The organism is Luteibaculum oceani, from assembly GCF_007995015.1.
Classification (GTDB): domain Bacteria; phylum Bacteroidota; class Bacteroidia; order Flavobacteriales_D; family Luteibaculaceae; genus Luteibaculum; species Luteibaculum oceani.
The window spans coordinates 57,672-115,342 of the sequence record NZ_VORB01000003.1 but is presented as its reverse complement, the minus strand read 5'-3'; the positions used below and the strand labels follow the sequence as shown (position 1 = coordinate 115,342).

47 protein-coding genes and 1 tRNA gene (2 of these 48 cut by a window edge) are annotated in these 57,671 nt (G+C 39.5%); 24 read left to right on the top strand and 24 right to left on the bottom strand.

The annotated features are described in order from the left end of the window. From FRX97_RS03975 to FRX97_RS03955, 5 genes are all read right to left on the bottom strand, one after another. Positions 1-165, bottom strand: partial view of a hypothetical protein gene (locus FRX97_RS03975; protein ID WP_147013630.1) — the start only. 1,239 nt of this gene lie to the left of the window's left edge; 165 of the gene's 1,404 nt are visible here — the first part of the coding sequence; it begins with the start codon at positions 163-165; its stop codon lies beyond the left edge, outside the window. A gap of 209 nt (positions 166-374) precedes the next feature. Next, positions 375-1,220 (bottom strand): alpha/beta fold hydrolase, encoded by an 846-nt coding sequence (locus tag FRX97_RS03970; protein ID WP_170227012.1) that lies wholly within the window; start codon positions 1,218-1,220, stop codon positions 375-377. 111 nt (positions 1,221-1,331) lie between these two features. After that, positions 1,332-3,278 carry a DNA topoisomerase (ATP-hydrolyzing) subunit B gene (gene gyrB / locus FRX97_RS03965; RefSeq protein WP_147013626.1) on the bottom strand — a complete coding sequence of 649 codons (1,947 nt, stop codon included), beginning with the start codon at positions 3,276-3,278 and terminating at the stop codon, positions 1,332-1,334. 101 nt (positions 3,279-3,379) lie between these two features. Next, positions 3,380-5,074, bottom strand: a complete 1,695-nt coding sequence (locus FRX97_RS03960; protein ID WP_147013624.1) for a TonB-dependent receptor — start codon at positions 5,072-5,074, stop codon at positions 3,380-3,382. A gap of 1 nt (position 5,075) precedes the next feature. Further along, entirely contained in the window at positions 5,076-8,243 is a 3,168-nt protein-coding gene (locus FRX97_RS03955; RefSeq protein ID WP_147013622.1) for a tetratricopeptide repeat protein, read from the bottom strand. Between the two features lie 140 nt (positions 8,244-8,383). Between FRX97_RS03955 and FRX97_RS03950 the strand changes: the two genes are divergently transcribed. The 3 genes from FRX97_RS03950 to murB are packed head-to-tail and all read left to right on the top strand — an operon-like array spanning position 8,384 to position 11,028. Next, positions 8,384-9,085, top strand: a complete 702-nt coding sequence (locus tag FRX97_RS03950) for a cell division ATP-binding protein FtsE (RefSeq protein WP_147013620.1) — start codon at positions 8,384-8,386, stop codon at positions 9,083-9,085. Beyond that, on the top strand, positions 9,086-9,979 hold the full coding sequence (locus FRX97_RS03945; protein ID WP_147013618.1) for a glycosyltransferase family 2 protein: 894 nt from the start codon (positions 9,086-9,088) through the stop codon (positions 9,977-9,979). It abuts the gene before it with no gap. A gap of 35 nt (positions 9,980-10,014) precedes the next feature. Then, the gene (gene murB / locus FRX97_RS03940) at positions 10,015-11,028 is read left to right on the top strand and encodes a UDP-N-acetylmuramate dehydrogenase (RefSeq protein ID WP_147013616.1); all 1,014 of its coding nucleotides are present in this window, start codon (positions 10,015-10,017) and stop codon (positions 11,026-11,028) included. 6 nt (positions 11,029-11,034) lie between these two features. Here the strand turns inward: murB and FRX97_RS03935 are convergent, their stop codons facing one another. From FRX97_RS03935 to FRX97_RS03920, 4 genes are all read right to left on the bottom strand, one after another. Continuing rightward, on the bottom strand, positions 11,035-11,946 hold the full coding sequence (locus tag FRX97_RS03935; RefSeq protein WP_147013614.1) for a sterol desaturase family protein: 912 nt from the start codon (positions 11,944-11,946) through the stop codon (positions 11,035-11,037). Positions 11,947-12,118: 172 nt separating this feature from the next. Then, a complete protein-coding gene (locus FRX97_RS03930) occupies positions 12,119-12,592 on the bottom strand; it encodes a hypothetical protein (RefSeq protein ID WP_147013612.1) in 474 nt (157 codons plus the stop codon). Between the two features lie 81 nt (positions 12,593-12,673). Further along, a complete protein-coding gene (locus tag FRX97_RS03925) occupies positions 12,674-14,200 on the bottom strand; it encodes a DEAD/DEAH box helicase (protein WP_147013610.1) in 1,527 nt (508 codons plus the stop codon). Between the two features lie 120 nt (positions 14,201-14,320). Continuing rightward, on the bottom strand, positions 14,321-15,367 hold the full coding sequence (locus FRX97_RS03920; protein WP_147013608.1) for a hypothetical protein: 1,047 nt from the start codon (positions 15,365-15,367) through the stop codon (positions 14,321-14,323). A gap of 132 nt (positions 15,368-15,499) precedes the next feature. On the opposite strand from FRX97_RS03920, the gene FRX97_RS03915 reads away from it, so the two are divergent. Further along, positions 15,500-16,471, top strand: coding sequence for a hypothetical protein (locus FRX97_RS03915; protein ID WP_147013606.1), 972 nt, complete (start codon positions 15,500-15,502; stop codon positions 16,469-16,471). Positions 16,472-16,577: 106 nt separating this feature from the next. Further along, complete coding sequence (locus tag FRX97_RS03910; RefSeq protein WP_147013603.1) at positions 16,578-18,581, top strand: transglutaminase domain-containing protein; 2,004 nt, start codon at positions 16,578-16,580, stop codon at positions 18,579-18,581. A 32-nt stretch (positions 18,582-18,613) separates the two neighbouring features. On the opposite strand, the gene FRX97_RS03905 is transcribed toward FRX97_RS03910, so the two are convergent. Beyond that, positions 18,614-19,852 (bottom strand): alpha/beta hydrolase, encoded by a 1,239-nt coding sequence (locus tag FRX97_RS03905; protein ID WP_170227011.1) that lies wholly within the window; start codon positions 19,850-19,852, stop codon positions 18,614-18,616. Between the two features lie 73 nt (positions 19,853-19,925). Between FRX97_RS03905 and FRX97_RS03900 the strand changes: the two genes are divergently transcribed. Beyond that, positions 19,926-21,293, top strand: coding sequence for a carboxylesterase family protein (locus tag FRX97_RS03900; RefSeq protein ID WP_170227010.1), 1,368 nt, complete (start codon positions 19,926-19,928; stop codon positions 21,291-21,293). A 36-nt stretch (positions 21,294-21,329) separates the two neighbouring features. On the opposite strand, the gene FRX97_RS03895 is transcribed toward FRX97_RS03900, so the two are convergent. The 6 genes from FRX97_RS03895 to FRX97_RS03870 form a co-directional block, all read right to left on the bottom strand. Continuing rightward, positions 21,330-21,482 (bottom strand): lmo0937 family membrane protein, encoded by a 153-nt coding sequence (locus FRX97_RS03895; protein WP_147013597.1) that lies wholly within the window; start codon positions 21,480-21,482, stop codon positions 21,330-21,332. A gap of 19 nt (positions 21,483-21,501) precedes the next feature. Next, positions 21,502-21,927, bottom strand: coding sequence for a lipocalin family protein (locus tag FRX97_RS03890; RefSeq protein ID WP_147013595.1), 426 nt, complete (start codon positions 21,925-21,927; stop codon positions 21,502-21,504). 3 nt (positions 21,928-21,930) lie between these two features. Further along, positions 21,931-22,278: a hypothetical protein gene (locus tag FRX97_RS03885; RefSeq protein ID WP_147013593.1), complete on the bottom strand. Its 348-nt coding sequence runs from the start codon at positions 22,276-22,278 to the stop codon at positions 21,931-21,933. Between the two features lie 223 nt (positions 22,279-22,501). Next, a tRNA-Gly gene (locus FRX97_RS03880) sits at positions 22,502-22,574 on the bottom strand. Between the two features lie 41 nt (positions 22,575-22,615). Then, on the bottom strand, positions 22,616-22,828 hold the full coding sequence (locus tag FRX97_RS03875) for a hypothetical protein (RefSeq protein ID WP_147013591.1): 213 nt from the start codon (positions 22,826-22,828) through the stop codon (positions 22,616-22,618). A 4-nt stretch (positions 22,829-22,832) separates the two neighbouring features. Beyond that, complete coding sequence (locus FRX97_RS03870) at positions 22,833-26,852, bottom strand: hypothetical protein (RefSeq protein ID WP_147013589.1); 4,020 nt, start codon at positions 26,850-26,852, stop codon at positions 22,833-22,835. Positions 26,853-26,928: 76 nt separating this feature from the next. On the opposite strand from FRX97_RS03870, the gene FRX97_RS03865 reads away from it, so the two are divergent. Continuing rightward, positions 26,929-28,059 carry an NAD(P)/FAD-dependent oxidoreductase gene (locus FRX97_RS03865; protein WP_147013587.1) on the top strand — a complete coding sequence of 377 codons (1,131 nt, stop codon included), beginning with the start codon at positions 26,929-26,931 and terminating at the stop codon, positions 28,057-28,059. Next, positions 28,052-28,429 (top strand): hypothetical protein, encoded by a 378-nt coding sequence (locus tag FRX97_RS03860; RefSeq protein WP_147013584.1) that lies wholly within the window; start codon positions 28,052-28,054, stop codon positions 28,427-28,429. The genes FRX97_RS03865 and FRX97_RS03860 overlap by 8 nt, the downstream gene beginning before the upstream one ends. A gap of 50 nt (positions 28,430-28,479) precedes the next feature. Here FRX97_RS03860 and FRX97_RS03855 read toward each other — a convergent pair whose 3' ends face one another. Continuing rightward, positions 28,480-29,172: an FKBP-type peptidyl-prolyl cis-trans isomerase gene (locus tag FRX97_RS03855; protein WP_317129534.1), complete on the bottom strand. Its 693-nt coding sequence runs from the start codon at positions 29,170-29,172 to the stop codon at positions 28,480-28,482. A 59-nt stretch (positions 29,173-29,231) separates the two neighbouring features. On the opposite strand from FRX97_RS03855, the gene FRX97_RS03850 reads away from it, so the two are divergent. Together FRX97_RS03850 and FRX97_RS03845 are read left to right on the top strand one after the other, a co-directional pair. Next, on the top strand, positions 29,232-29,939 hold the full coding sequence (locus FRX97_RS03850; protein WP_147013582.1) for a class I SAM-dependent methyltransferase: 708 nt from the start codon (positions 29,232-29,234) through the stop codon (positions 29,937-29,939). Between the two features lie 2 nt (positions 29,940-29,941). Next, positions 29,942-30,559, top strand: coding sequence for a thioredoxin family protein (locus tag FRX97_RS03845; protein WP_147013580.1), 618 nt, complete (start codon positions 29,942-29,944; stop codon positions 30,557-30,559). Here FRX97_RS03845 and FRX97_RS03840 read toward each other — a convergent pair. Then, positions 30,536-32,164, bottom strand: a complete 1,629-nt coding sequence (locus FRX97_RS03840) for an ABC-F family ATP-binding cassette domain-containing protein (RefSeq protein ID WP_147013578.1) — start codon at positions 32,162-32,164, stop codon at positions 30,536-30,538. The two genes, FRX97_RS03845 and FRX97_RS03840, sit on opposite strands and share 24 nt — an antisense overlap. 101 nt (positions 32,165-32,265) lie before the next feature. Here FRX97_RS03840 and FRX97_RS03835 point away from each other — a divergent pair, with 101 nt between their 5' ends. The 7 genes from FRX97_RS03835 to FRX97_RS03805 all read left to right on the top strand — a co-directional run bounded on the left by FRX97_RS03835 (position 32,266) and on the right by FRX97_RS03805 (position 40,158). Then, a complete protein-coding gene (locus FRX97_RS03835; protein WP_147013576.1) occupies positions 32,266-32,799 on the top strand; it encodes a plasmid pRiA4b ORF-3 family protein in 534 nt (177 codons plus the stop codon). Beyond that, on the top strand, positions 32,799-33,713 hold the full coding sequence (gene miaA, locus FRX97_RS03830) for a tRNA (adenosine(37)-N6)-dimethylallyltransferase MiaA (RefSeq protein WP_147013574.1): 915 nt from the start codon (positions 32,799-32,801) through the stop codon (positions 33,711-33,713). Before FRX97_RS03835 ends, miaA begins: the two co-directional genes overlap by 1 nt. Positions 33,714-33,774: 61 nt before the next feature. Beyond that, a complete protein-coding gene (locus tag FRX97_RS03825; RefSeq protein ID WP_147013572.1) occupies positions 33,775-34,794 on the top strand; it encodes an extracellular solute-binding protein in 1,020 nt (339 codons plus the stop codon). A 33-nt stretch (positions 34,795-34,827) separates the two neighbouring features. Next, positions 34,828-36,387 carry an ABC transporter permease gene (locus tag FRX97_RS03820; RefSeq protein WP_147013570.1) on the top strand — a complete coding sequence of 520 codons (1,560 nt, stop codon included), beginning with the start codon at positions 34,828-34,830 and terminating at the stop codon, positions 36,385-36,387. Further along, a complete protein-coding gene (locus tag FRX97_RS03815; RefSeq protein ID WP_170227009.1) occupies positions 36,380-37,276 on the top strand; it encodes an ABC transporter ATP-binding protein in 897 nt (298 codons plus the stop codon). The genes FRX97_RS03820 and FRX97_RS03815 overlap by 8 nt, the downstream gene beginning before the upstream one ends. Beyond that, positions 37,260-37,604: a hypothetical protein gene (locus FRX97_RS03810; RefSeq protein ID WP_147013566.1), complete on the top strand. Its 345-nt coding sequence runs from the start codon at positions 37,260-37,262 to the stop codon at positions 37,602-37,604. Before FRX97_RS03815 ends, FRX97_RS03810 begins: the two co-directional genes overlap by 17 nt. Then, positions 37,597-40,158: a zinc-dependent metalloprotease gene (locus FRX97_RS03805; protein WP_147013564.1), complete on the top strand. Its 2,562-nt coding sequence runs from the start codon at positions 37,597-37,599 to the stop codon at positions 40,156-40,158. Before FRX97_RS03810 ends, FRX97_RS03805 begins: the two co-directional genes overlap by 8 nt. Before the next feature lie 369 nt (positions 40,159-40,527). Here FRX97_RS03805 and FRX97_RS03800 read toward each other — a convergent pair whose 3' ends face one another. Both FRX97_RS03800 and FRX97_RS03795 read right to left on the bottom strand, forming a co-directional pair. After that, positions 40,528-41,751 carry a PKD domain-containing protein gene (locus FRX97_RS03800; protein WP_147013562.1) on the bottom strand — a complete coding sequence of 408 codons (1,224 nt, stop codon included), beginning with the start codon at positions 41,749-41,751 and terminating at the stop codon, positions 40,528-40,530. Further along, on the bottom strand, positions 41,752-42,321 hold the full coding sequence (locus FRX97_RS03795) for an RNA polymerase sigma factor (protein ID WP_147013560.1): 570 nt from the start codon (positions 42,319-42,321) through the stop codon (positions 41,752-41,754). A gap of 139 nt (positions 42,322-42,460) precedes the next feature. Here FRX97_RS03795 and mdh point away from each other — a divergent pair, with 139 nt between their 5' ends. Continuing rightward, positions 42,461-43,393: a malate dehydrogenase gene (gene mdh, locus FRX97_RS03790; protein ID WP_147013559.1), complete on the top strand. Its 933-nt coding sequence runs from the start codon at positions 42,461-42,463 to the stop codon at positions 43,391-43,393. A 34-nt stretch (positions 43,394-43,427) separates the two neighbouring features. On the opposite strand, the gene FRX97_RS03785 is transcribed toward mdh, so the two are convergent. Both FRX97_RS03785 and FRX97_RS03780 read right to left on the bottom strand, forming a co-directional pair. Continuing rightward, positions 43,428-43,838, bottom strand: coding sequence for a thiol-disulfide oxidoreductase DCC family protein (locus FRX97_RS03785; RefSeq protein ID WP_147013557.1), 411 nt, complete (start codon positions 43,836-43,838; stop codon positions 43,428-43,430). Continuing rightward, on the bottom strand, positions 43,828-45,867 hold the full coding sequence (locus FRX97_RS03780; protein ID WP_147013555.1) for a T9SS type A sorting domain-containing protein: 2,040 nt from the start codon (positions 45,865-45,867) through the stop codon (positions 43,828-43,830). Before FRX97_RS03780 ends, FRX97_RS03785 begins: the two co-directional genes overlap by 11 nt. An 80-nt stretch (positions 45,868-45,947) precedes the next feature. On the opposite strand from FRX97_RS03780, the gene secDF reads away from it, so the two are divergent. Both secDF and FRX97_RS03770 read left to right on the top strand, forming a co-directional pair. Then, positions 45,948-49,025, top strand: coding sequence for a protein translocase subunit SecDF (secDF, locus tag FRX97_RS03775; RefSeq protein ID WP_147013552.1), 3,078 nt, complete (start codon positions 45,948-45,950; stop codon positions 49,023-49,025). 321 nt (positions 49,026-49,346) lie between these two features. After that, positions 49,347-49,619 carry a Sec-independent protein translocase subunit TatA/TatB gene (locus tag FRX97_RS03770; RefSeq protein WP_147013550.1) on the top strand — a complete coding sequence of 91 codons (273 nt, stop codon included), beginning with the start codon at positions 49,347-49,349 and terminating at the stop codon, positions 49,617-49,619. On the opposite strand, the gene FRX97_RS03765 is transcribed toward FRX97_RS03770, so the two are convergent. Further along, on the bottom strand, positions 49,597-50,571 hold the full coding sequence (locus FRX97_RS03765) for a TolB family protein (RefSeq protein WP_147013548.1): 975 nt from the start codon (positions 50,569-50,571) through the stop codon (positions 49,597-49,599). The genes FRX97_RS03770 and FRX97_RS03765 overlap by 23 nt on opposite strands. Before the next feature lie 181 nt (positions 50,572-50,752). Here FRX97_RS03765 and FRX97_RS03760 point away from each other — a divergent pair, with 181 nt between their 5' ends. Next, the gene (locus FRX97_RS03760) at positions 50,753-52,942 is read left to right on the top strand and encodes a glutamine synthetase III family protein (RefSeq protein WP_147013546.1); all 2,190 of its coding nucleotides are present in this window, start codon (positions 50,753-50,755) and stop codon (positions 52,940-52,942) included. A 74-nt stretch (positions 52,943-53,016) separates the two neighbouring features. Here FRX97_RS03760 and FRX97_RS03755 read toward each other — a convergent pair whose 3' ends face one another. Continuing rightward, positions 53,017-53,727, bottom strand: a complete 711-nt coding sequence (locus FRX97_RS03755) for an outer membrane beta-barrel protein (protein WP_147013544.1) — start codon at positions 53,725-53,727, stop codon at positions 53,017-53,019. A gap of 285 nt (positions 53,728-54,012) precedes the next feature. Between FRX97_RS03755 and FRX97_RS03750 the strand changes: the two genes are divergently transcribed. From FRX97_RS03750 to prfA, 3 genes are all read left to right on the top strand, one after another. Beyond that, the gene (locus FRX97_RS03750) at positions 54,013-55,995 is read left to right on the top strand and encodes an OmpA family protein (RefSeq protein ID WP_147013542.1); all 1,983 of its coding nucleotides are present in this window, start codon (positions 54,013-54,015) and stop codon (positions 55,993-55,995) included. 61 nt (positions 55,996-56,056) lie between these two features. Beyond that, positions 56,057-57,229, top strand: coding sequence for an AIR synthase related protein (locus tag FRX97_RS03745; RefSeq protein ID WP_147013540.1), 1,173 nt, complete (start codon positions 56,057-56,059; stop codon positions 57,227-57,229). 11 nt (positions 57,230-57,240) lie between these two features. Then, positions 57,241-57,671 carry the 5' end (the start) of a peptide chain release factor 1 gene (gene prfA / locus FRX97_RS03740; RefSeq protein ID WP_147013538.1) on the top strand. 661 nt of this gene lie beyond the right edge of the window, so 431 of the gene's 1,092 nt are visible here — the first part of the coding sequence; it begins with the start codon at positions 57,241-57,243; its stop codon lies beyond the right edge, outside the window.

Sequence of the window (57,671 nt, the reverse complement as noted above, 5' to 3'; positions counted from 1 at the left end):
TAAGAAAAATATATAGATTGTTTGAAGAATCTTCTCTGCGAAAATAGGAGGGAAGATAGATCCTAATACCAGTAAAAATGTATGGCCTAATCCGTTTGTAGGCAGGAGTAAATCCAGTTTAAAATATTCATGGATAAAGGTGTTGCTTGACAGCAGTTCACGCATTAAAGTAGCATTGTAGACATGGGCGGGACCGTCAACAGTTAGAAAATACTGGTTGACCAAAATTGGATATAGATGAAACAAAGAAAGCCCTATGAAAAAGTATTTTTCCCAGAACTTAATATCGATGCGTGAGAATATGTTTAATGGGGTCAAAATTGATGAGTAATTGTGGCGTCAAGTATATCGATTTATGGCTTATCTAATTTCCATTATTTTTCTCTGATTCGGTTATTTGAAAATTTAGACTTTAAGCAATTGGCCAAATCAAATTCCGAAAATATGTGGTGGCCAGCTCCATTTACTACCTGCAAGGAGCTTTGCTCAGAGAGGTATAACAATTTTTCTTGGCAGACCTTCCATTTATCTTCTAATTCAGTAGAGGGATAACCCGATGGCCAATTATGTTGGTTTCCGTGGATAATGTACACGGGTATTTGAAGCTCAGATTGTTGACTTAGTATAGATCTGGTTACTGGTGCTGCTTCATATTCAAGCCTCTGAAAAATGGGGAAGTTGGCGCGCTGATTATTCTGAGCCCTGAATCGTTCATTTTTCTGGTTTTTGGTTAAGGATGCGCTTAACATGTCTTCCCAAATATCGCAGGAAGATTCGATTAGAACTAGGGCCCTAACTCGGTCTTTGAATTCACTGGCAAAGGTGCGACCATAAAAACCTCCTGCAGAGTGGCAAACCAGGATAAGCGGAGAAAATATTTCAAGTGAATCTAACAATGCTTTAAGTTCCAATGCAATCTGAGTGCTGGACCTTATACTGTCTGTTGAGCCAACACTTCGTCCCAATCCAGCCCTGTCGTATCGCAGGGTGTTGGCAAAATGAGAAACCGAATCTATAATTCCATTCCAGTAACCTGAGCTATTCCGAGCGCCCGCCTCAAAAACAATAGTGGGCTGATTTGTTGTTGGCTGGTGAAATCTGTATTCGTAGTAAAGTGCGGTATTTGATATTTTTTGTATCCCTTCGTTAATGGTGATATGCTGGCCTTTTAAACCAATATAGAGCGATAGCAATATGAAGGTAATTCCAAATTTTAACACCCTCTGAATTTAGGATAATCGAAGCTAAATCCGTTGATCAAATCGTTTATTTGGGCATAAAAAAAGCCTCCCGATATCGAGAGGCTTAGAATATGAGTTGCGAACTTTGATTTACACGTCAATGTTTGCGTATTTGGCATTCTTTTCAATAAATGCTCTACGAGGTGGAACTTCATCACCCATAAGCATTGAGAAAATATGATCCGCCTCTACCATGTCATCAACAGTAATTTGTCTCAGCGTACGGCCATCAGGAGACATAGTAGTTTCCCAAAGTTGGGTTGCATTCATTTCCCCAAGACCCTTATAGCGCTGTACCGACACACTAGATTCGTTACCAGAACCTTTAAGTTCCTGTACTGCGGCCATACGTTGGTCCTCAGACCAACAATATTGGCTTTTACTACCTTTTTTAACCAAGTATAAAGGCGGCGTAGCAATATATACGTATCCTTTTTCAATGAGCTCGCGCATGTGGCGAAAGAAGAAGGTCAGGATTAAAGTTTGAATGTGAGAACCATCGACATCGGCATCACACATGATGACTATCTTATGGTAGCGTAATTTCTCAATATTAAGCGCTTTGCTATCCTCCTCTGTTCCGATTTTTACACCAAGTGCTGTATAAATATTTTTGATTTCATCGTTGTCAAAAATTTTATGTTGCATGGCCTTTTCTACGTTAAGGATTTTACCCCTTAATGGCAGTATTGCTTGGAATTTTCTATCGCGGCCTTGCTTGGCGGTCCCCCCTGCAGAATCTCCCTCCACAAGGTAAATTTCACATTCGTGAGGATCTTTTGATGAACAATCGGCTAATTTACCTGGAAGCCCACTTCCACTCATTACCGATTTACGCTGTACCATTTCACGCGCCTTCTTAGCTGCGTTTCTAGCTTGAGCGGCAAGAATTACCTTTTCAACTATGGTTTTGGCGTCCTTTGGATTTTCTTCCAAATAATTGGTTAACATTTCTGTTACCGCTTGCGAAACGGCTGCAGTAACGTCTCTGTTTCCTAATTTGGTTTTGGTCTGACCCTCGAATTGTGGTTCGGCAACTTTAACCGAAACAACGGCGGTAAGTCCTTCGCGGAAATCATCACCCGAAATTTCGAATTTCAGTTTCGAAAGTAGTCCACTTTCATCGGCATACTTTTTAAGGGTTGAGGTTAAACCGCGTCTAAATCCAGCAACGTGTGTACCACCCTCAATGGTATTAATATTGTTTACGTAGGAGAAAAGGTTTTCAGAGTAGGAGGTGTTATACACCATGGCTACTTCCACTGGGATTCCACCCTTTTCACCTTCCATATACATTACATCTGAAATAAGCTGTTCTCTGGCTTCATCTAGATAGGTAACATATTCCTTAAGTCCGCCTTCAGAGAAAAAGCTTTCAGCGCGAGGGTTTCCTTCTTCATCAAGCTCTCTTTTATCCTCAATGGATAAACGAATTCCGTGATTTAAGAAAGAAAGTTCACGAAGTCTTTTTGCAAGTATTTCGTATTGATATTCAGTTGATTCGAATATACTTCCGTCTGGTTTAAACGTAACTTCAGTACCTCTTTTATCCGTAGTACCTAATTCCTCAACAGGTCCTTGGGGTACACCGATTTTATATGATTGGGTATATATTTTCCCCTGTCTGTGAACAACCGCAGTAAGATCTGTTGATAATGCGTTCACACAGGAAACCCCAACTCCGTGAAGCCCTCCGGATACCTTATACGAGTCTTTGTCGAATTTACCTCCTGCGTGGAGTACCGTCATAACAACCTCAAGGGCAGATTTTCCTTCTTTTTCGTGAAAATCTACTGGAATACCCCTACCGTTATCCTGAACGGTGATAGAGTTGTCTTCGTTTATGCTAACTTTTATATCGTCACAGTGTCCTGCTAAAGCTTCATCGATGGAGTTATCTACCACCTCATATACCAAGTGGTGTAGTCCTTTTACTCCAACATCTCCAATATACATGGCGGGCCTTTTACGTACCGCCTCTAACCCTTCAAGTACCTGAATACTCTGGGCTGAGTAATCCTTTTTTTGTTCGCTCATGTGTATACGAATTCTATTGTCTACAAATATACCTTAAATAAGGCTTTTAAGGGAGTGAAAATTGTTCGAAAAGCCTTTAGTTATCAACATGTTGCTGCTTTTTAGAAGGAGTAATTCAATCCTCCTAAAACATTGAATCCCAATACCGAATAATTCGAGTAAATGGCATAGCGCTGTCCAGTGATGTTAGCAAAATTTAAAAATGCTGCCAATCGCCTAGTGTAACGGTACTCAAATCCAATGCTTAGATCCACGTATGACCCCAGATTGTTTTGTGCAATAGTTTGGGTGGATGCATCCAAAACTTCGGCATCTACACGCTCGTGTACATACATTAAGGAGAGGTTGGTTAAAAACTTATCTCCTAGGTTGTATTGAGCATTTAATCGGGCATATAACTCGGGCAGGTTTAGGAAATTATCCATGCTGTATGAGTTGTATCCAACTTTTAAGGTAGATCTAAACTCGGGGGCTAGCTCTAGGCTGTATTCTGCCAAGGCTGAAAACATGCTGTAATTTCGGTAATCCAAATTGAATAAAGCCCTATTATCTGCATCATTTGTATTGAGTAAGGCTCTATAAATGGGAGCGTTTTTCAAGTCTTTCCGAGATACTTTTAAGTTATACGAAGACTTGTCTGAAATTTTTCCTCTAAACCCGACAAATAGATTTAAATGCTCGCGGTAAAGGTTTATCTCAGATATAGGGGCGAAGTAGGGGTTGATTTCAAATAGCCTTTGGTAATCGTTTAGTTCGGCATTTCCGTTTAAGCCAACGTAGGGAATGATAAATTCATCCGCCCCGGTATATTCGAAGCTTGCATTAGGGAAAAAATAGAAGTAATTCACTCCATTTTGCAGTAGGCTAAAAATGCGCAAGCCTAAATCTACCTTAACTTTTTCTGTTTTGGTGGATATGTGTGGTGTTAGGCCAATGAGTGTATTGTTTTGTTTGTATGCGCTGTCTTTGTGGTTGTACATGTTCTGATCCAAGCTAAAATCAACGCTATACAATTCGCTATTGTAGTATTTCTCTAGGGTGCCATCTAGTTTTCCAGAGATTTCCTGAACGGACTGATTGGTCATTAAATAGGAAAATGCCAAACTTTCTCTGTGATTAATTGCATCCTTCTTTTTATTGTACGATTGAAGGTTAACAGAGGCTCCAGCATGTATCATTTCGATTTTTTGCTCCTCCTCTAATAAAACAGAGATGGGTTTGTTGTATGCGTCTCCTATTCCAGGTAATAAGTTATTGTACTGTCGAACTTTTCTGTCTCCAAAAACATGTGCGGAAAATGCGCTGTTTTTTAAAAATCTTTTGCTCCAAAAGTTAAGCTCATTATCTGAAAACGCAGCACCAAATCGTTTTACATCATTATCGTTCCCTGCCGACGAAAAATGCTTAAGGTGTATGGCGTTCATCCCCTTTCTATTCCGGGTAGATCCGTAATAAAACTCGCCAATAGGCATAAGGTAATTTCCTATCCCAAGTTTAACGTAGCCCGGATATAACTTGCTAAGGGGTTCAACTACTTTTAATCTAGCAGGAGCAATGGTATCGGGACTAAACTTGGTTTGGTAATAGCTAGGGAGGGTGATATACTGTATGTTATCCTTGGTAATAATGGTGTCTATTTCCTTTGGATAAAAATTGGCTTTAAATGCGTCTTTTAGCTTAAGCTCGCGTTCTCCAACGGTAACAATTTCTTGGTTTAGGTTGGGAGTTTCTCCTTGCCCCATAACCCAAATATTAAGACCTGTAAAGGCTATAGTAAGTGCAGCTAACTTTTTCATTTTAATTGGTTTTTGGGGTGCTGTTTAAGCTGTCAATAGGTTGTGTAATTGGTGCATTAAGGGTATCCGATTCGGTCTCGGTGTCGTAAAGCTTCTCGTATTGCTCGTCACCCTTATTAAACTGAATTTCGGTTGGCTTTTTATCCCCCTCGTTCTGCTTGGCTTCTAAGGCAAGAATGTCTTCCATTTTTTGCTTAGCCAGATTTACCAAATCATCTCCTTCGTGAAAGTCAATAATACTTTGAAGGGTAGCCTTTGCTTGGAAAAGGTTGTCGGTTTTAACGTAAACATCAGAAAGTAGAATAAACGATTTTGCCAACCAGTCGTCGTATGTGGGTTTAATATTGGTTGATTCAAAAATCATATCCTCTGCGTTGGTATAGTTTTCCCTTTCAAACTCTATCAATGCCATTTCGTATCTGGCTTCTGCTCCTTCAATTGTTTTTGTAGAAGTAGCCAGCGAATCAAAGGTGTTGTAGGCATCTTCTATTCTACCCAGTCTTTTTTCCGCTTTCGCTTTGGTTAAAAGAGCCTCTACTCTTATGTCTTCTGGAATTCCGCTATAGAATAGAACTTTATCAGCATAATCCATTGTTTCGCGTGCCTTATCGAGCATTTTGTAACAACGCATTTGCCCAATTTTCGCTTCTATTCTGTTTATTTTAAACGTCGAAATTTCCTCTAGGCGGTTATACTCCTCAAGGGCCTTTGTATAATTAGAATCGAGGAAGTTTAAGTAGGCCACCGTAATAAGAGATGGTTCGGTAAACTTATTATCGGGTTTAGAAACAATTTTCTCATAATACTCCTTGGCTAAATCGTAGCTTTCCTTTCGGTAGTAGCACTCTGCCATATAGAAGTGTGCATTGGTTTCGAAGATGGCTGGTTTAAATTTGTTGAGGTATCGCTCAAAAGCATCAATGGCATTTTCGCAATCCTCTTTGGTGTAAAAGTTTTCAGCCGAACGGTAATTAACACTATCCAAAGCAGCTGTGGAAATGTTGGCATATGACAAATTCTGAACCCAATCATTGTATTCTTCAACACGGCCAAGTTCAACATAAATATCTTCTGCTCTTTGAATTGCCTCTTTTGCATCGCGGTAGTTAGGGTAGGATTCCGCAACTCTTTTAAAGGTGTTAAGTGCGTCGTCAACTCTATTACTTCGATACAGGATAAGTCCGCTCTTTAGAAGAGACTTTCTTGCTAAATCTCCGTTGGGATATTCTGTAACCAGGGCGTTAAAGGTTTCAAGGGCTTTATCATTATTGCCTTGCTTAAAGTATGCATCACCCAGTTCGAAAACAGCATTTGGCGCATATGCGGATTCGGAATAGCGCTCAGCAAATCCTTTTAGAGTATTTACTTTCGCTTTTTCGTTTCCTTCAAATCCTTGGCAAAGAGCCAGTTGATAGGTTGCATAATCTTCATCGGGTCCACCAAGTCGTTTTGCACGGGAGTAGAAGTCGGCTGCGGTTTGATAATCTTTTTGCACGTAAAAGCAATCTCCAGTTCTAATCAAACCATCGCTTTTAAGCTCTTTAGAAATATCTGCTTTTCCAGTTACAAAATTTCGAAAGTACTTTTTAGCCTGCTCAAAGTTTTCTTGTTTGTAGTATACATATCCCAAATTGTACTGCGCCTCGTGATAGTAGCCACTTCCGTAAACATTTCCTTGTTTTAGGAATTTGGTGTAGGCAGCCTCCGCCCTTGGGAATTCTGCCATTTTGTAATAGCATTCTCCTTGCCAAAACAGGGAGGCCGTCATAAGTTTTTTCTCCACATCAAACTGCCCAACTTTTTTAAAGCTTACTAGAGCTTCGCGGTAATCTTTAGCAAGAAAAAGCTCAACCCCACGGTTGTAAGCGAGATATTGATATGCAGATCTTAGCCTAAAATCTTTCTTTTCTATTTTTTCGATGCTACTTAACGCAGCTTCGTAATTGCGGGTAGTTAAGTATACGTAGATTAGAATTTCATTTACCTCATCAACACGTTCAGAATTGGGGTAGGTGTTTAGGTATTCTTCAAAGGCATTAATCGCTTCACTGTATGGATTATAGCTTAACTCGTAGGCCAGTTTTGCATAGTTGAAAAGTGCATCCTCCTTAATTTGTTTATCAAAACTCATTTTAGATGCTGCTCTAAACGCCGCTCTAGCCGCTTTTTTGTCTATTAATTTCAGGTAGGATTCCGCCAGCTGATAATTGGCAACCTGTCCCATCCTGTCATTCAAACTACTCACGTAATTGAAATACTTAACCGCCTTTTCATACTGTCCGGTTTTAAAGTAGCAATATGCTAGCTGGTAATTGTCTTCAGCAGATCTTCCCAACCCTGCTTCAGAATGTTGTTCTAAATAGGGGAGTGCTTTGCTAAATTCTTGACGGTGATAATAAGCCTCTCCTGCCATTCGGGCGATTTCACCTTCTTTTTCAGATTTCCCCTCTTCTAAAATAGGCAGAGCTTCGGCCAGCATCTCATCGTATTTCTTTTGCTGGTAATAAATATGGATAATGTAGAATTTAACAAGGTCTTTAAAGTTTTCGTCATCCTTAATGCGCTCAAAGCTTTCCAATGCATTTTGATAACGCCCTTGTTCGTAATTTAAATGACCGTAATAGTAATTGGCAGGGAGGAAATAATCTCCCTTGTTGTCTTTAATTCTCAGGAAGCTGCGTAGGGCGTCTTCCTTCATCCCAAGATTAAACTGGCTAAATCCAAGTTTAAAGTAATAAGCCTCCTGGTCGGCTTCGGAAAGCTTTTGAGGGCTAACTTTTTTTAGCCACATTACTACATCTTCGTGATCCTTTTTTCGGTAGCTATAAGTTCCTAGCTGATAATAAATGCTTTCGTTCCAACGGCTATCCGGGTGCTTTTTTAGAAAGTCTTTCAGTAAATATTCGGCATCGCGATTAAATAATTGAAGAGCACAAGCTGCCCTGTGGTAGGATGCAGCAACGCTAATTTCACTGTTGGGATCCGCCTCCGTTTCTATTAGCTTTTCGAATTGCTTTTGTGCAGCGGCATATTTCTTTTTGTAATACAAGTCCATTGCAGACTTGTACAAAACATGGTCGGGTTGATACTCGAAGCTCTTTTGTCCGAGTAATGAAATATTTAGACTGCAAAAAAGAATAAGCAGGCTGAAAGTCAGCGATTTATGCATGATAAAATGTTGGATGACGAAATATTATCAAAGTAACGAACTACAACGCAAGAACTTGCTCGTGAAAAGTTTTTATTTTCAACGCGAAAATGTTAAAAATATTCTCAGTTTAGCGGGAGTTTTAGAGTGTAGTAGAACCCATGGAAGAAGTTCAGGAAAATAACGAAGTTGTAATCAAATTAGAAGGGGTAAATATTCTTCAAAGAGACCATCTGGTACTTTCCGATGTAAATCTGGAGCTTCGAAAGGGGGAGTTCACTTATCTCATTGGAAAAACGGGATCTGGAAAAAGTTCCCTTTTAAAGGTGCTTTATGGTGAAATTCCCATTGGGAAAGGAAAAGGGGAGGTTGCCGGTTTTGATTTGAACAAGCTGAAATCCAAACAAATTCCATTTCTCCGCAGAAAACTGGGAATCGTTTTCCAGGATTTTCAATTGCTTTCGGACCGCACGGTAAATGATAATCTGTTGTTTGTGCTAAAGGCCACGGGCTGGAAAAATAAGCAGCAAATGGATGTTAGAATCCGTAAGGTCTTGGATATGGTGGGGCTAATGCACAAGGGGTATAAATTCCCACACGAAATCTCTGGAGGCGAGCAGCAAAGGGTTTCTATAGCTCGTGCTTTGCTTAACGACCCAGAGATTGTAATTGCCGACGAGCCTACTGGGAATTTAGATCCAAAAACCACTCAAGAAATCCTTGTGTTGCTTCACGAAATCGCGCAAAGAGGAAGGGCGGTGTTAATGGCTACTCACGATTATGCTAACATGCTTTCATTTTCTTCTCGAATTATAAAATGCGAGGATGGAAAATTGGTTGAAGGCAATATGGAACAGATTTAAGTGAATTTATCCATTCTAATTCCGTGTTATAATTACTATCCACTCGATTTGGTTAAATCCCTATCGGATGAGATCGTTCGGGATAGATTGGATGTTGAAATATTGCTTTGGGACGATGCTTCTAAAGGGGCTTACGGGCATAAAATCGAAGCATTGGGCAGATTGCCAAATGTTCGCCATAATAGGCTTTCTGAAAATCTGGGAAGAGCTAAGATTCGCAACGCCATGGTTGAGGAAGCCAATGGCGAATTTTTGCTCTTTATTGACGCCGATGGTATACCAGTTTCTTCGAATTTTATTTCCAATTATTTGGGGGAGATTAGTGCAAATCGAGTGGTGTGTGGGGGAAGGATTTACCAAAAAGAACCTCCAACATTTAAATATTACTTGCACTGGAAGTATGGAACGCAAAAGGAATCTAAGACCGTTGAAGAGCGCTCAAAAAGACCGTATTTTGGTTTCCATTCCAATAATTTTTTAATCCCAAAACACGTTTTTGGTAGAATAAATTTTCCAGAAGAGCTGGTAGGTTATGGTCACGAGGACACCCTATTTGGGGTTTTGCTGAAAAAAGGACAAATTCCTGTTAAGCATATAGATAATCCCGTGGTGCATGTAGGACTTGAAAAGAGAGAAGTCTTTTTAGATAAGGCAGTAACTGCCGGAGAAAATCTCGCTATGTTTATTCGCTTGGGTCACCTTGAGTTCAAGGATACCAAATTGAGTAAGGCCTATATTTTGCTCAGCAAATGGAAACTTATGCGCCTATTTTTAGGATGGGCGACTTTTAGGGTGAGTTATTGGAATAGAGAGTTGCTAACCCGCAATAATCCCTCTTTGTTTATGCTGAATCTCTACAAGTTATTCTTCTTTTCAGTAGAAATAAGAAAATAGAATCACTAATCTTTATTTTCGCCACAAATCAGGCAATGAAAATTCACGAAAAGCACAACCTTAAGTCCTATAATACATTTGGCCTACCGGTGTTGGCCAATTACTTTGGCGCCCCCGGTTCGTTAGATGAAATTAAGGAACAACTCGAATGGGCCGATAAGCAAAAGCGAGAGGTTAAAATTTTAGGGGGTGGTTCCAATGTGCTCATTACTCGTGATTTGCCATATTTCATTATGCATCCAACTTTTTCAAAGGTAGAGGTGGTCGATGAAAACGAAACCCATGTTTGGGTGGATGTAGATGGGGGCTTAAACTGGCATAAGTTTGTACTGCATTGTCTTGAAAATGGCTGGTACGGTATTGAAAATCTTTCACTTATTCCCGGGAATGTAGGGGCTGCACCCATCCAAAATATTGGAGCATACGGGGTAGAGGTAAAAGAGCTTATCGATACTGTTTTTTATTTAGAACTTGAAAGTGGGGTTACCAGGAGTGTAAAAAATAAAGATTGTGATTTTGGTTATAGAGATTCCATTTTCAAACGAGATCTCAAAGGGAAAATTCTCATTTATAAAGTTCGCTTTAGACTAATCAAAAAGGTGCAGGTGGAAACCTCGTATGGAGCCATCCAAAGCGAATTAGAAAAAATGGGTATTGCCTCTCCCACGCCTAAAGACGTAAGTGCAGCTGTTATTGCAATTCGTCAGAGTAAATTGCCCGATCCAAAGGAGTTGGGCAATAGCGGATCCTTTTTTAAAAATCCCGTTGTAGATGTAAATACCGCGGAGGAATTAAAATCTAAGTTTCCGAATTTGCCAAATTACCCCAATCCAAACGGAGTAAAATTGGCTGCAGGCTGGTTAATAGAGCAGGCCGGCCTTAAAGGGAAAAGATTTGGAAATTGTGGTGTCCATGATAAGCAAGCCCTTGTTTTGGTTAATTATGGGCAAGCCACGGGTACCGAAATATGGAGTATGGCCCAAGAGGTAATAAAAAAGGTTCAAGACCAATTTGGAATTAGCCTTGAACCCGAAGTAAATATCTGGTAATAATGATTAAGCGGCTTGCTTTGTAGCCTTTCTTGTAGTCGTTTTAACTTCTCTTTTCTTCATTTCCTCACGCTCCCAATCCGTTGGGCTTCCAAACATAATTTGTAGGGCTTTGGTAGGACGTTTGTAAATGTCCTTTATTAAATCTCCCCATGCGTGGAAAACTAATACTACAGGGTTATACGAATTAACCGGCTTGGTAATTCCATATACAGGTTGCTCCTCTTCCGGTTGAAAGGTTCCAAAAATTCTATCCCAAATGATAAAGGTAGACCCGTAATTTTTGTCTATGTACTTATCGTTTTTAGCGTGGTGAACTCGGTGGTGCGAAGGGGTTGTGAAGATGAATTCAATTGGCTTAGGTAACTTTCTAATAAGCTCTGTGTGTATCCAAAATTGGTAAAGGACTTCAATTTGGTGAATAATGAAGAATACTACAGGATCAAAGCCCATCATAATTACCGGCAAGAAAAATACCAGCTTGAGGTTTTGGGTCCAAGATAACCTGAATGAAACCGAAAAATTGTAATGTTCAGAAGAGTGGTGTACAACGTGTGTAGACCACCAAAATCTTTGCTCGTGGGCAATTCTATGTGCCCAGTAGCGGCAGAAATCCAAAACCACTAAACAAAGTAAATAAGACCACCAAGTAGGCGGGATGCTCCATGGAGTGATGTTGTAGAAAAATACAATAATGGAGAACACACCAATTTTGGTTAGTCCGTTTACAAATAGGTTTCCAAACCCTATGGCAGCACTGGCAAGAAAATCTTTACCGGTATATGCATTCATGTTTTTTCGGGTGGTTATAAAATATTCTAAACCAACCAAAGCAAACATAATTGGTGCTGCTATCCAGATAACGGTGTTAAAGTCGAGTTGGGTTATTTGTTCGAGTGTTACTTTTTCTTTTCCCACGATGTGATTTTACTACTTAAATTTTTTTCAGCTGCTAAAGTACGCTTTGATAAAGGATAAATAAAATTCTTAACAATATATCCTGACCTGCGGTCATTTTTAGAGCTGATGCTCCTAAATTAAAAAAGCCTGGAAAAATAATCCAGGCTCTAATCGTTTAATGGGGTTAAATCTAAGACCTTTTCAATGACATCATAAAAACGTAAGACATCATAAAGCCCGAAATAATCCCTTCAATGCTTAACATTCCGGCTGCTGAAATGGGCGTTACAAACTCTCCACACCATGCATTTTGCTGAATGTATTCCAAAAACCCTGTATTAAGGCTAAGTACTAAAAACATAAAAAAGGAAAATGGTAAAACGGCAATTACGGTGGTTCTTAAACCAATTCTTATACCATCTAAAAATTCGAGCTTGTGGTCTTGGCTGTCCCTAAAATGTCTCAAAATGAGCCATATCCCGAGACCTAAAAATACCCCGTTAAAGCTTCTTAACCAAACCATTCCAGCAAGGTTAAGCGCCTGCATTATTAAAAAGAAACCAATAAACGAAATGCAGATAAAAATCCCTGCAATTGTGGTAGCCGTTAATAATTTGCTGTCTTCTGTTCCGAAGTTTTGAGCAATTTGTTGTGACGTAGCCATAGTGCGTAATTTATTGGGTTACACATATATAGACGTCCTAGGCTGCTAAATGTTCGGAAAGGAATTTTATAAAATGTTAAGCTACATAACGGCGGCGTACTCCTCGCTGATTTTTCCGTTTAGTCGTCTGGTGTAATCTTCTTCCAACCACTTTAAGTAGTTGTTGGTTGTTTTACAAATGCAGTAAGAATAAAGGCGCACTTTGTAATTGATATCTTCCTTTAACTCACGGGCAAGTGCTTTAGCGTCAAATAAATCGTCGCTATTTTCTATACACATTTTAGCATGGTGAGAGATGGCCTTTTCAATTACAATTCGAGGTTTTTTACCCTCAGCAATAGCTCTTTTGTATTCCCCTTTTATATCAAAGGTGACATCTTCGGTATTGGCAAATTTACTGCGAAGGCTATCGGGCATTTCATATTGGAAATGGCGCTGTATCTCTTCGTCCGAAACTAAATTGTCGTAATAATCCTCAGGTGATTGGAAAATATGTTGCCAGTCTAATGGAGAATCCCATAATCCAAACCGTGCTGCGTTATTACCTAGGTCTATGATTTGAAATTCATCCTTTCCAGGTAAAATACGCGAACCTCTACCTATCATCTGGTGATATAAGGTAAGTGATCTCGTAGCCCTATTTAGTATAATAGACTCTACGGTTGGTTCATCAAAACCAGTGGTTAAGAGACCTACAGAAGTTAAAATCGCATCGGGTTTTTCTTTAAACCATTTAAGCGTTTCTTTTCTCTCTTTAGAATTGCTGGTATTGTCGAGATGACGGATATCGTAGCCCGCTTCTCTAAAAAGTCCAAGAACGTACTTTGAAGTGTTGATTCCGTTATTAAAGATCAAGGTCTTTTTTCCCAAGGCCTTTTCCTCATATGCCTGCAGTAATTTTTCCTGCATTATAATTGAGGAGTATAACTTCTCGGAGGATGCAACGGTGTAGTCACCGTTGGTTCCCACTTTTAAAGACGTGAGGTTAACATCGTAGGTGTAGGTAATTCCCTTTGCTAGAAACCCTTGCTTAATCAAAGATCGGATGGAGTCGCCAACTATTAATTCTTTGTACACCTCGTACATCGGTAGTTTGGCGTTAGAGCTTAACGGTGTTGCGGTAACTCCTAAAATTACCTGCTCTTCGAAATACTTAAATAGTTTTCTGAAAGAATTGTAGTGTGCCTCATCGACAATCACCAGTCCAACATCTTTAAAATCCATCACCCCTTCTTGTAGTCTGTTGTTCAGGGTCTCAACCATGGCAACATAACAAAGGTGCGGATCGTCGGTAGGTAATTTTTTTACCTTACTATCTATTATTTTGTTGGGTACACCAAACTCATCCAACATGTTGGAGGTTTGGCCACACAATTCAATTCTATGGGTGAGAATAAGTACCTTTTTGGATACTTCCTGGATATATCTTCTAGCTATCCCCGAAAAAATAACCGTTTTACCACCCCCGGTTGGAAGTTGATAAAGTAGGTTATAATGGGTTGGATTTTCATTAATCTTTACGAAAATCTGATCGAGTGCTTTTTGCTGATAGTTGTAAAATTTTTTACCCTGTTTTTTCTCGAGTAGTTCGTATTGATTTTCTGCCATGCCTAAAAAAGAAAACGTGCAAAAATAGGGCTTTTATAGGGGCAAAGACAAATGAATCCCGTTAAGATTCTCCAATATCCATCCGAGATTCCAAGGGATGGGATGTTTCAATATTTTGCCTTACAGGGTCTTAGCAAGGGTTTTGTACAGGTTTCTTCTAAGTAGGTCTCCCATGTTTTTACACTTCAAAAACTTGGGATCGCGGTGATGATTTGCTAATTCTTCGCGAAGTTGGTCTACTTTCTCCTGTTTCGAGATGTGATCTTTCCGCATGCAATCTATTAAAGCCTTTATTTGGTATCGATAGGAAATCAGTCTTCGTGCAATTAGGGTGCGCTCCTCATATTGGTATTGTCGGGCTGTTTCTTCGTTTATTAATTCCACACAAAAATCAACTACTGGGTTGTTCTCTTTAAAATACTGTGGGAGGTACATGGTTCTTCGCCCCTCGTAGCATTGCTGATCGAAATCAATAGCACGTATTCTATATTGCTCGTTATCGAAGTCGGGTGTAATATTTACCACGTAGTTGTACGATCGCATATCACCCAAGAGCCGAACAAAGCTACGCTCATTGAATTTAACAAACTCTTTGGCCACCCTTACTCTGTTTATTTGTGGGGAATGCAAATAGTTTTGAATGAATACATCACCAGGAATTCCCGCAATGTGTTCTTCAATCAGCGAATTATCTCCAACTAAAAAGTTAATCCGGTCTGGCGACAAAAGGTGCTCCAACTCCAAACCATAAATCCTACTTGCATCTACTTTTTTAATGTAGAAATAGTCGTAGTTGTCGTTAAACTTGTTCACTATTCTAATGCGGAATGGATTACTATTACCAAAACAGCAATAATCTATTCTACTAACGTACAAGTGGCGTTTAACTCTATCATCACCATCGGTTTTTAACAGGGTGTAAATCGCTGTCAACCCAATATTCAATTCTTCCTGGGTGGATGGATCGTACATCACTGTTTCCCACAGTGTGTCAACACCATTGTCGTCGGTTAGAGGGAAGGATTGGCTATAGTGCAAAAGATCGTCGTACTCTACCGGTAACTTGCATTTTCTTTGATAATCCCTAAGATATCTTTCTAGTCTGTCACTAACGGGGAAAAAGGGTTTCTTCTTCGAAATATTGTTGTGGTCTATCGATGCACTCATTTTATCCCTTTATATACTATTTAATTAGTTGAATGTCAATTGCTTGATATTAGTTAAAAATGGGGGTGACTAATGTTGTTTTAGTCTGATTTCCGTGAACTCCCCAGTAATTTTAAACCAAATCTCTGTCCTATGGCCCGATCAATTTTACTCCTTCTAATGGCGTTTTCCATCTCGGCGTTTGCCCAAGATAAGGATACGCGCCCCGAAGCATCAAATTTAGATGCACAAATTATTAACGCAGACTTCGACGAAGATAAAAATGCAAGCTTATCCGACAACGTTTACAAACTAGGTTGGAAGTATAGACGCTTATTAAAAAAGAAGAACCGTTGGCAAAAGAGGTACCTGAGTAAAATAGAAGACTCCGAAAAGGATTTGTACAAGTACGAAACCCAAACCTATGAATGGAGTGAAAATCTTACCGAAAGATTCGAAACACTAAAGGCCTGCGAGGCTAAAGAAAAGCCGGAAGAAACCAAAAAGGTAGCGGATCTACAATCCTTTATGGTGGAACTGTCGGGTTATTATCAGCTTTTAAATTGGTATTGGAATGATACTTTCAATCCACCCGTTGGTGAATCTATTCTAGCAAGTAGTAATAAAATTCTTACGCTGATAGAACGCAGAAAGCAAGCAATGAAACTTGATGAATACACAGCGTACAACGAGGTTCAAAAGATTAACAAGAATCTTGCTAAGGAATTAGACAAGCTTAAGATATTGTATCAGGATAGCCTGGCGACTTCGGTAAACGGATCAGAAATATTTAGACATCTAGATTTTATGCACGATATCTATCCAGCTATTGATGGGGAGATTGAGCGCAGGTTTGCCAATAGAGATCAAACTGAAAAGGAAATAATTCAAAGGCATTATGCCGCGCTATTGTTAGATATGGATGAAAAATACATCGCCTCCATTCAACAAGCCAAACTGGTTAACCAAAAGAATGCTAAGTTCCTAGAGGAAGCTGGCGACAATACTCTTAACGAAATAAGAAAATTCCAGGCCCGTTTAGAGCACTTCTTAAATAGTGAAGAAAAAATTTGGGAGAAGGAGTCTGAATCTAAACACAAAGATTTAGTGGCGAGAAGTAATTAATCGGGGAAGGGGGTTAGTTTTCAATATTGTTAAATATTAAGCTAGCCTTAACAAAGCCGCGAGAAATAATTGCTCTTTATTTGTAGAATTGTTTATCAATTTTACCATGAAGATCAATTGCCTCGCGGCTTTTTTATTGCTGTCCCTCTCCCTTTTTTCCAGTCCTAAAGAACATAACGAAATCCCAAAAAAAATACGGGAATCCGTTCCAGAACTAGCTCAATATCTAACAGCCGATTTTAAGTCGGAGCGAGAAAAAGTAAGGGCGCTATACACTTGGGTTATCAATAATATCGAATACGATTACGAAAAAACGCAAAAGGGAAAGGTTACCTTTTTCAATGGCCCTGAGAATGTTTTAAAGGAGCAAAAAGCGGTTTGCACTGGCTATGTTTTTCTATTAGGCGCTCTTCTTTCCGAAGTGGACATAGAATGGGAAGAAGTTCAGGGATATACCAATTCTGGAGCACCTTATTTTATTCCAAGTATTGTTTTAGACGATCATGCTTGGATAGCCATTAAGATAAATGGCAAATGGGAATTGGCCGATCCCACATGGGACGCTGGGTACATAGGGTCTCTATACAAGGAGAAGGAACCCGATCCGGTTGATAAGCAAGAAAAATATATCAAGCGAATTGAGGAGCAAAACAAAAAACTAAAGGAAAAAGGAAGAGACCTTATTAAGGTTCCTGAAGTAAATACAGATACCGTAAAGGAGTACACTGGAAAGATCGGGTTTGTAAAGGATCCGGGCTATTCGTGGTTTTTAGTTTCTAGCGATAGTTTCTTAACGCGTCACCTACCAAGTAACCCGATGTGGCAATTGCGTCATGATACCCTTGGGGTAAGAGATTTTGTTCAGGGACCTAAGCGGGTAAAAATGCATTGTGAAAAGATGTATGATAATAGTTTTTATCCCTACGAGGAGGTGTTACACCAATATGAGCAGCTAGAGTATCTAGAAAAATTGATTTTCCTGGCTGAGGACGCGATTGCGTATTTCCCCAACAACTCGCGAACAAAAGCTTTGCGCTATTTCAGATTTCTTCAAATATTAAACGATGAGGAATATCGAAAATTCATAAAAGAAAACATTCCAGAAAGAGAAAGTAGGGGGATGTTCACCCGTATGAAAGAGGTGATGGACACCACTATGAATTACATAGAAATTACCCGTAAAAACGAGTATGTAAGAGAAAGAGAGTGGGATTCATTCTACAAACAGTCGTACAAACTAACTAGCAAGCGTGATAAGCAATACATTGCTAGCTATGAAAGCGAAAAAGAATTGCACGATAAATCTGAAGATCTGCTTGAAAAAGAACAAGAGCGCCTAGAAAAAGAGCAGAGTAAAATCGCATACGAGAAAATCAAGTTTAAGAAGAAGTATCCGTACGTGGTTCAGAATGTGGATACAGTAGTCGATAAATCTTTTAGAACACTTTCCCCGAATGCTGAGGCTTTAGCAACCCTGGGAGAGGAGTTTGAAATATTAGAAGCAGAATGGCTAGAAAACATTGATGCTCCAGCTCTTTTAGAAATTCAGTTTAGAAATCAATTCAATGTATTCCTTCTGGAAAAGCGGAAAGAAGCCTTAACCCAGAAATTTGTTGAATACAATAGGTTTATTGACACCCTGGATAGAAGGTTACAGAAAAATTTTGATGCTTTAGATAGGTTGTACAGTGAAGAGTTAAAGCAGGAGATGCTCCCTATAGAATTCTTCAAAATCTGCAAACAAATTACAGGTAAGTCCAAAGTGTTACTAGAGGAGTTGCGATTGAAACAAATCAACGGAGAAATAAAAGATATAGAGGTGGTTGAAGAGGTGGTAAACAATTTTGTTTATGCCTACTGGCGAAGATTAGAGGCTCTGAATCAAGACGGTTACTCATTCATAGATTGGAATGAAAATTACCTAAAGGAAGTGCAAAAGGATTGGAGAAAGTTAGCTGTTTTAACAAAGGTACAGCCCAAGCTAAACAAGGCGAAGTTGAAATTCCTTGAAGAAGAATTTGAGAATAGCCACAAAAGGGAAATTGATATGACCGAGATGGTTGAGGAAAAGACCGAAGATTGGAAAAAGGAAATTGACAAAATACTTTAAACAAAAAAGGCGGCCCATGGCCGCCTTTTTTATTACTTGATAATCACTCGGTGTCGGTCGCCGTTGGGCAGTCCAACAAAATAAATTCCTGTTTCTAAATCGCCCACATAAATCTTGTTAGTGCTTATTATTTCAGACTTAACAAGTTTCCCTGTTTGATCGAAAATCTGAGCTTCTCCCTTAAGGCGGTTTGAAATAAAGATTTCGTTGTCTGCTGGATTTGGGTACAGATAGAATTCGTTATTTACTGCCAACTCTTCAACACTGGTAAAAGATTGGCATTGCTCCTGATCTGTAGCTAACACATTGTTAGTGTTACAGGGTAGGATGTCATGTAAGAATTTTACCAAGTGCTTTTCTGTAGAATCTAATCTTCGTGCGGTTTCCGCTGCATCTCCCTCTACCAAGAAAGAAGGATGGGTGTCATCTTGGTATGTGTCTAGAACGGCATGAACTCCAATATTTAATAAACGAGGAGTGATTAGTCCGCTTCCGTATAATTCAATAGGAGCGTTGCCACCAATGGGTCTTCCGTAGTCGTAACGAACAATACCATCTTGGGTTGAGTGTACGGAGTACACAGGTACATCGTTAGGCTCTATCCAACTGGTGTCTGCAAATCCACCAGAAAAGCTAAATACTCCGTTAGATTTGGAACAGTAACCAGGATTTCCACTGTTACCTTCCAGTCCACCTACTTCTCCAAGCCACGTTTGCCATTGCATTGGAAGTTTATTTACGTCGTCTACAAAAGCTAGGTGCAATTGTAAGATTGCTCCAGCTGATGTTCCTCCAGTAAAAATCGTAGCGGGATTAATGCGGTAATTATTATCGGTATCAGCGTCTTTTCTGAAAAAACGCACCGCTGCTTTCCCATCTTGAACAGCTCTAAATACCGTTTTAACCAATCCTTGCTCTTGACCAAGGTCAGTGATTTTACCTAAGCGATAGTCGATGCTAGCAACCACATAACCTCGTAGAGCAAGCTTGTTGGCAAAATATACAAGTTCGTCACTCGTTCGAGTTCCCGTAATAAAGGAGCCTCCAAACGCTAAGAGAACAAGGGGTCTATTACTTGCTGTATCTCCTTTTGGTTGGTATATGTCCATAAAGAGATCTTGCATAACACCATCGGCATTCATGGCAGCTCCATACTGAACGGTGCTGACATCCACTGAGTCGAAAATGATGTTTTGATACTTGGTATCACAATTTTGACCAAATCCTACCAAGGAAATGGATAAAAGGAATAGGGTAAATAGTTTTTTCATTTGATTGAAGTGTAGATTAGTAATGCAATATGCTTTTGTTAAATTATCTTTACGACAATTTAAAATAATTCTCATGCGTAAAATTACCACCCTTTACCTTTTGTTTTTCCTGATTTCGGTTAGTATTCAGGCCCAATCCCTACGCTATTTCGATAAGCTGTTTACCAAGGTCGCTGTAGACTCCAATATATTCTACGGGGCTAACTACGATTATGATAATTTGGATAATCAGCATGGAACTAATCTAGATTCTTTACACATGGATATCTATTATCCTGAGGGAGATCAAGAAACAAAAAGACCATTAATAATTTGGGTTCACGGTGGATATTTCCTTAAAGGATCCAAGCTTGATGAGGATATTACTTATTTCTGTAATGAGTTTGCCGCTAGAGGATTTGTTACTGCTGCAATAAATTATCGCTTAGGATTCGAGATGCCTATTGATTCCATTAACGCGGTGCGAGCGGTTTACAGAGCCATTCAAGACGGTCGTGCAGCAGTTAGGTTTTTACGTTCTAAAGCCAATGATTACGGTATAGACAAGGAAAGAGTATATATGGGGGGAACCTCAGCTGGATCATTTGTAGCCTTAAATCTAGCTTACTTCAATTTACCCGAGGAGGTGCCAGATTATCTTGATACCAATGAAAGACTGAGCATCAACGAAAAGCGAGGCTTTGGTTTAGATGGATTAGAGGGGCTGACCAATACGATTGAGGAATCTTCAAAAATTCAGGGAATCATTAACATAAATGGTGCTACCAAAACGGTAAAGTGGATGGATGATGCTTATTCTTCTTCCGTACCGTTAATTTCATTGCATGGTACTGCCGATTCTACCGTACCATACGGAACGAGAGTTATAAACGTGGCTGATGTGCAAACCGAGTTGCCAAAAGATCCACCGGTTCCTCTAATTGGTGTTCAAGGAAGTTACGATATGGATTGGCATGCTGATACAATGGGGTATACTTCTAGATTGTACACATGGTATGGAGCTGGGCACTCCCCACATTTAGGATATAAGGAAAACGATACGGCTAAGGCCTATCTAGATACCATAATGTCTTTTACTGTTAAGCATATTTATCAAGATTTTCTAGGTGGAAGTACCGTACCAGGTCTTGAGGAAAACGAGAGACCATGTGACTATAACAATGGAGATTTCTACCCATGCAAGACCAGTTCTTTAGGGGAAGAGTATCAAAAATCAAGCATTGCCTTGTATCCCGTTCCAATGGGAGATGAAACCCAATTTAACTTGCCAGGTAATGTAAAGGTTGATGAAGTCTGGGCCATGGATATGCTTGGAAGAAAAATATCTCTGGATTTAATAACTGGAAATTCAATCGATACCGAAAAGCTTAAACCGGGTAATTATTTAATCCTCCTAAAAACGAGTTCTGGAGAACTCCACAGAATAAAAGCCATTAAATAAAAAAAGGGCCGCTTAGTTAATAGCGGCCCTTTTATTTTATACCGATCTTCCTCGGATAAGTCTTAATAATATGGCTACCAAGGCCATAACGAGTAGTATGTGAATTAATCCTCCGAGACTAAGGGCGAAAAATCCGACTAACCATCCTATGACCAATATGACAGACAATACATATAATAGCGAGTTCATATTGTTTGGATTTTAGTTATTACTTGGGTTCAAGTCTAAGCTCTACATCATCACCTTTGCTTAAAAGCCAAAGCTCTTCTTGCGTCAATCGTAGAATAATGTAGGTTTCATCTGCTTCGTCGTTTTCATAATCTAATTTCAGGTCCGATTTCCCATTCTGAAATTCCCATGTTCCATCGGTTTCAAAGATTATGGTTCCGGCGTTACCGCTATATCTAGCTTGTAAAGTTGCGCTGTTATCGTTGCGAAGCTCCAGCTCGTATTGCTCGTAAGAGCTTGTTACATCATTCCCGTCTTCATAGGCTTTTTCTACTTTCCAGTAGTTGGTTATCCTGTCTTTCTTGGGGATTAGACTAACAACCGGACCGTCTTCGTATTTGGAGCAACTCACCGCAAAAAGGGTAAATGCCAATAGATATATTAAGTTTTTATTGAGGGTTTTCATGACTTATGATTTTTGGTTTATTTGATCTTCTAGTTCTTCTACTCTTTGTTCAAGAGCTTCAATTTGCTCTTCAGTGGCATCTTCGATATCCTCGTAGATAACTTCCAATTCGCGTTTTACCTTGTCCCATTTTTCTTCGGCTAGCGACTTATCCTGATCCAGTTTGTCTTTTAAAAGCTCCACCTGATCTTCTAAGTCATCCTTTCTGTCTTCTAAGAAATCAGAAGTGTTTTCTACTGTTTCCTGGTATTGTTCTTTTACTTTTTCTTTGGGCGTTTGTTCCTGGCAAGACACCATAATTAAACAAAGGCCTAAACCTCCTAGGGCAACTATTTTATTTGTAAGTTTCATGGTATTGGATTTTTGCCATGTGGAGACCAAATGCTATGCCGTAAAATCGTAACTAACTGAAATACAGGGGTTAAAAATGAAATAGGGGCCTTTATTTATTTTCGATTTGAAAGAAATTTTCAATTTGAAAACGGAATAAGGGATAAAAAAGGAAAAAGTGGAAAGACTTGTTTTGAAAGTTAATGGGCAAAAAAAATCCACCCGATTTGGGTGGATTTTCTTGAGCGGGAGACGAGGTTCGAACTCGCGACATTTAGCTTGGAAGGCTAATGCTCTACCAACTGAGCTACTCCCGCAGACGGTGCAAATATAACAGTTTTCTTAACTGAGAAAACCCTTAAATGCTTTGTCCTGAATTTTTTTCTTTATCGTCTGTAGTTACCTGTAGAATAAAGGTCACAATTGCCGAAGCTACAAATAAGACTAACAGGGTTTTAAGAGATTTCCAAAGAACATCTTCTATGGTAATTACCTCCCAAATAGAAAGAATTGCAATTACGGTAAATATAAATACCATACCTGCTAACATGTAAGAAAGTGCTTTTTTCATAGTTCTAGTTGTTACTGGCGCTTGCCCCAATTTTATCTAAAAATGAGTTATATTCTTGCGACGAAATACTTGATCCGTTTTTAAAGTAGAAGGTACCAAAGCGCGCCACAATTCTTAATAATTCATCTCCAAATCCACCTTCCACGTATATAATTCTGAAGATGTCTTTACCTACATCCTTATATTTTTCTCTTGTAATCCCTTCGGGGTAATTATCTCCCAAGAGTTTTCTAAAGTCATTTTCATCACCGGTAGAGGTGGTTTTATACATAACCTTAGGTTCTGGATTAACCTCTTCTTTTGGCGCTTCCTTTTCTTTAGCAGCTAGTTCCTTGGCTGCTTCCGCTTTGATACTGTCTTTGTTCACCTCTCCAAACTTTGTAATGTCCTGGAAAGCCACAACTTTTGGTTCTTTGGATTTCTCTATCAGTATATTGGCCTTTGCAATTTGGTCCTTTGGGTACTGCTCGTTAGGGTAGATAGTCAAAGCCTTTTCATAATCTTTAATCGCATTCTCCCAATCGTCTGCTTGCATTTTCGAGTCGCCAGCTTTTACTGCTTCTTCATAAGCAAGTTTTATATCCTCTAGGGCCTTTTTAGCTTTCGCAATCTGGTCTTTAGGATATTGTTCACCTGGAATCAGGGTTAAAGCATCTTGGTAATTCGCTATAGCCTGTTGGTATTTCTCCTTTTTCATATTAGCATCACCCTCAGAAATAAATCCTTGGTACTGCTTTCTAAGTTCTTGCTGCTTTTCAAACACCACTTTAGCTTTTTGAGCTGCGGCAATTTGGTCCTTTGGATATTTTTCTCCAGGCTTCAACGTAAGGGCCTTTTGGTAATTCGAAATAGCCTCATCAAATCTGTTGCTGTCCAATTTAACATCACCCTTCTGAAGAAGCGTAGCGTACTGTTGTTCAAGCTCTTTAGCGGCAAGCTTAGCCTCTATTTCTTTTTGAGCAGCAGCAATTTGATCCTTTGGGTACTGCTCATCTGGTTTTATTTGCAACGCCTTTTGATAATCTGCAACGGCTTCCTCAAAGCTGCCGTTATCAAACTTTTGATCAGCAGCAACTATAAGCTGGTTGTATTTTTCGGTTCTTTCCTTAGCTCTCGCAATTGCGTCTAAGGCTTCGTTGGCTTTTTCAATTTGTTGCTTAGGATATTGTTCCTGAGGCTTAAGCTGCATTGCAGCTTCGTATTTAGAAATTGCTTCGCTGTATTTTTTGTCATCAAAAAATCCGTCTGCTTCCGAAATTAAGCCTTGGTACTCCTGCTCTAATTCCTGACGTTTTGCAAGTTCATCAAGAGCGGCCTCTGCCTTTTTAATTTGATCTTTTGGATACTGTTCGTTGGGTTTAATCCCTAAGGCATTGTTATACGTGTTAATGGCTTCATTATAACGCTTGCCTTTAAACTCAGTATCTGCCTGTGCAATTAACTTTTGATAATTAGCCTCGAGTTCTTGTGCTTTTTGAGCCTCGGCTTTTAGCTTGTTGGCCTCTGCAATTTTATCTTTTGGGTAGGTTTCATTGGGCTTAATACCAAGCGCTTCCTGGAATTTTGCAATGGCGTTATCATAAGCCTTATTGCCCATCGCCTCATCTCCCTCTGCAACCAATTTGTTGTATAAAGCCTCTTGTTCCTTTTGCTTTTCAAGAGCATCTAGGGCCGCCTGCGCTTTTCCTATTTGGTCTTTAGGATATTGCTCATTTGGATTAAGCTGAAGAGCTTCTTGATACTTAGCAATTGCGGCATTGTATTCTTTAGCCGTAAAAGCTTGATCTGCCGCTGCAATTATTTCTTGGTACTGGTTAAGCAGCGCCTGTTTTTCTTGTGCTTCCTTAATTTTTCCATTTGCAAGAGCTATTTGGTCTTTTGGATATTGCTCATCGGGTTTAATGCCCAGCGCTTTGTTATAATTTGCAATAGCCTCTTGATATTTTTCATCTCCAAAGCTTTTATCTGCCGCTGCCAACGCGTTTTGGTAAGCGTCATCAAGCTTTTCTTGTTGTTTGATGGCTTCTAACTCAGCCTTGGCCTTAGTGATTTGATCTTTAGGATACTGCTCATTAGGTTTTATACCCAAAGCCTTTTCGTAGCTTGCTATAGCTTGTTCGAACTTAGCCTGATTAAACTCTACATCCGCTTGGGTAATCAACTTCTGATAGTTTTCGTCTTTAGCTTTTGCATCAGCCAAGGCTTTCTCCGCTTTTGCGATCTGCTCTGAAGGATATTGTTCGTTGCCTTTTATCGCTAGGGCCGCACTATAATCGGTAATTGCAGCTTGATAATTCTGCTCGCCAAATTTTTGATCGGCACTTGCAATCAACGCATTGTATTTTTCTTCAGCAGCCTGCTGAGCTTCTTTTTGTGCAATTGCTTCTTTTGCTGCGGCAATTTGATCCTTTGGATATTGTTCGTTTGGCTTAACTTTTAAGGCTTCGGTGTACGAAGCAATTGCTTCGTTGTATTTCTCTGCTTTAATGTTTGCGTCACCGTCAACAATTAGGTCGTTGTATTTTTTATTAAGCTCTTCCTGAGCTTTTCTGTCTGCTATAGCTTTTTTCGCTGCAGCAATTTGCTCTTTAGGATACTGCTCCTCCGGTTTTAATTCGGATGCAGAAGTGAATTGTGCAATAGCCTCTTCGAATTGTTCGCTTCCAAAGGCTTTATCCCCGGCTTGAACAAATTTGTCGTATTTCTCATTGAGTTTAGCTTGGTCCTCTAGTTGCTGGAGAGCAGCTCTAGCTTTTTCAATTTGATCTTTTGGGTACGCTTCCTGAGATTTTAATTTCAATGCTTCGGTGTACAATCCTATGGCATCTTCGTATTTCTTGTTGTTAAAAGAATTATCAGCAGAGGCAATAAGGTTATCGTATTGCTCTTGAATTTTTCGCTGTTCTTCAAGTTTGCTTAAGGCAGCTTGGGCAGCATTAATTTGGTTAGCTGGATAAGATTCCTGGGGCTTAAGTTTTAGAGCTCCCTCGTATTTAGCAATGGCTTCTGTAAATTTTTCACCTTGGAATAACTGATCTCCCTCCGCGACTAACTTTTTATAGTTTTCCTCAAGTTCCTTTTGTTTTTTAAGGTCTTCTAGCTTTCTGTTTAAACTATTTATCTGTTGTTGAGGGTATGCCTCTTGTGGCTTTAACGCAAGAGCACTTTCATATTTATTCTTTGCTTCTTGCCATTTTTCTTGTGCTACTAAGTCGTCGGCTTCAGAAATGAGCTTTTTATAATTCTGCTCGAGTTCTGCCTGTTTTTGCTGCTCTTCTAAAGCCGCCTTTGCCTTGGCTAGTTTTTGTTCTACAATTTGTCCTCCAGTAATAAAGCTGGAGTTTTGATTGTATAAATCAAGCGCATCGCTGTATTTAAAAACAGCATTCATGTATGCAGCATTTGCATATTCTTGATCACCCTGAATAACCAGTTGGTCAAATTGTTCAAGTATTTTTCTTTGTCTTTCCGCTTCCTCTTGCTCTCTTCTTAAGCGCTCCTCTTCCTCTTTATAGCGTTTTTCTAATTCGCGTTTAAGTCTCGCAATTTCGGCTTGAATACTACGTGTGTATTCAAAATCAAAGCCGAGCTCACCCGCAGCAGGAACAAAACTTGCTTTACCAATCGGTTTTTTAAGAATGTCAAAGTTTATTCCGTCGATTTCTTCAAAAAGCGACATGTCAAGGTCAAAGCCAAAACCTCCCACTTTATTTTCGTCAGGAACATTCTTGGTATTGATATTGATGAATTTTGCTACATATCCATCTTTTACAAAGCGGATATCGTAATCGTGATCGAAATCAAGATCTAACTCAAATTTTCCATTTAGGGTGGTAACGTAGGTGGTTTTGGTATTACCATCCTCTACCAAAATAACCTTTACATCAGTTAATTTTTTGCTACTACGCTCATCTTTAACCGTTCCGTACACATAAATTCTGTCGGACTGGGCGTAGGTTGCAAATGAGTATAATGTGAAAATTAATAATGTAAGTGCTCTTAAAAAACTAGCTCGCTGCTTCATTCCTTCTTCTTAATCAAGGCAAATATCTTAATATTGATAACAATAGTTTATACAAAACGAAGTAAGCTGATAAAAATTGGATATCTCACTTCAAAAATCTAACAACTTCAGTTACTGGGAGCATCAAATATTAGGCCAACCCTTCGATTTTATCATTATTGGTGGTGGCTTTTGTGGCCTCTACACAGCACTGTTTATAAAGGAAAAGCGTCCAAAAGCAAAGGTTTTAATTCTGGAGAAAAATTTAGTTGGAAACACTGCAAGTACAAAAAATGCAGGGTTTTCCTGTTTTGGTTCAGCTGGAGAATTGCTCGATGATATTCATCAAATTGGATGGGAAAAGACCGCCGATCTCCTTCAAATGAGAATTGGTGGATTAGAAATTCTTCAATCGGTTATACCGCATTCCGTTATGGATTATTCTAGATGTGGGGCTTTTGAGGTGTTTTCTAAGGATGAAGAAGAGCAAAGCCGATTTCAAAGGGTACAAGAAAATCTCGACAACATCAATACGGACTTTAAATCCATCCTACCGAATTCGTACACGGTAAAAGATCTTCCGGATAAATTGAAGTTTAAAGGAAAGGGAATATTTCAGGCTGGAGAAGGTGCGTTAAATCCCTTTAAATTAATCAGATACCTAGAGCAAAAAGTAAGAACTTTAGGAGTTGAATTTATTAAGGGAGTAGAAGTGTATCAGGTGGACAATACCGCTGAGAATGAGGTGAATGTGCACACCAATAAACTGGATTTAAAATGTCAGGTGGCAATTTGCACCACGAATTTAAACTCCCTAAAGCTTCCTGAGGTTGACTGTCAACCAGCAAGAGCTCAAGTAATCATAAGTAAACCTCTTCCCCGGTCAGTGCCCAAAGAGGTTTTCCACGCCATGAATGGGTACACTTATTTTCGTTTTGTTGACGGAAGGTTGTTATTGGGGGGGATGCGTCACATGGACATGGAAAATGAGTTTACGGGAAGCAATAACAATACGGCCCCAATAATTGACCAACTAAAAAGTTTTGGAAAGGAATTAATGGGCTTTCCCATCCCATGGGACTTCTCATGGACAGGTACCATGAGCGTGGGGCCAGATCGCTTTCCCAATATAGGTTCGCGAAAAAATATATTGTATGGATTAAAAATGGGAGGGATGGGAGTAGCAGTTTCTCCGTATATAGCTAAAAAGCTTGTTGAACATGTATAAATATGTGGGGGTAGTTATTTTGGTAGGAATTTCCTTTTTCGCTTGCAAAAAGGAGAAAACGAATGCAGATCCAATAAATACTAGTGCTATAAGCTGCGCAGATGTAGACAGTACTTTTGCCAGTGGAGTTAGACCTATAATTGCCAAGTCTTGTGCTATAGCGGGATGTCATAAATCGCCTGGAAGGGGAGGGGTAATTTTAGAAAGCTATGAGCAAATAAGTACTGAGTCTCAGAAGTCGAGATTTCTAATTGCCATAAAAAGAAGTGGAGAAAATGGGGTGTCTCCAATGCCGCCTTCAAATCCACTAACTGCCGAAGAAGTAAAATCGATTTCTTGCTGGATAGATGCAGGAAGTCTTGATAATTAGAAACAAAAAAGGCGGGATAAACCCGCCTTTTAATCTTATATAAAGTAGAATTACTTTACAATTTCCAGAAGCTCAACTTCGAAAATTAAAGCTTCGTTTGGTCCAATAATTCCTTGAGTTCCTCTCGGACCGTAAGCTAAATCTGATGGAATGTATAGTTTCCACTTAGACCCAACAGGCATAAGCTGTAACGCTTCTGTCCAACCTGGAATTACTCTGTTTACTGGGAAACTAGCTGGCTCATTACGCTCTACGCTTGAGTCGAATACAGTTCCATCGATTAGTGTTCCGTGGTAATGAGTTTTAACCTTGTCGGTTGGGCCTGGTTTTGGTCCGTTACCCATTTTTAGTACCTCGTACTGTAATCCACTTTCTAGAACTACAACATCTTCTCTTTCAGCATTCTTTGCAAGGAATTCCTCCCCTTTAGATTTAGCAGCGTCCGCTTTTTTCGATTGCAGTTTAGTAAGGTAAGATCTTACAATTTCTTGAGACTCTTCAACAGTGAATTCTAACTCACCCTCGTTCATCACATCCTTAATTCCTTGAACCATAAGGTCTACTGAAAGGCTGTCGAATTCTGAGTTTTTCACATTGTTTCCAATGTCCATCCCTAGGCTGTAGCTAAACTTGTCAGCATCTCCTTTAATTTCCATTCTTTCGTTTTGGTTGTTTTGATTACACCCTACCATGGTTGCAACTGCGGCAACAGCAACAAGGCTATTCTTTAACTTTTTTGTCATTTGATTGGAATACTTTTGCCGGCAAAGATAGAATTTAAACCAAGGGGCAGAAACCTATTATGTATTCAACAGAAGTTTTTGGCAAATGCATTTACGATTACCATTCGGGGAATAAAAAGGCCCATGTAAAGGTGCATGCGCCTGATTTTGATGACGATGAAATTCCTGGAGAATACTTGCTCCGAAATTTTCCGCAAATGCCCGATTGGGAGCAGTTGGCTTTGGAAAAATGTAGAGGAAGTGTTTTGGATATAGGTGCTTGTGCTGGTGGGCATAGCGCCTGGTTGCAAAGCAAGGGTCTAGAGGTAACAGCTCTTGAAATTGATCCGCTTGCATGTAGATTCCTCAACGAAGAACGGAATATTTCAAAAGTGGTTAATGAGTCTATCTACGATTTTCAATCGAAAAAAAAGTTCGACACCATTTTGTTACTGATGAATGGACTGGGTATTGCCGGTACCACCCGAAATTTGTCTCAATTTATTTTTGCCTGCCTAAGTAATTTAAATCCGGGTGGACAAATAATTTTTGAATCGGCAGATGTAGGCTATCTTTTTCCCGACGAGGAGTTATCCCTCGATCCTTATTATGGTGAAATGGAATACCAGGTTTCCTTTGAAAAAGATATATCTGAGCCCTTTCCATGGCTGTACTTGGATTCGAAGAATATGAAGTTGTTCTGCGACAAACATTTGCTTGCCTTTGATGTTCTATATCAAGGAGAGAACAATAATTACCTAGGGGTAATTTCCAATTCAGAGAGATAGGGATGGATTACAAAAAGAAGTTTGAGGAAGGAATAAGCTACGAGCGATACATGCAGGAAATGTTGCGCTTTAAAACCGAAGGGAAATCTTCCTCCTTTAATCAAAAGGTTGGGTACGCTGAATATACTTCGCTTAGTTACCACCGAATGAAGCGCCTAAACAAAACCTTGAAGCTCTCAGAATCTCTGGGTGAAAAATTGGATGAATTGAAGACCCCAATTCATATGTTGGCTATCACAGAATCCTGGTGTGGGGATGCTGCCCAAAATCTACCGTTATTCGATTTGTTGAGTTCGTACAGCGATCAATTAAATCTGAAACTAGTATACAGGGAGGAAAATTTAGATCTAATGGATGAACATCTCACCGACGGCGGACGGAGTATTCCAGTAGTTATTTTCCTTGATGATAATTTTCAACGCGTTGCACAATGGGGGCCTAGACCCAGACCCATTCAAGAGTTTGTAAAGGACTATAAGAGCCGGCCAGAGCCCAAAGAAGCCTACGAGGAATTTCAAAAAAAAACTCAGCAACTTTACAACCATGATGGAGGTAAAACGCTGAGTTTAGAAATAGAAAATATTATAGATCAACTCCTAAGCAGGAACTGCACCGTATAGTTTAGCTTTCTCTTCTTTCACTGCTGGGTGCCTTAGGTAGTCATCATAGGTAAGTTCCCTATCGATGAATCCAGCCGGTGCCAACTCGATTATTCTATTCGCAATGGTGTTTACGAACTCGTGGTCATGAGAGCTAAACAATAAGGTTTCTTTAAATTCGATTAAAGAGTTGTTTAACGCGGTAATAGACTCAAGATCTAAGTGGTTTGTGGGCTCCTCAAGGATCATCACATTCGCACCTTCCAACATCGTCTTGCTTAGCATACAGCGTACCTTTTCCCCTCCAGAAAGTACGTTACACTCTTTTAGTGTCTCTTCTCCAGAAAAAAGCATTTTCCCAAGAAATCCTCTAATAAAGGTTTCGTCTTTTTCCTCAGAGTATTGCCTTAACCAGTCAATAAGGTTGTAATTGTTATTGAAATACTCGTGGTTATTGTTTGGCATGTAACTATGGGTAGTAGTAACTCCCCAATCTACCGTACCAGCAACTGGTTTTTCTAAACCAGAAATAACCTTAAATAAGGAGGTGATTGCAATGGGGTCGTTAGCTAAGAAAGCCACTTTATCTCCTCTTCTCAGCTTAAAGGAAACGTCTTTATATAGGTAAAGACCTTCTTCATTCTTTTGGGTAAGACCTTTTACTTCCAGAATTTGATCTCCAGCCTCGCGTTGAGGTTCCCAAATAATAGCAGGATATTTTCTATTAGAAGGTTGTATTTCTTCAATATCCAGTTTTTCAAGCATTTTCTTTCTACTGGTTGCTTGTTTAGATTTTGCCGCGTTGGCGCTAAATCGAGCAATAAATTCCAGTAATTCTTTTTTCTTTTCCTCGGCCTTTCTGTTTTGCTGTGCTTTTTGGCGTGTGGCAAGCTGGCTTGCTTGATACCAGAAAGAGTAGTTACCAGTAAAAAGCTGAATTTTCTTAAAGTCGATATCAACGATATGGGTACAAACCATATCTAAGAAGTGACGGTCGTGAGAAACCACGATAACCGTGTTATTGAAATCGGCTAAAAAGTTTTCAAGCCACATGATGGAGTTAGCATCAAGGTCGTTGGTAGGTTCATCCAATAACAGTACATCTGGATTTCCAAATAGGGCTTGAGCAAGAAGTACACGAACTTTTTCTTTTCCAGATAAATCACTCATTTGAGTGTGGTGAAGCGAATCGTTAATTCCCAATCCACTTAAAAGATCGGCAGCATCTGCTTCGGCTGTCCAACCGTCCATTTCCGCAAACTCTGCTTCCAATTCACTGGCTTTTACACCATCTGCTTCGCTAAAATCTTCTTTTGCGTAAATGGCGTCTTTGGCTTGCATAATATCCCAAAGCTTGTCGTGGCCTTTTAGTACGGTATTTAAAACAGTAAAATCATCAAACTCGTTGTGATTCTGCTTTAAAACCGCCATTCTAGATCCATTCGCAAGGTTTACCTTACCTGTGGTTGGATCTTGTTCTCCACTCAGTATTCTTAAGAAGGTACTTTTTCCAGCTCCATTAGCACCGATAACTCCGTAACAGTTACCAGGTGTGAATTTTAAGTTTACGTCGTCAAAAAGAACGCGTTTGTTAAATTGTAGGGAAAGGTTCTCTACATTAATCATCCTGCCTAAATTTTTTGCAAAGGTACTGATAATTAAAGGTTTTGCCCGATATACTCGATATTAACTTTTTTTACCTTCGCGCTATAAAAGGAGGATACCTCATGAAAAGCTTTACACTACACGTTTTGGTGGATACCAAAGAGAAAACCGATGTTTTTAGAGACATAAAAATATCGGCAGATGCAAAATTGGAGACTTTGCACAAGGCTATTTTAAAAGCATTCGATTTTAAGGGGCAAGAAATGGCGGCATTTTACAGTTGCGACAAAGACTGGGAACGACTGCAAGAATTCCCTCAAATGGCAATGGATAAAGGGCAGGAGAAGTATGAGATGGGTACTGCTACCATTGCCGATTTGGTGAAGAAAAAAGGGAGTAAGGCATTATATGTCTACGACTTTCTGAAAATGTGGTGCTTTTTAATAGAGGTAATCAACGTTAGTGAAGAGGCCACCAAAACTCCTAAGGTGTTATTAACAGTAGGAAAAGCGCCTAAAGAATCGGAGAAAAAAGTGTCCGAGGAACCGTCTTTTGAGGGAGAAGGTGGGATAGAAGATTTTAATGATAATTGGGACGATGACGATGAATACGATGACGATAGTTATCAGTCCTACGACGAAGATTATAATTATTAATGGACGTATCCTGTCCAAACATTTTGTTTGTTATGGGGCCAACGGCTATCGGAAAATCAGCGGTAGCTGCCAAATTGGCCCAATTTTTTAATACCCACGTTATTTCAGCAGATTCTCGCCAGTTTTATAGAGAATTACCCATAGGTACAGCACATCCAAGTGCTACCGAGTTAGAACTGGCGCCCCATCATTTTATTGGCAATTTAGAGTTAACAGAAACCTGGTCGGCATCGAAATTCGCCAACGAAAGCTTAGCGCTTTTAAAAAATCCAACTTTTAATCCTCTTGCCATATTTTGTGGTGGATCGGGATTTTATCTTAGAGCTTTAGAATACGAGTTAGACGATATTCCAGAAGCCCCTGAAGAGGTGCGAGCAAAACTAAACTTGGAAATTAAAGAGCACGGATTATCCCCCCTTCAGGGTGAGTTAAGGGAAAAAGATCCCGGCTATTACTCAAAGGTTGATATTCACAATCCACAGAGAGTAATAAGGGCACTAGAGGTGATCCGATTTACTGGGAAAAGGTACAGTGACTTTTTGAGTGGCACACCTAAAAAAAGACCATTTAACTGTATAAAAGTGGGGCTAGAAATGGATAGAGCAGCACTGTATGATCGAATCAATAAGAGGGTAGATCTGATGATGGCGGCTGGATTGGAAGAAGAAGCCAAAAGGGTTTATCCTCAAAAACATCTGAACAGTCTTAACACAGTAGGCTATAAAGAGCTGTTCCAATACTTTGATGGAAACTGCAGCAAGGAAGAGGCTATTGATGAGATTAAAAAGAATACCAGGCGTTTTGCTAAACGCCAAATGACCTGGTTAAGGCGAGAAGAGCAGGTTGAATTTTTCCATCCCTCAGATTTCTATAAAATCTGTGAATATGTGCAGTCTAAAATCAAATTACCCTGATTTAGGTATATGTTACCCAAATGTTAAGAGGTACTTTTGAAGCCCAAAACAAACTCGGGCTATGAAGAATATTTTTCCCCTAATTATTGTTGCAATTTCATTTTTATTTGGGGCTTGTACTCAGCAAGAAGAAAAGGTAGTAAACCTATATACACATCGCCATTACGATGTGGATAAAATGATCTTCGAAAAATTCCAAAAGGAAACGGGAATAAAAGTTAACGTAGTTAGCGCCTCTGCTGACGAATTAATTACCAAGATTAAGCAAGAAGGTGAGCTATCTCCAGCCGATTTATTAATTACTGTGGATGCAGGAAAAATCGAAAGAGCAAAGCAGGATGGATTACTTCAATCAGCTAACTCCGACGTGCTAAATCAACAAATTCTTGCACCCTATAGAGATTCGGAAAACTATTGGTTCGGAATTTCATCCAGAGCAAGAATAATTGCGGTTAGCAAATCCTATGAAAATCCAGAAAGCCTAACCTATGGCGATTTAGCTTCGGATGCATGGCAGGGTAAGGTTTTAATGCGCTCTTCAGATAATATTTACAACCAAAGCTTGGTAGCTGCAATTATTGGAAATGTTGGTGAAGATTCTGCTATGAAATGGGTTGCTGCAGTGCACGGTAACTTGGCGAGAGACCCAAAGGGTAATGATAGAGACCAGGTACGTGCCATCGCTGCTGGTGAAGGTGAAATTACAGTAGTAAACTCTTACTACATTGGGAAAATGGCCAATTCTGATCAGGAAAATGATAGAAACGCTATTGAAAAAGTGAATTTTGTATTTCCTTCAGATGCGAACTTAAACACGCATGTAAATATTAGCGCAGCTGGATTGTTAAAGCATGCTCCAAACAAGGAAAATGCGGTAAAGCTTTTGGAATTTATTACACGAGCAGATAACCAAGAGTTAATTTATACCGAAAATCAGGAATATCCTGTTAATACATTAAAACCAGCAGAGCAATTCTTTACTCCAGTTGGGGAGTTCGAGATAGACGATTTGCCATTATCGGAATTGGGAGCGCACCAAAATAAGGCTGTATCCTTTTTTGAGAAGGCGGGTTGGATGTAAATTCCCACCTTTGCTGAGAAGGCACTTTATATTATGCTCGGAAATCCCACTTTTCGAATTAAAAAACTTATAGCAATTATAGCCGGCGGAATTCTAGTTATTCCGTTGGCTTTTTTGGTTTATAGGGGGATTTTGGGTTGGTCTTTTTTAGGCGAAATAAATTCATCCATTTACCTTGCCACCACCAAACTTGTGGTGCTTACGCTATTTTTAGCATGCCTGTTGGCAGTGGTAAATGGGGTTTTTCTATTCTATTTTCAGGGAAAGCACAAGCAGTTGCTATTCCTCCTTTTGTTATTGCCATTGGCATTTCCAACCTACATAATGGCTTTTAATTATGCGGTAATCTGGGAGTTTTTGTCCTATTTATTTGGAGTTTCCAGAAGTGGGATTAAATCCATTTATGGTTTGTCTTTAGTCTGCAGCCTATGCTTGTATCCGTATATTTTATTGCCCTTTCATATGTTTTTGCAAAAAAGGGGCAAGGCTTGGTTTGCCCAGGCGGAGGTGATGGGAGTTAGCCAAGGTAAATTATGGATATCGGTGGTTTTACCTTGCAGCGCTGGAGCAATTTTATTGGGGGCTTCATTGGTCGGGTATGAACTGTTAAATGACTACGGCGCGGCAAAATATTATGGAGTTAATACGCTAACTACCCAAATCTTCAAATCCTGGTTTGGAAGGAATCAATTAAATGAAGCTATGGGCATAGCTTTATTATTGTTGGTGATAATTTTAGCACTTAGGTATGTGGTTTCGGTATTTAAAACCGAAGAAGGAAAAACAAGTAAAACTCAAGTTTTATATACTCCGAAACTTCGGGTTGCTGTATCCATCTTTTTAAGCTTCTTTTTTTGGTTTACCCTACTTGCGGCACTGTTGCTGCCAGTCTTTGCTATGGGCTATGGATTATACTTTGACTGGAATTTGCAGGATTGGTCTATATTGTTCTCAGCTGGATTAAACAGTGTAGTGGTAGCTCTATTAAACGCTTTGTTTACGGTACTCATTGTAGCGATAATAGCGGAAATGGAGGTTTTTTCGAGTTCGAAATATCTTAAAGCCAACCATAAAATTTTAGCATCGGGTTATGCTATTCCCGGGGCGGTTATTGCAGTTGCGGTTATTGGGTTTGGGACTGGTGTTTTTAAGCTTATTGCTGAGGTAGATTTTGAATTGGCGAAGTGGTTAAATCAAAGCTTGATTTTGCTCTTATTGGCTTTGGTTTTTAAGCTTTATGCCGTAGCTGTCCCAAGTGTTCAGGTGGGGTGGGAGACCTTTGGGAAAAGCCAGGTTGCAGCGATAAAAGTGTTTCAACGATTTAGTTCTATTAATCTTTTTGGGCGAGTTGTTCAACCTCAAATGCTGAAGTTTTATGCAGGTGCCGCGCTTTTTGTTTTTATCGACACTCTTAAGGAACTTCCAATTACCTTATTGCTACGCCCATTTAACTTTGAAACCCTGGCTGTAAAAGCATATAATTTGGTGGAAGATGAGTTCCTGTACAGAGCAGCTCCATATTCCTTAATTATTTGTTTGTTTTGTGCTCTAGGTATTTACTTGTTTAACCGAATAAATAGAACCCTTGATTAAGGTTAAAGATTTATCATTTAGCTATAAAAAAACGGATTCCGTTTTAAAAGAGATATCCTTCGAGATAGCATCAGGGGAGTTATTGGCAATTTTAGGGTCTAGTGGGTCCGGTAAAACTACCCTGTTAAATCTTCTTGCTGGTTTAATCCACCCTCAGCAAGGAGTCATATTAAATTCAAGTAATACAAAACCAAGCGCGGCCTTGGTATTTCAAGATTATGCCCTTTTTCCCAACCTTTCAGTGTTGGATAATTTAAAACTTATTTCTTCCGATAAAGAACAAATTCAAGGCTGGATAGAGCGACTTCAATTAGCCAATTTTATTGGTCAAAAGCCTAGTACGCTTTCGGGGGGACAGCAACAAAGGGTGGCAGTGGCTAGGGCTATGCTTTGCAATCCAGAGCTGCTTCTTCTTGATGAGCCTTTTTCAAATTTGGACACCGCTCATAAAACGGAACTGAGGTTGAATTTAAAAACGCTTCTAAAGGATAAAAAGCAGTCTACTATTTTGGTTACCCACGACCTGGAAGATGCCTTTGCACTAGCGGATCGACTTATTGTTATTGATAGCGGAAGAATAGTTCAAGATGATACCCCAGAAAAGCTTTACCATAATCCTAGTTCAGAAAAGGTTATGGCCTTAACAGGTGGTTATACTTCGCTTATTACTGAAAATGGTGAAAAAATATTTGCTCGACCCGAACACATAAAGTTGGATATGGAGCAAAATAAATGCGAAGTTGAGATTTTGGAAAACCAATTTTCAGGCTCACAATTCAAGGTGATTTATGCTATAAATGGAACAAGCGGTTATTTTTATTCCCCTGAAAGAATTATAAACCCCTCAATCACCATTGGAATAGCCAATAACCATGTCATCCGATTCTAACCGAACCAATCGAATAAAGCTTCTTGAGCAATGGACAAAGGAAAATCCAGACGATCCATTTGCGTTTTACGCATTAGCACTAGAGCTAAAAGCGATTGGTGAAATTGTACAGGCGCAAGACCGCTTAAATGAAATATGTGCCGAATTTCCAGATTACCTTCCTGCTTTTCAGATGTTAGGTCATATATTTCTAGAGCAGGAAAAAATTGAAGCTGCCAAGAAATTTTTCCAGCAAGCTAAAGATTTGGCTTACAAGCAAAGCAACCATAAAGCAATCAGAGAAATCAGTGATTTTTTAATGCAAATTCAATTACACTATTATGAATAAATACCTAGGAATTGCACTCGCCCTCGGACTTTCCGTTGGGCAGGTCAATGCGCAATGGTTTCCAACTCGTGTGAAACCCAATCAGGCCGCCAAAGAATCGGTGGCAAAGAAAGCTCCCTCATCAAATAAGGAAATCGGTAAGATTACCAAAAACTGTAAGGAAATTCCAGGTTTATTTGGCATGTTACAAGACACCACCAACGGTTCGGTGTATATGTGGATAGATGAAGATAAAATTGGTAAGGAATTTATCCACTTTTCTCAAATTGCCGATGGAGTCCTACCAGCTGGCTTTTTCAGGGGATCGTATCGCGGAAGTAGGGTGGTAAAAATCGAGAAGTATTTCAATCAAATAGATGTAAGACTGGTTAACACTTCATTCTATTTTGACGAGAACAATGAACTCGCTAAAGCGGCCGATGCTAACATCAATAATCCAATTCTGTTCTCAGAAAAAATTGTTGGTACGGAAAACGGAAAGCACCTGATAAAAGCCGATAAGTTATTTGTTTCAGAAAGCTTGTCTCAGGTAAAGCCAACGCCCAACCCAAAAAGACCTGGTTTTTCGTTAGGGTCTTTTAATAAAAGCCTTTCTAGAGTAGATAGAATTAGAAACTATCCAGAAAACACCGATGTAAAGGTTACTCTGGTTTATTCTAACCCATACCCTAAAAGTGGTGGAGATAGATCGGTTTCCGACCCTAGATCGGTAAATGTGGAAATTTATCATTCACTTATCGCGATGCCACAAAACGACTTCAGACCAAGAAGAGACGATCCGCGCATCGGGTATTTTACTACACAAAGGAATGACATGACCTCCCTTTCTCATACTCCATACAAGGATATGATTCACCGATGGTATTTGGAGAAAAAGAATCCAGAGGCTGAAATTTCAGAGCCCGTACAACCTATCGTTTGGTGGATAGAAAATACTACACCAGAAGAGTTTAGAGAAACCATTAGAAAAGGAGTGTTGAGATGGAATGCTGCTTTTGAAAAGGCCGGATTTAAAAATGCCGTTCAAGTGCGGATTCAACCCGATACCGCAACTTGGGATGCAGGAGATATTCGCTATAATGTTCTTCGTTGGACATCTTCACCAACTCCTCCTTTCGGGGGATACGGGCCAAGCTTTGTTAACCCCAGAACGGGGCAAATATTGGGAGCCGATATCATGCTGGAATGGGCTTCAATTTCCAATAGATTAAAAAGAGAAGAGGTGTTCTCATCTGCAGCCCTAAATATTTTTGGAGATGAAATTTTGGAGGCCGATAAATGCTTTAGTGCAGACATGCTGGGACAACAAATGGTCTTTGCCAATACAACCTTCGACGCTATGGAACTTTCAGAAGTGGCAAGAAAAGATTTTGTCAAGCAAATTCTTTACCGTTTGGTTCTTCACGAAGTAGGACATACCCTTGGATTAAACCACAATATGAAAGCGAGCTCATGGCTAACTTATGAGGAAATTAAAGATCCAGAAAAGGTTAGAAAGCAAGGGTTGTGTAACTCGGTAATGGAATATCCTGCTATCAATTTCCCCCTCAATAAAGAGGATCATACCATGTTTTATGATGACAACATTGGGCCTTATGATTTTTGGGTAATTAGATATGGATATTCTCCTGGATCTGAGTACAGCGAAGAAGAGGAGCTACGATTACAAGAGATTTTGGCTGAATCTACAAAGCCAGAACATATGTTTGGTAACGACGCCGATGATATGCGTTCTCCAGGAAAAGGTATTGATCCTCGAGTTAATATATATGACTTGAGTTCAGACCCTGTTGCTTATGCGGTAGACAGAATTAAGTTGGTGAAGAAAACCATGCCTAAGATTTTGGAAACCATTCCCCAAGAAGGAGAATCTTATCATAGACTTAGAAGTGCATATTTAGCCTTAACTGGAGAGATGGGAACTTCCTTAGGGGTTATTTCACGTCAAATTGGCGGGGTATACATCAACCGTTCGTTGGTTGGTCAGGAAGAAGATGCAGTTCCGTACACCGCCGTTCCTTATGCTAAGCAAAAAGAGGCAATGAACGCTATTAAAAGGTATGCCTTAGCACCAGATGCCTTTATGGAGTCTGAAGAATTGTTTAGGCATTTACAACCTCAGCGTCGTGGTTTTAACTTTTTTGGTTCTACAGAGGATCCTAAGCTTCACGATCGCTGGTTAAATATTCAAAAACAGTCGGTTGCACACATCATGCATCCAACGGTAACTAAACGATTAACGGATGCTTCACTTTATGGAAATAAATATTCTGTTGCGGAGTGTTTTGGTGATCTTACCGATGGAATTTTTTCGGCTGATCGATACAAATCGGTGAATACCAACCGTCAAAATCTTCAGGTTTTCTACGTTGAAAGTTTAGCTGGAATCATTGGAGAGAAATCTCGCTATGACAATATCACCAAAGCAGCTGCATTAAAGCAATTACAAGACATTAAGAAAATTAATGCTTCAGCATCTAAGCCTAACGAAAGTACTAAAGCGCATAGAGCTTACATAGATTATTTGGTAACTAATGCTTTAGATAAAGATTAGACTCAAGCGTTGCTTTGAAAGTAATGATAAAGCCATCCTTCGGGGTGGCTTTTTTTTTTTGGACATAAGAAAACCCCAGACGGGAAATCTGGGGTTTAATATTTGCTCAAATCCAGTCCCCTAATTAAAATTGGGCAATGGTAGAAGGAAGATCGGGAAATGGCAAATTTTACTTTTTAGGCTTATGATTTAATCATGAAGCAAGGTAAAATTAGAAATTTTGATGTTTGTCCCCTACTAATAGTTTATTCCGAATAAGTTTTAGCTAATAAAGTTCAAGTCCTTTCTTGGACTGTTAACACAGAATTTATGGGAATAAAAAAAGCCGCATATGCGGCTTTTTCTTGTGATGAGCATTGCGAGGTAAAGTTAAGGTCGCAATAGTTTTAGGGTACCTTTAAATATTTCGGTTTCTCCGTTTTCTTTGGTTAGACGTACTGTCCAGGCGTAGTCACCTTGATTAGCCAGTGTACCGGTAGTCATGTTAATTCCATTCCAACCTCTTCCGTCTTGGTTGTCTTTGTAAATCAGTTTTCCTGATGTTACTTCATAGATTTCTAACTTGTATGGTAGATGGCTGTTTTCAAGCGCTTTTGGCAAGAAGACGTCATTAATTCCGTCCTGATCTGGAGTAAATGCATTTGGAGCTAACAAATTGTAGTCGTTCTCTACTCTAACCACTTTTACAATAGTATCGTAGCATCCAAAGTTGTTGGCTACAACCAGTTTTATTGGATAATTTCCTTTGTTGTTAAGATCTAATTCTAAAGTAGGCTGCATCCAGATTTTGTCATTGTATATCCACTCGATGTGCTTGTAATCTGCAAAGGATGATTTTAACTCAACCTTTTGAGCGAAATCCTCAGGTGGAACTATAGTATAGTCAAAGTCAGCTTGAGGCTGTGGATTTACTATAATCGGCTCTCCAGCAATCACCCGTTTTGTCTTATTAGAAATAAGCGAAGTTACCTCTAGGCTAACGGAGTATTTTCCTGCCTTTTTATATTGGTGCTTTGGCTCTGGAAGGCTAGAGCTATTTCCATCTCCAAAAGTCCATTTATAGCTTACTGGTTCGTCAATATTAGCTGTAAAACCAATTGCTTCTTTAACACAAACCTCCTTGCGAGTTAATCCGATGGTGAAATCTAAATCGTCTGAGGAAACCGTTTCAATTATCGGCTGCTGGTTGACAGGCTTTTCATAGGCGTTTTCCATGGGGGTAGCCTTCTCAAGCTTTTCGCTAGAAGCAGTGTTTTTAGCAGCTTTCTCAACAGAATTTTTCGAAACCTCATTTGGCACTTTGTCTTCAATAACTGCCTCAGGTTTTTTGGTGCTGCTTTCTATAATTGGTTCTTGGCTTTGCTCCTGTTGAATAGGAGTAGGTAGTTGAATTGTATTCTCCTTAGAGTCAAATCCAAAATACGCTACAGAAGCAGCCGTAATAACAATAGCAGAACCGATGGCAATCTTCTTGCCAAGGCCACCTCCGGATGACACCGAGAGTTGGCTCTCAATTTTCGACCAGTGGTTTGGGTTGTAATCAACCTCATATTGGTCCACTGATTTTTTAATGTATTCTTCGAACTTGCTCATTTACAATTCAGTCTTCTCAAAGTTTTCTTCAAGGATCTTTCTCAATCTGGCTTTAGCTTTTAGGAGGTTAGATTTTGAAGTTCCTATACTAACTCCCAGCATGTCGGCAATCTCCTTGTGTGTGTAATCTTCAATCACATAGAGGTTAAATACCATTTTGTATGCAGGGGTAAGCTGTTGTATAGCCTCCATAACCTGTTTGGGAGAATAGGGATAATTCCACTCTTCATCTCCTTCTTCTTCGCGATCGAAGTCTTCCATTTGCTTATCCTCGGGCAATAGTAGAAAGTCACTCTTTCTGCTCCGATGAAAATCGATGGATGTATTTACCACAATCCGCTTTAGCCAACCTTCGAAAGAACCTTTGTAGCCATATCTATCAATACTGTTAAATATCTTGATAAAGCTATTTTGTAAAATATCCTCTGCCTGATCCATGTTTCGCGTATAACGCAAGCAAATGGGAAGTAAGGTTTGGTAATATCTTCTATGGATATATTCCTGCGACTTCCTATCGTTGTTACAACAACCTTCTATTGCCTCCCTTAACTCCTTACTCAGGCTTACCATATTTTACTATTCCTTTGACGCTTTCTAATTGAAGCGGTTGCCATTCAAAAATTGCATTTGCAAAATTTATGTCATGATACCGGTTAGAAAGATGGGGTTCATTACCTTTGGGCACGAATTTGAATAAAAACTTAATATTATGAAAGTTACTGTTGTTGGTGCTGGTGCTGTTGGAGCAAGTTGTGCCGAGTATATCGCTATGAAAGACTTCGCTTCTGAAGTTGTTTTAGTAGACATCAAAGAAAATTTTGCAGAAGGAAAAGCAATGGACCTTATGCAAACTGCCTCTTTAAATGGTTTCGACACTAAAATTACTGGTTCTACCAACGATTACAGTAAAACTGCAGGTAGCGAAGTTGCAGTAATTACTTCAGGTATTCCTCGTAAGCCAGGAATGACTCGCGAAGAATTAATTGGTATTAATGCTGGGATCGTAAAAGAAGTAGCTGGAAATATTATTAAGCATTCTCCAAACGCCATCATTATTGTGGTTTCTAACCCAATGGATACCATGACCTACCTTGCGCACAAATCTTTAGGTCTTCCTAAGCATAGAATCATCGGAATGGGTGGTGCTCTTGATTCAGCGAGATTTAAATATCGTTTGGCTGAAGCTTTAGGTTGTCCACAATCAGATATCGATGGAATGGTAATAGGTGGTCACAGCGATACCGGAATGATTCCGTTAACCAGATTGGCTACAAGAAATTCTGTTCCTGTTTCTAAATTCATTTCAGAAGACAGACTAAACGAGGTAAAAGAGGCAACTAAAGTAGGAGGTGCAACGCTTACTAAAATGTTAGGAACTTCTGCTTGGTATGCGCCAGGTGCCGCAGTTGCATCTATGGTACATGCTATTGCTACCGATTCTAAGAAAATGTTCCCTTGCTCTTGTCTACTTGAAGGAGAGTACGGTTTAAATGATATCGCTATCGGTGTTCCTGCAATTATCGGTGCGAATGGTATCGAGGAAATCGTTGAGATTGAATTGAACGATGCCGAGATGGATAATCTTAAGGAGTCTGCAGCTGCAGTTTCTAAAACCAATGGTTTATTACAAGCTACTGCTTAATCGGCTAGCTAAAACGATACTAAAAAAGCCCTTCCTAACCGAAGGGCTTTTTTATTTCTATATCCCTTAGGGCTTCGCTTGGTAAATCGCATTCTTCCTTTTTGCCAAACCATCTGTACCTGCTAGAAGCTATTATATCATAAACCCAATTTCTCAATGCTCGGGGAAATATTTTTAGCAGATTCCCCAAGAATCTGTATGGCTGATTTAATCCTTTGGAAAGCGCAATAATTGCATTGCTTCTTTCCAACCACTCTCCCGATTTTGTTACATAGACTACACTTTTTAGGTCCTCAGTACTTTTCCATCCATAGTGGTTAAATAGCTCTTCATCTTGCAAGGCGCCTATTTTAAATGCCTTACCATTTGTATTCTTTGCAATCCATTTCGCTAGATTGGAACAAAGAACACAGTGTCCGTCAATCAGAAGAATGTCAGTTTTCATGTGCAATGATTATTCTTTTTAGGAATGGAGTTGATTGTCCCAGAATCCAGCCTCTGGTTAAGTATAGTCCATTATTTAGGGATAATTCTAAACGGCTAAATCCATCATTGTCGATATGCTTATATATCAACTTACCTTGGAGGTCGAATATTTCCAATTTTTGTAATTCCACTGTAAAATTTAATGCTCCCTTATTTGGATTGGGATAAACCACAATGTCAGCTACTGTGCCATTTGTTTTTGGGAGTTCATGTAAAGGCGCAATTCCACCTGTATACAAGCTGGCTAAAACAGGCCCCTCATTAAATTGAATTAACCGGTGATTTCGACCTATAAAACTATTGCTAGAGGTTTTTAAAGGGTTTGGAAATATATAGGGAGGGAGAGGTGAAATTTTAAATCCCCAGCTCTCTCCATTGGCGAAGGCAAACCATATTTCCTTATTTGCTAAAATACATGGTTTTGGAATAGAAAATATTTCCGTCTCAAGGCTTAATTTAAGATTGGGAACGGCGTATGGCGATTGAAAATTCCCATTGAAAAATATTTTACAATCACCATTGCGCTCCGCCACCAATAAGTCTTCATCTAAATTGTTATCGAAATCATAATTGGTGATATAAATAGGGGAGCCATCCTGGTTTTGCCATTTTAGTGAAGGGGAAGCAAGGGCTAGATTGCTGTCCACCCCTGAGAATTCAAAGAGTTTACCTTGTCCTGAAGAAACCCATAAACTCTTTTTTGTGGTGTTGTATGTAATAGAGGTAGGGTTTAGGCTATCCAGCCTTTGGGTGGAGATATTAGATTTTAGGCTAATTAGAATTGCTTCTTCTTCAAATTTGAGCTGGAATATGGAACCAGTACCATTGGTTTCAGAAGGGCGTGCATAAATAAAACTACTGCCATTTACAGTGAAGGGCATGGGATCTAAACCAAAATCCAACCCCTCCTTTTCTAAGAAATAGTTAGTGTCGAGAAGGGTAGTGTCGGTTTCGAAACTAGCAATAGCAATTTTCCCAAGTAGCTTATTTCGTTTCAGTGAGTTACTGGAGAGCAAAATCTTATTTACAGAATTGGTGGCGTAATGGTATGCCGACGGAAATGAAGGAAGCTCTGTTCCCCCGGGTAAGAATGATTTTGTAGCTATTGCTGAATCTAAGTTCGCGCTATTTTTCACCAAATCCACCTCGGTTAGCTCATCTACCTCTAATTCCCCTAGTAATAGATTCCCGTTCCAAGGCAGTCGAAAAAGGGTGCCACCACTGTGTTTTAAATTCGATCTTCTAATTACACTTAGTGGGCACTTTTCTATACCTAAATCTAATGCTCCACTATCTCCAGATTCTAAAAAAAAGCCATAGCAACCACTTTCAATAGAAAAATCGAAATCGCAGCTTCCATTTTCTTCCATGGCGAAATTTTTATGGAACTCCACTCGAGTACCTGATGATGAAAAACTGTATATATCCAGGTCGCCATCACCATCACTATCCTCAATAAGAGGAATGTCGATGGCATTCACAAAAATGGGTGCGGTAAAGGATTGGGTGCTTAAATTATAGCGGCTCATTAAAATGCGCTCCTCCCTGTCAAATATTATTTGTTGGTTGGATTGCTTTCCTTCTCTTACAAGAACCTTTCCCTCTTTTCCATAAAATAAATCTACTATACCATCGCAATTAAAATCCCTTAGCAAGGCCCAATCAGTTAGAGAGATATTATCAATTGAAATTTGCTGTGGTACATACTGGTTATTCTTTTTTAGAAGGACATAATATCTTTGGTTGGAACGGTCGAAAACAAAGAGGTCTTGTGTGCCATCAGCATCGTAATCGCAGGGTGAAAATTGAGGGTTTAGAAAACCGCCAAAAAATGGCGAAGCCAGGGTGGACCCATCCAGATTTACCGAAAAATTAAAATTTGGTTTAAGGTTGGTGCTTTGCCCTGCACAGTATCCAGAAATAAAAAATAGCCCCAAAAAGAAAGGAATCATTGGAGCTTTAAAGTTTAAATATTGTGTAAAACCCATCGGTTGTTATTAAAACCTTATATCCTATATTTGCCGCCTAAAAATCGAACGAGACGAGTTCTCAATAGTTAACGACAAAAATGCAAAATAAAGGTGCAGTATGGCTGCTAACCATTTTATTAGGGTTAGCATGTCTTTATCAGATTTCATTTTCATGGGTAACTTCTTCATACGAAAAGAAGGCACAAAAGTTCGCTCAAAGTAAAGTTGATTCTGTTAGAGCAGGGGGTCAGGAATTATCCATAGGACAAGCCGATTCAATTAAGAACTACTACGCAGATAAGTTCTTAAAAGACAATGGAAACAAGGAGATTTATCCTGTTTTCGGGTATACCTACAGCGAAGCAAAAGAAATGGAGTTAAATCTAGGTCTGGATCTTCAAGGAGGTATGGCAGTTACTTTGGAGGTTTCTATTCCTGAACTGGTAGTAGCTCTTAGCGGAAACAGCGATAATGAGCAATTCAAACAAGCAATTGAATTGGCAAGAGATCGTCAAACAGATTCTCAAGACGATTTCATTACGCTTTTTGAGAGCGCATACAGCGAAGTTGCACCAGAAGGAAAGTTGGCTGCTATTTTCCACTCTAGAGATAACAAAGACAAATTCCCTAGAGATGCTAGCAACGATGAAATCATCGAAACACTTAGGTTAGAAGCTCAAACTGCTATTGATAATACCGAGCGTATTTTAAGAACTCGTATCGATAAGTTTGGAGTTACTCAGCCGACCATCCAAAAGCAACAATACTCAGGAAGAATCCTTGTAGAACTTCCTGGTGTTAAGGATAAGGACCGTGTAAGAAAAGTACTTCAGAGTACAGCAAACTTAGAGTTCTGGGAAACCTATCAAAATGCAGAGGTTAATCCACTTTTAAACCGTGCTAACGAGGCAATTTCTCGCGCCGAGTATCCTGGGTTAATCGAAGAGTTAAACGAAAGACTTTCTAAAGCAGATTCACTATTAACTGCTCAAAATACTGAAGACGCTGCTGCTGTATCAGCAGCAGCTGACGAAGATTTAGAGGCGCTTTTAGCTGGTTCAGATTCTGCTGAAGCTGATGCTGTGGCAGGTAATAACCCACAAGATCAAATTTCTGATGAAGAAGCAAGAAAGGCGAATCCTATTTTCTCGTTTCTTCAACCTGCAGTTTTCCGTGGTCAAAACGGGCAACTTCAGTTAATGGATGGATCTACTGTTGGTTTTGCTAAATCTACAGATACCGCAGCGGTAAATAAAGCTCTAAAGCATGCCGAAGCCAAAAAGATTTTCCCACGCGATCTTAAGTTTATGTGGGGTTCTAAGGCTGACGCTAACAATTTTGTTACCCTTAGTGCTATTAAAGTGACCACTAGAGATGGTAAGGCTCCACTTGATGGTTCTGTTATTGTAGACGCTCGTCAAGATTTCGACTTTAAAGGAGATGTTGAGGTTTCTATGCAAATGAATGGTGAAGGTGCTTCTAAATGGGCAGATATGACCAAAAAGAACATCGGAAAGCCTATTGCTATTGTTTTAGATAACACTGTTCAGTCTGCACCAGTTGTTCAGGGTGAAATTCCTAACGGACAATCTAGTATCTCAATGGGATCTGGAGCTACAAGAGCAGAGCAAATTGCCGAGGCAGAAGATTTAGCTAACATTCTTAAGGCTGGTGCACTTCCTGCTCCTGCTTCTATTGTTGATGAGTCTGTTGTAGGACCTTCTTTAGGGCAGAAGAATATCGACGCTGGTTTCATGTCGTTCATTATTGCCTTTGTTATTATCCTTTTCTACATGGTGTTCTATTACCGTGGAGCAGGGGTTGTTTCAGATATTGCACTTATCGCCAACTTATTCTTATTAATTGGAGCACTTGCTTCTTTAGGAGCATCGCTAACACTTCCTGGTATCGCTGGTATCGTATTAACTATTGGTATGTCGGTAGATGCCAACGTACTTATTTACGAGCGTGTTCGTGAAGAATTAGCAGGTGGGGCTGGTTTAAAAGCAGCACTAAGCAATGGTTATAAAAAAGCATATGCGGCTATTATCGATGCCAACCTTACTACCTTGTTAACTGCAATTGTTCTTGCAGTATTTGGTTCGGGACCAATTAAAGGGTTCGCTACTACCTTAATCATTGGTATTTTCACTTCGCTTTATTCTGCAATCTTTATTACAAGATTGATCTTTACAGCTAGAGCAGAGGCTAAGAAGCCAATGTCTTTCTCAAGCAAAATCACTCAGAACTGGTTTGCAAATGCAGATTACAAGTTTGTAGCCAACCGTAAGAAATTCTACATCATTTCTGGGGTACTTATCTTAGCTGGATGTATTTCTTTCGCAACAAGAGGATTAAACTTTGGTGTTGATTTTACTGGAGGTAGAACTTACACGGTTAAATTTGACGATGTTGTTGAGTTAGATCCAATTAGAAAGGAATTGAGCGCTGAGTTTGGTGATGCAACAGCAGAAGTAAAAACCCTTGGAGCTAGAAACCAGGTGAAAATTACCACCAACTACTTAATTAATGAGGACGATGCTGCAGCTGATAAATTGGCAGAAGAGAAGTTAAATGCAGGTTTAGCAAGAATCTCTGATAGTTACTCAATTGAAGAATCGAGAAAAGTAGATCCTACCATTTCAGATGATATTGAGCAATCTGCAATTTTAGCCATTGTGTTCTCTTTGATTATCATCTTCGCCTACATCGTATTTAGATTTAGAAAGTGGCAGTTTGGTCTTGGTGCATTATTGGCAATGTTCCACGATGTAATTTTGGTACTTTCTTTCTACTCGCTTCTTTGGGGTATTTTACCTTTCTCTTTAGAGATCGATCAAGCGTTTATTGCTGCAATCTTAACGGTAGTTGGTTACTCAATTAACGATACCGTGGTTGTATTCGATAGAATTAGAGAGTACCTAAGAGAGCGTAAATCTCAAGATAAGCTTACTATCATTAACAAGGCACTTAACTCTACATTGAGCAGAACCATCAACACCTCGTTAACCACCTTTATCGTGTTATTAATGATCTTCATTTTCGGTGGAGAATCAATTAGAGGATTTGTATTCGCCCTTATGGTAGGTGTATTCTTTGGTACTTACTCATCACTTTGCATTGCGTCTCCATCTGTGGTAGACCTAAGTAAAGCAGACTGGGAAGACAAGAAATAATTAAGTAATTACACAAATAAAAAAAGGCTCGAGATTTTCTCGGGCCTTTTTTGTTTTTACCACAATCCAATTTCTTCAATGTGATCCCCGTTGCCTTCGACTTCATTGCCTAAGTCAGGGATTAGCCTGCGCGCTCCGAATATTGTGAAACGCGGAGCAAATCAATTGGTAGGAACATGTAAAACCTACGCCAATAGCAATTATCTATAATCCTTTCATCCTTCATCTCTTCATCCCTCATCCTTCATCAAATAAATTATCTTGAACCCACTTTTCCGTTATTGAATCCCCTCTCTTTTATTGTACTTTTGCCCAAGATTTATGAGCTACTTATTTCTAAATAGCATTTCGGGGGGAGAAATCATTCTGGTTTTCCTTTTTATCCTCATCTTTTTCGGAGCAGATAAAATTCCATCCTTTGCCAGAACTTTCGGTAGAGCTATACGCCAAATGCGCGATGCTACGCAGTCTATTCAAGATGATATCCAGTCTTCGGCTAACGAGGTAAAAAAGGATTTTAATAAAATTCAAAAAGACGTAGAAAAAGAAACCGGAGAACTAAAAGATCGATTCAAAGATCAGACTGGGCTTTAGGAATTTCTACAAACACCGGAGCTTGTTCGTATCTATAACTGCTGTCCGTTAATATTTTAATTTCTTTCGTCTTCCAATTAATTAGGTGGATATTAAAGTCCTCGCCCGCCAAATCAAAACTTTCAACGGCCAACCATTTGCCGTCTGAACTCCAGTCGTGCCAGCCTTCTTGAAAAGACTGTTCGGTCAGTTTCCAACTCTTCCCACCCTTTGGTTTTATTGCAAATAAGGAGTACTTACCGTTTTGTTTGCTTTGATAGGAAATGAAATTTTCGGTTGGATGCCATCGTGGCGGTCCTGCATGATAATTGTGCCATTTTGCTGTGGTATCACTAGTGGGGTATGAAGTAAGTTGTTTAACATTTTGCCCATTTGCATCCATAATAAAAAGTTCATCCTTGTAGTCAGAATTCTTTTTAAATGGAATTTTGGAGCCTCTAAAAACAATTTTATCACCATCGGGAGAAAAGCAAGGGTCGTTTGCGTAGGCTAATCCATGACAAACTTTGGAAATTAAGAATCCAGCTTTATTTAAAATGTAAAAGCAACTATCTACCGTTGGATGAGGATTTACTATTATCTCTTCCCCATTTTTTCTGCTTCCCATCCAGCTATCCCTTAACCTAATGTTGGATACTTGTTCCAGATTGCTGCCATCCCATTTCATTCGATAGAGATAAAAGCAACGATAACAGGTGTCTCTATCCGAAATGAAATAAATCTCATCCCCTACAGCCATGTAGGTCCATGCCACATCACCGTGGTTGGTTAGATTTTTTTTCTGGTTGCCATTTAAATCTATGCTGAAAATTTCATAATTATCCTCATAGATGCTATCTGGCGCCCATACATTATAGGCAACTACATAAGTCTTGGCTTGCTCGGGTTCACTTTTACAGCCCAAAACGAAAATGAGGGTAATTATTATCCCCCAACCGATTAGCTTTTTCATTTCCAAAAGATAGATTTAAAAATAAAACCACCTTAAGGCGGTTTTTAAAGGGGTATTATTACCAGAATGTTAATTTTTTGAGCTTTGCCCTTGATTTTTCAAGGGGTGTTAACGGAAAAAGTGAAAAAATTCATTTTGACCCCTAAAAAAATTACCTTTGCCCCGGTAAAAATTAAAAATCATGTCCAGATTTCGTTTTCTTGCTTTAGAAGAGTTGTTGCGCAGACAACCTATTGATGTTTCCGTTCCTTCGGATAAAATTTCTGATTATTTCGGAACTGAGGTATTTAAATTAGATACCATGAAAGGTTTCCTCTCTAAAGAAGCCTTTGCAAATATTATGGCTTCCGTGGAAACAGGAGCACGTATTGAGCGCAGCGTAGCAGATCAAGTTGCATCTGCCATGAAAGCATGGGCAATGGCAAAAGGGGTAACCCATTATACCCACTGGTTTCAGCCATTAACAGGCGCTACCGCCGAAAAGCACGATTCTTTTTTCGAGCCAACTAGGGATGGTGGTGCTATCGAGAAGTTTGATGGTTCTCTATTAATACAACAAGAGCCAGATGCTTCTTCTTTCCCAAATGGTGGAATTAGAAATACCTTCGAGGCTAGAGGATATACCGCTTGGGATCCTTCTTCTCCAGCATTCATTTTTGAGGATACACTTTGTATTCCAACTATCTTCATCGCATACACAGGCGAGTCGTTGGATAATAAAATGCCTCTTTTAAAAGCGCTTCATGCAGTAGATAAGGCTGCAACTTCTGTCGCTCAATATTTCGATAAAAATGTAAAGAAGGTATCCGCTTCTCTTGGATGGGAGCAGGAGTACTTTTTAGTGGACTCTGCACTTTACAATGCTCGTCCCGACCTTATGTTGGCTGGTAGAGCTCTTTTCGGGCACATCCCAGCAAAAGGTCAGCAGCTTGATGATCACTACTTCGGTTCTATCCCGCAAAGGGTAAAAGCCTTTATGTTGGATTTCGAAACTCAGGCATTACAACTAGGAATTCCTGTAAGAACCAGACATAACGAGGTTGCTCCTGGACAGTTTGAGTGTGCTCCAATGTTCGAAGAGGCCAACTTAGCAAACGACCACAACTTATTGTTGATGGACGTGCTTAAGAAAACCGCTACTAAGCATTATTTCCACGTTTTACTTCACGAAAAGCCTTTCGCTGGATTAAACGGTTCTGGAAAACACAATAACTGGTCACTTAGTACCGATACCGGTGTAAACCTTTTGGCTCCAGGGAAAACACCAAAAACCAACATGGTGTTTTTAACCTACTTCGTAAACGTTATTAAAGCGATTCACGATAATGCAGATATCCTTAGAGCAAGTATTGCTTCAGCTTCTAACGATCACCGTTTAGGAGCAAACGAAGCACCTCCTGCAATAATCTCAACCTTTATCGGTTCTCAGCTTAGTAAATTGTTAGACGATATTGAGCACAATGATTCGTTAGCTCATCCAAGCCCAGAAGATAAAACTGAGTTGAAACTTAACATCGGTAAGATTCCAGAACTACTTCTTGATAATACCGACAGAAACAGAACATCTCCGTTCGCATTCACCGGTAACAAATTCGAATTTAGAGCCGTTGGATCTACAGCCAATTGTGCCGAGGCTATGATTGCACTTAATACAATTGTGGCAAATCAATTAAACGATTTTAAAGCAAAAGTAGACGCAAGAATTGCAGATGGAACTAAAAAGGATGTCGCTATTCTTCAGGAGATTAAAGAGTTAATCAAAGCTTCTAAAAACATTCGTTTCGAAGGAAATGGATATTCAGATGAGTGGGTGAAGGAAGCAGAAAAAAGAGGATTATCCAATATTAAAGATACTCCAAGAGCTTTAGACGTAATGGTTAAAAATGAGACCATTAAACTGTTCGAAGATCTTGAGGTTTTCTCTAAGGTAGAACTACATGCTCGTCATGAAATTAACCTTGAAAACTACACCCGCAAAATCCAGATTGAGTCAAGAATCATTGGAGATCTTGCTCAGAACCACATCATGCCTAAAGTTTTTGAATATCAGAATGAGCTGATTAAAAATGTGAAAGGGTTGATGGACATCTACGGTTCTGGAGATGGTAAAAAAATGGCTTCAACTCAGTTAACCCTTATTCGCGAAATTACCATGCATGTAAATGCGGTTAAGAAGGGGGTAGATGAAATGATTGAAGAGCGCAAAAAGGCAAATAAGCTAGAGAGCGCAAGGGATATGGCTATAGCGTACTGTGATAATGTTAAGCCACATTTCGATGAGATTCGTTATCATGTTGATAAACTTGAAATCCTTGTTGACGACGAGTACTGGCCACTTCCAAAAACTAGAGAGTTATTATTTGCTAGATAAGCTGCTTAAAATAACTGACAATGAAAAACCCGATCCATTTGGACCGGGTTTTTTTGCTTTTAAAGGTTTTAATATCACAAATGCATAACTATTTTTAATCCGGCGCGATTGAATAGTACTTCATCATCATTATCTCGTTCCGTTCTGATCGGTTGATTAACAAACTGTTCGAATTCAGGTCCAAAAGATACTTTCCAGGTCTTGAAAATTGTGGAGGTAAACAGAATATGAGCTTTTACACTTAAACCAAGGCCCGAATTATATCGCTCCTTGTCTTTTCTTCGTTCCCATTTATAATTGTTGCTTGCACCTTTGTCATAGGTGTATAATAGTCGGTTTGCAGCTACTCCAAGACCAGTGGTGATTTGGTTGTCATTCTTTAGGTGGAAATTGTAATTAAAAACAAGCGGGATTTGAATAAAATGAAAACTTCGTTTTTCATAAAATTCTTCTCCTTGTTCGCCTTGTGGAAAAATAAATCCCTTACGAGGATCAATAAAGTTGGGGTGAAGTTCGTATTCATGTTTGTAACCAAAGGAGTGGTAGCCTATACCGCTTTGTATTTCAATGTTCTTCGTTATAGGAAAGGCAACATTAAACTGTCCACCTATTGAGCCTTTTGATTCGGTTTGATAACATGAAAATATTTCACTGGGTACATCAGAATTTTCAAGTCCAGTAACACCGGTAAAAACGGAAAAATTATAATTCAGTTTTTTGCCCATTTGTGCCTGAGCCGTTGCTGTTATAAGTAAAAAGGTGGTAAGGGTAAGTAAATGACGCATGGGATTATGATTGCAGTATTCTGGTAAACTTACCTTACCTTACCGCTACTTTTTTTACTTTTTTCTTTAAGAAGTTGCATTGCTAAAACAAACTTTTTTGAGTTTTTTCAGCTTTAGGGATTCATGATTGAGCGCCGAGATCTATAAAAAAGGTTTGTCTAACCCGCTTGCATTTTGATCAAAATCTTCCACTAAACGAAAATCACCCCCCAATAATTTCAAGTCTTTTCTGTTTATGCCTATAGAATTTTAAATTCGCAGCTACAATTAATTCCGTTCGGAACTATGAAAAATTTATTGGGGCTTATCCCCTTGTTATTTCTTGGTTTTTCGCTTTTAGGTCAAAGTAAAGCTACAGTAAAGGCTAACGAACTTTTTGAGCAAGAAGCATATCAAGAAGCTGTTCAAGCATATAGAGAGGCTTTTTTAAAGGAACCATCTCCCGTGCAAAAGGCGAGAATTGTATTTCAAATTGCAGAGTGTTACCGTTTGGTAAACGATACCGAGAATGCTAAAGATTGGTACCAAAAGTCTATCAAGGCTAAACACAACGACCCCATGCATTATTACCACTTGGGGACTATGCTGCTGAAGGAACAGAAATACAAAGAAGCAATAGAGCAATTTGAGAATTTTCAAAGTGCAGAACCCAATAGCGTGCTTGGAGCAAATGGAATAAAATCTGCCAAAGCAGCAATGGAATGGGGCGACAAACCAACCCGTTGGGTGGTAACCAATGAGGAGGTTATTAACTCATCGAGTATGGATATGGATCCCAGTTTCCTGGATAAGAGAAATACTACGCTAGTTTTTACTTCCTCCAGAGAAGGTTCTACAGGTAAGGATATTGATGTAAGGACGGGAGAGAATTTTCAAGATCTGTGGTTTACAGAAAAGGATAGAAAAGGAAGGTGGTCCGAACCCGCTTTACTAGATCCAACCATTAATACCGAGGTTAATGAAGGATCTGCGGAGTTAAACGCCAAAAGAAATACCATTTATTTTACTCGCTGCCCAATTGAGAAAAAAGAAAAGGTGGGTTGTAATGTTATGAAAGCAACCTATGTGGGTGGGAAGGTGAGTAACATCACCAAAGTAGAGCTTAAAAAAGAAGGTCAGGAGAAATTTACCGTAGGACAGCCTACTGTTGATAAGAAAGAGGAAGTGTTGGTATTCTCCTCTGATTTAGAAGGTGGTCAAGGTGGAAACGATCTTTGGATGATCGTTTACGATAAAAAAGCTAAGGAATGGTCTGAGCCTAAAAATCTAGGTCCTAAAATCAATACGCCAGGAGAAGAGTTGTTTCCTTTCCTTCACGATGACGGGTCTTTATACTTCTCATCGGATGGTCATGTTGGAATGGGCGGACTAGACATTTTTGTTTCGCAGTCTATCGGAGAATTTAGATGGGGCGATCCAGAAAACTTAAAAGCTCCAATGAACTCTAGCTTCGATGATTACGGTATCGTATTCAACAAAACCAAAAAAGAAGGATTTTTCTCTTCAAACCGCGAGGGAGGAAGAGGTAAAGACGATATTTATTCGTTCTACTATCCACCAATGGTCTTTGCACTTCAAGGAACGGTTATGGATAGAGAATCTGGTCAGCCAATAGAGGGTGTAACGGTTGAAGTTACCGGATCTGACGGATCGGCTTTTTCGGCTATCACTGACGCAATGGGGAGCTATGCGTTTGGAGAAAATGGACTTCAACGTTATATCAACGAAGATGTAAACTACTCTATATCAGTGCGCAAGCAAGATTACCTGATAGCCAAGGATAGAATATCTACAGTTGGGGCTCAGGAGTCCATGACCTTTGTTTTAGACTTTTTACTTCAATTCTCACCCCCTAACAAGGCGATTGAGCTTCCAGAAGTGTTGTACGAGTTGGATAAAGCGACTTTGTTACCACAATCGAAAGATTCACTAGACTTTTTATACAAGATTCTTGTAGACAACCCAACTGCCGTTATTGAGCTAAGAGCACATACCGATAGCCGCGGAGATGATAAGTACAACATGGAGCTGTCGCAAAGAAGAGCACAATCTTGTATCGATTATTTGGTATCTAAGGGCATTGCCCGCGATAGAATGGTTGCCAAAGGATTTGGGGAAACAGATCCAAGAATTACCGATGAAGAAATTAAATACTATCCTACTGACGAGGCCAAGGAATTGGCGCACCAACAGAATAGAAGAACAGAGTTTGTGGTTTTAAATTTCGACTACGTTCCAAAAGACAAAATTGAGTCGGGGAATAAGTAGCTTGTTTAACTAAAATATTACGGCAGTTCTGCATTTAATGCGGGATTGCCTTTTTTCATTTATGGAAGCGGATAAGAAATACAAATTAAGAGGAGTTTCTGCAGCAAAAGAAGATGTTCATGCTGCGATAAAAAACATAGATAAAGGGTTGTTCCCAAAAGCCTTCTGCAAAATAGTTCCAGATATCCTAGCAGGGAGCGAGGAACACTGTACGGTAATGCATGCTGACGGTGCCGGAACCAAATCTAGTTTGGCATACATGTACTGGAAGGAAACCGGTGATCTATCCGTTTGGAAAGGGATTGCTCAGGATGCGCTTATCATGAATCTCGATGATTTAATTTGCGTTGGAGCTACCCAAAATATTTTGGTTTCATCTACGATTGGTAGAAACAAAAACCTAATTCCAGGTGAGGTAATTAAAGCCATAATAGAAGGTACAGAAGAGTTACTTTCAGACCTAAGAGAATTGGGGATAAGCATTTATTCTACTGGAGGAGAAACCGCCGACGTAGGTGACCTTGTAAGAACCATTATTGTGGATTCTACCGTAATCTGCCGCATGCCAAAATCAGCTGTGGTAGATAATAAAAACATTAAAGCGGGTAACGTAATTGTTGGTTTAAGTTCTTCGGGGCAGGCTTCTTACGAAAAGGAATACAACGGCGGTATGGGAAGTAATGGATTAACTGCCGCTCGCCACGATGTGTTTGCAAAGGAATTAGCTAAAAAATACCCTGAAAGTTTCGACCCTGCGGTTCCGGAAGAGCTGGTTTATTCGGGAGGGAAATCGCTTACAGAAAAGGTAGATGGAGTTCCTTTGGATGCAGGAAAAATGGTGCTTTCACCTACACGTACCTATGCTCCGATTTTTGTTGAAATACTTAATCAGCACAAGGACAAAATCGATGGTATAGTGCACTGCAGTGGAGGTGGACAAACAAAAATCTTACACTTTGTAGATGATCTGCATATCGTGAAAGATAACCTGTTTCCTATTCCTACCTTATTTAAAATGATACAGGAAGAAAGTCATACCGATTGGCGCGAAATGTATCAGGTATTTAACATGGGGCACCGCATGGAGGTGTATACCGATGAAACCACAGCGCAATCCATAATAGAGATTTCTAAATCCTTTAATGTGGATGCACAAATTGTGGGAAGAGTAGAACCTGGTAAAGGAGGCAAAAGTCTCAGCATCCAAGGTGAAAAAGGAAATTTTGATTATTAAGAATTGAAATAATGAGTCAATTACTCGACAAGTTACAAGCGATTAAAGAGAAGTGGGAAGAGGTTGGTAAAATGATTGTCGATCCCGATATCATTGCCGATAATAGCCGCTATGCCAAGCTTAGTAAAGAATATAAAGATCTGGAAGAGACCGTTAAAAAGTACGATGAGTACAAAAACGTAATCGACAATATAGCTTCGTCTAAAGAGATTTTATCCACCGAAACCGATCCAGAGTTTAAGGAAATGGCCGAAATGGAGTTAAAAGATCTTGAGGAGCAAAAGGAAAAGCTTGATGATGAAATTAAGTTCATGCTTATTCCCAAAGATCCCGATGATAACAAGAACGTTATCATGGAGATTAGAGCAGGTACCGGAGGAGATGAAGCCAGTATTTTCTGCGGAGATTTATTCCGAATGTATTCGTACTTCATTGAAAAAAG

Excerpts from the sequence above, each read along its gene's own strand:
- FRX97_RS03870 (WP_147013589.1), bottom strand. The coding sequence starts at position 26,852 with ATGAAGCAGCGAGCTAGTTTTTTAAGAGCACTTACATTATTAATTTTC.
- FRX97_RS03785 (WP_147013557.1), bottom strand. The coding sequence starts at position 43,838 with ATGAAAACTGACATTCTTCTGATTGACGGACACTGTGTTCTTTGTTCC.
- FRX97_RS03960 (WP_147013624.1), bottom strand. The coding sequence starts at position 5,074 with ATGAAAAAGTTAGCTGCACTTACTATAGCCTTTACAGGTCTTAATATT.
- FRX97_RS03900 (WP_170227010.1), top strand. The coding sequence starts at position 19,926 with ATGCGTAAAATTACCACCCTTTACCTTTTGTTTTTCCTGATTTCGGTT.
- FRX97_RS03895 (WP_147013597.1), bottom strand. The coding sequence starts at position 21,482 with ATGAACTCGCTATTATATGTATTGTCTGTCATATTGGTCATAGGATGG.
- FRX97_RS03905 (WP_170227011.1), bottom strand. The coding sequence starts at position 19,852 with ATGAAAAAACTATTTACCCTATTCCTTTTATCCATTTCCTTGGTAGGA.
- FRX97_RS03910 (WP_147013603.1), top strand. The coding sequence starts at position 16,578 with ATGAAGATCAATTGCCTCGCGGCTTTTTTATTGCTGTCCCTCTCCCTT.
- FRX97_RS03890 (WP_147013595.1), bottom strand. The coding sequence starts at position 21,927 with ATGAAAACCCTCAATAAAAACTTAATATATCTATTGGCATTTACCCTT.
- FRX97_RS03770 (WP_147013550.1), top strand. The coding sequence starts at position 49,347 with ATGAGCTACTTATTTCTAAATAGCATTTCGGGGGGAGAAATCATTCTG.
- FRX97_RS03950 (WP_147013620.1), top strand. The coding sequence starts at position 8,384 with ATGGAAGAAGTTCAGGAAAATAACGAAGTTGTAATCAAATTAGAAGGG.
- FRX97_RS03800 (WP_147013562.1), bottom strand. The coding sequence starts at position 41,751 with ATGAGCAAGTTCGAAGAATACATTAAAAAATCAGTGGACCAATATGAG.
- FRX97_RS03795 (WP_147013560.1), bottom strand. The coding sequence starts at position 42,321 with ATGGTAAGCCTGAGTAAGGAGTTAAGGGAGGCAATAGAAGGTTGTTGT.
- FRX97_RS03825 (WP_147013572.1), top strand. The coding sequence starts at position 33,775 with ATGAAGAATATTTTTCCCCTAATTATTGTTGCAATTTCATTTTTATTT.
- FRX97_RS03855 (WP_317129534.1), bottom strand. The coding sequence starts at position 29,172 with ATGACAAAAAAGTTAAAGAATAGCCTTGTTGCTGTTGCCGCAGTTGCA.
- FRX97_RS03920 (WP_147013608.1), bottom strand. The coding sequence starts at position 15,367 with ATGAGTGCATCGATAGACCACAACAATATTTCGAAGAAGAAACCCTTT.
- mdh (WP_147013559.1), top strand. The coding sequence starts at position 42,461 with ATGAAAGTTACTGTTGTTGGTGCTGGTGCTGTTGGAGCAAGTTGTGCC.
- FRX97_RS03885 (WP_147013593.1), bottom strand. The coding sequence starts at position 22,278 with ATGAAACTTACAAATAAAATAGTTGCCCTAGGAGGTTTAGGCCTTTGT.
- FRX97_RS03745 (WP_147013540.1), top strand. The coding sequence starts at position 56,057 with ATGGAAGCGGATAAGAAATACAAATTAAGAGGAGTTTCTGCAGCAAAA.
- FRX97_RS03835 (WP_147013576.1), top strand. The coding sequence starts at position 32,266 with ATGAAAAGCTTTACACTACACGTTTTGGTGGATACCAAAGAGAAAACC.
- gyrB (WP_147013626.1), bottom strand. The coding sequence starts at position 3,278 with ATGAGCGAACAAAAAAAGGATTACTCAGCCCAGAGTATTCAGGTACTT.
- FRX97_RS03780 (WP_147013555.1), bottom strand. The coding sequence starts at position 45,867 with ATGGGTTTTACACAATATTTAAACTTTAAAGCTCCAATGATTCCTTTC.
- FRX97_RS03925 (WP_147013610.1), bottom strand. The coding sequence starts at position 14,200 with ATGGCAGAAAATCAATACGAACTACTCGAGAAAAAACAGGGTAAAAAA.
- FRX97_RS03760 (WP_147013546.1), top strand. The coding sequence starts at position 50,753 with ATGTCCAGATTTCGTTTTCTTGCTTTAGAAGAGTTGTTGCGCAGACAA.
- FRX97_RS03750 (WP_147013542.1), top strand. The coding sequence starts at position 54,013 with ATGAAAAATTTATTGGGGCTTATCCCCTTGTTATTTCTTGGTTTTTCG.
- murB (WP_147013616.1), top strand. The coding sequence starts at position 10,015 with ATGAAAATTCACGAAAAGCACAACCTTAAGTCCTATAATACATTTGGC.
- FRX97_RS03845 (WP_147013580.1), top strand. The coding sequence starts at position 29,942 with ATGGATTACAAAAAGAAGTTTGAGGAAGGAATAAGCTACGAGCGATAC.
- FRX97_RS03915 (WP_147013606.1), top strand. The coding sequence starts at position 15,500 with ATGGCCCGATCAATTTTACTCCTTCTAATGGCGTTTTCCATCTCGGCG.
- FRX97_RS03840 (WP_147013578.1), bottom strand. The coding sequence starts at position 32,164 with ATGATTAATGTAGAGAACCTTTCCCTACAATTTAACAAACGCGTTCTT.
- secDF (WP_147013552.1), top strand. The coding sequence starts at position 45,948 with ATGCAAAATAAAGGTGCAGTATGGCTGCTAACCATTTTATTAGGGTTA.
- FRX97_RS03955 (WP_147013622.1), bottom strand. The coding sequence starts at position 8,243 with ATGCATAAATCGCTGACTTTCAGCCTGCTTATTCTTTTTTGCAGTCTA.
- FRX97_RS03930 (WP_147013612.1), bottom strand. The coding sequence starts at position 12,592 with ATGGCTACGTCACAACAAATTGCTCAAAACTTCGGAACAGAAGACAGC.
- miaA (WP_147013574.1), top strand. The coding sequence starts at position 32,799 with ATGGACGTATCCTGTCCAAACATTTTGTTTGTTATGGGGCCAACGGCT.
- FRX97_RS03875 (WP_147013591.1), bottom strand. The coding sequence starts at position 22,828 with ATGAAAAAAGCACTTTCTTACATGTTAGCAGGTATGGTATTTATATTT.
- FRX97_RS03820 (WP_147013570.1), top strand. The coding sequence starts at position 34,828 with ATGCTCGGAAATCCCACTTTTCGAATTAAAAAACTTATAGCAATTATA.
- FRX97_RS03755 (WP_147013544.1), bottom strand. The coding sequence starts at position 53,727 with ATGCGTCATTTACTTACCCTTACCACCTTTTTACTTATAACAGCAACG.
- FRX97_RS03850 (WP_147013582.1), top strand. The coding sequence starts at position 29,232 with ATGTATTCAACAGAAGTTTTTGGCAAATGCATTTACGATTACCATTCG.
- FRX97_RS03765 (WP_147013548.1), bottom strand. The coding sequence starts at position 50,571 with ATGAAAAAGCTAATCGGTTGGGGGATAATAATTACCCTCATTTTCGTT.
- FRX97_RS03860 (WP_147013584.1), top strand. The coding sequence starts at position 28,052 with ATGTATAAATATGTGGGGGTAGTTATTTTGGTAGGAATTTCCTTTTTC.
- FRX97_RS03805 (WP_147013564.1), top strand. The coding sequence starts at position 37,597 with ATGAATAAATACCTAGGAATTGCACTCGCCCTCGGACTTTCCGTTGGG.
- FRX97_RS03810 (WP_147013566.1), top strand. The coding sequence starts at position 37,260 with ATGTCATCCGATTCTAACCGAACCAATCGAATAAAGCTTCTTGAGCAA.